Source organism: Faecalispora sporosphaeroides DSM 1294 (assembly GCA_000383295.1).
GTDB classification, from domain to species: Bacteria; Bacillota; Clostridia; order Oscillospirales; family Acutalibacteraceae; genus Faecalispora; species Faecalispora sporosphaeroides.
This window is the reverse complement of the sequence record KB911075.1, coordinates 1-56,643: the sequence shown is the minus strand read 5'-3', so window position 1 is coordinate 56,643 and position 56,643 is coordinate 1. Positions and strand designations below refer to the sequence as shown.

Here is a 56,643-nt window from a genome sequence, read left to right as displayed (position 1 = left end):
GCCGGGTCGTACATGACCCCGACGTTTTTCTCAATTTCCTTTCGGCACGTCTGGTCGGGCAGAGAATCCCGGTAAGTGCGCTTGCTCTTCATCGCGTCGAAGGAATCGCACACCGCAATAATCCGCGCCTCCAGCGGAATCTGATCGCCGCAGAGCCCGTTGGGGTAGCCTGTCCCATCATAGCGCTCATGGTGGCACCACACAATGTAGGCAATCTCCTCCGCGGAGGCAGACTGCATCAGCATCCCCGCGCCAAGCGCAGGATGCTGCTTCATGATGGCCCACTCCCTCGTCGTCAGGCTCCCGGTCTTTTGAAGAATCGCATCGGGAACGCCGATTTTACCAATATCGTGCGCGTTGGCGGCCAAATACACGCGTCTGCACGCTTCGGAGGAAAGCCCCAGATGATGTGCGACAAAATAACTGATGCGGGCTACCCGATGAGAATGGCAGACGGTGTAAAGATCGTGATCTCCCAGCAATTGTGTCTGACGTTTTACAATCTCGTAGTAATCCTGAGCAGGTGTTGAGAAATTCGCTTTCATGCTGAATACCTCATGATTAAAGAGTGTTTCAAAGTCTGTCGGATCGTAAAAACATTCTTGTCTATGGTACAAAAGCCCTGAAAAAGCATTTTCTGTTTGTTAATCACCGATTTTATTGTAAATACCCGCATACTGCGGCAACCGTACTCTAACTATAGATCACTTTGCATGAAAAAAAGGTCTGTTTTTGGGGAAAAAGCGGATTCTTAAAAACGGCCTGCTCCGCCGCCGCTGCTTCCGCCGCCTCCGCCGCTGAAACCGCCGCCTCCGCCAAAGCCTCCGCCGCCTCCGAAACCGCCGAAGCCTCCGCCTCCGCCGCCGAACCACCCGCCGTGGTTATCGTGATCGTCATGATCGTCGTGATGATGATGGTCGCGGTTATCGTCCCAGGGCGGCACGCCGCGCCGGCTGGAGCCCCACAGGTTGCCCAGGAAAAACGGCCAGAACCACGAGCCGCCGCGGGAATACCCGCCGCCGGAATAACCCCGCCCGCCATACGGGGGATACCCGCCGTACCGGCGCCTGCGGGAAAAAACGGAGCTGAAAATGACAAACAGGACGATCAGCATAAAGACGGAGCCGAATATCCTCGAACCGCCGCCGGAGCGATGGCCCTCGTATTCATTGACTCCGCCGCCGCCCTGATATTCCGCTTTTGGGGCCGGCAGCGCTCCGGAGGTGCTGGAGATGGAAACGCCGTAACGGCTTTCATACCAGTTTACCAGCGCGGTAAATATTTTCTGCACGCCCGCGTCGTAATCCTTGGCGGCAAAATCCGGCTCCAAATATTCATTCAGCATCTGCTTGAGCTCGCCTGCGGAGAGTTCATCCTCAATCCCGTAGCCTGGAATCACACGGTAATTGTCGTCGCCAATGGCCAGCAGCAGCAAAATACCGTTGTTTTTCTCCTTGGAGCCGATCTTCCACTGATTGAACATGGCATAGCCGTAATCGGAAATATCCGCGTTGTCCAGAAAGTCCACCGTGGTCACCACGATCTGCCCGCCGGTCTTTTCGTACAGACTGACATTGGCGGACATGATGCCGTTCTTGGTTTCATCACTGAGCACGCCGGCAAAATCATTGACATAAAACTGTTCGGTCGGCTTCGGAATGTTCACTTCCGCCGAAGCGGGCAGAGCGAACAGAACAGACAGAAGCACGGTCAAAACCAAAAGCACACTGACGCGCTTTTTCATTAGTCTCCTCCTGTTATGGCATACAGCTCAAGAGGCTTTACTCCCAACGCGGACGCCAGCGCGCCGCCGGGAGTAGAGCTGAGCACCTTATCGTTAAAATTCTGCGCCAGACCGTTATAGCCGTTGTAGCTGATGGACGCGTTGCGGGACTTAAAATCCGCCAGCAGGCGAGTACGGTACTCCGCGTCTTTCTGCGACAGATACTGCCCCTCCAGCGCGTCGTGCACAGACTGGAACGCAGAATCCAGGCTCAGGTTGGCCTTGTATTTGGCGGGCGGCGTGCGGGCCCCCGCCAATGCATCCGCCGCCTCCCGCAGCGCGGTAACACGCGCGTCGTTCGCGTCCAGATACCGCCCTGCCACCGTAATCAGGTTTCCCGAAAGAGAGACCTTTGATTCCAGGTAATGTGAAATTCCCAGTCCGTCGCCGCGCGTTCCCTGCGAGAAGGTCTGCTCCGCCTGCTGGCGCAGGCCCGACACCGACCGCACCGAGCCGAACAGAACCGACAGCACAACAACAGCAATCAAAACAACCCACGCGGTTCGCCGGTTTTTAAGCCACTCCATGGTTTCCTCCTGTTTTGAGTTCGTTAATTCCTTCCTAAACATGCCAAATAATCTGACAAAACAGGCCCAGACAAGACAGTGCCGCGGAACGCTCCAAAGAGCACATGCACCGGATGGATCCCGTGAAGTTTCACGCAGCCACAGCCTGTTAGTATCAAAATAGAAAACTGCCTTGAATTTACGAGCGACCCGTCAGTCCCTCAGCTCCAGCAGCTTCTGTTTGAGCTCCCCTTCAATGCGGCCCAGCTCGGCCTCGGCCGCACGGCGCTTCTGCGCGCCCTCAGACTGAATGCGGCGCACCTCCTCCAGTGTGGAGATGAGCGCCTGGTTCGTCTGCTGAAGCGTTTCAATATCCACAATGCCGCGCTCGGATTCCTTCGCGGTCTCAATCGTACCCATTTTGAGCATTTCGGCGTTCTTCCGGAGCATCTGGTTCGTCATGTCGGTCACACTGCGCTGTGCCTCCAGCGCCTGCTGGGAATGCGCAAGGCCGAGCGCCAGCACCATCTGGCTCTTCCACAACGGAATCGTATTCACGAGCGACGACTGAATTTTTTCGGCCATCAGGCTGTCGTTGTTCTGGATCAGGCGCACCTGCGGGCCCATCTGAATCGAAATCATGCGGGTCAGCTCCAGATCGTGCAGCTTCTTCTCAAAGCGATTGCACTGGTTCGCCAGATCATTTGCGGCCTGGGCATCCTCAGGCAGCCCGGTAAGCTGTGCTTTTTCGCGCGCCAGGCGCAGCTCGTTCTGCTTTACGCTCTCGAGTTTTTCTTTACCGGCCAAAATATACATCGAAACCTCTTTAAAATAGTTGAGGTTCTGCTCATACATTTTATCCAGCATGGCAATGTCCTTCATGAGCTGAATCTGGTGGTTTTCCAGCGTGGTCGTGATCTTATCCACGTTGAGCTCCACCTTGTCATATTTTGTTTTCAGCGCGGAGATCTGATTATTCGTCTTTTTCAAAAAGCCAAAGAATCCCTTTTTCTCTTCGGGCTTAATTTCCAGCCCTTTCAGCTCCGTAACCAGATCGGTGAGCATGCCGCCGACCTCCCCCATGTCTTTGGTGCGGACATTGGCAAGGGCGGAGCCCGAAAAATCGGCGATTTTCTTTTGCGCGCCGGCGCCGTACTGAAGAACCTGATTCGTATCCGTCAGATCGATCTTCTGCGCAAAAGCGCTTACCAGCTTCTGCTCCTCGGGCGTCAGCTGGCTTTTATCCAGCGCTGTGGAAGCGGTCGTCTGCTCCTCCTGCAGATCCTCCTGTACGGTAACTGCGGTCGGCTCCAGTGTCAAGTCGGGGACAAACTCCTGATGCTCCATGTTTTAAACACCCTTTCCTTCGATTCATTTGCTGTCCTTGTCAAATTGGTCCTTCGTCAATCCCTCGCGGGCCATCATATTCTCCAAAACGGTAATATCTGTGGAAATATCGAGCGCTTCATCGGCAAACAGGTGGTCGAGCTGCTTTTCAAACGCCTCTTCGATGCTCGAGAGGATCCCTTCCACCCCGCGCATGGCGGATTCGATATTTTCGCCGGAAATGTCCTGCGACGCCATCCGCTCATAGCTTTCGAGCAGCTTAACGGTGGTGGGTAGATAATAGTTGAAAAACAGGCGAAGCTTTGTCGCTTTGCTTGTATTCTTCTCCAGATACGCAAAAATCTTTCCGCAGATGTCACAGATGCGCACGATATGCGCGCTGACACCGGGATCGGCAATCTCTTCGTCGAGCGCGCGCAGGCGTTTGAGCTGCGTCCGGCCGTCGTTGATCAATGCATCCGCATCGGCGTCGCCCGTATTTGCGGGGCGTTCCTCCTCCGGCACCAAAATCGTTTTCGCCGGGAAGACGCGGCTCATCACGACATAAGCCGCTGCGGAAATGACCGCGGCCAGCACAAAATGCCACGCCTGATAAAACGGAAGAACCAGCGCTCCCAAAAGCCACGGCACTGCCGCCGCATATACCGGAATTGCTGATTTTCGAGTCACTTCACGCATTAATTTCTCCCTTTCTCCCCACCGGGTCAATGTGTTTTCATTGTAATGCTTTTGCATATCCCTGTCAAGAAAATCAAAGGCCGGGGCTCGATTCCCTTCTCCGGGCGCCCGGCATAAAATCCATCTTTTGCCAAGCAGAAATACTTTTGTCCTGATGCATCTATTTTGGTTGAGCGCTGTTTCCTTATACGCAAAATTTTTCGGCATGGAATTTAAGCCTTGGGGCGGCACTCGCTTTTTATTTTTCGTATGAAAGTGCAGGTTTTCAGCGGGTGCCCCCGCGTGGGATTCCGCTTGTGCGGGCTTGCCCCTCATGCCGGGGCGGGCACTCCCTTTTGGGTGTTAAAGCTTCCCTTACGCACTCGCTTCACACGCAGGCCGTGCCTGTGTGAAACAGAACCAGAGCGGGAGCCTCTCCCGGTTTCCAAAGGCAGAGCCTTTGGTCGTTGGGAGGGAGTTCCAAGGGGGAGAGAATCGAAACTCTCCCCCTTGGCGAATCTTTGCTTCCTTTCTTTTCGCCAAGAAAGGAAGGGCCCGCCCCGGCCTGAGGGGCGAACTGACGAAAAAAAGAATTTCCTCCGCGGCAAAGCCGCACCAGAAAGCTTTCCGTTCAACAAATAAAGAAAACAAAGCCCGCACCACCCTGAAGGGCGAACTGACGAAAAAAAGAATTTCCCCCGTGGCAAAGCTGCACAGAAAAGTTTTCCTCCCAGTAAACAAAAAAATGGGGGCGGGCTCTGCGCCAACAGAACCCCGCAGTATGACCTCAAAGAAAAAAATAAAATTCTTTCTTCAAAATACAAAAAACAAAATGAAAGCATAAAGGCAGCAAAAAGCGTCGGATTTCCAAGAAATCCGACGCTTTGATTCCTTACGGGATCATATGTGATCATTTTTCGCATTTATATAATTTTTCTTGCAATTCTCCCCATAAAATGGTATTCTCTTTCTGTAAGGTACAATTAAGTGCAAAGCAGGAACGGGGTGCCGAAACCACCCCGCCCCCTGCTACGGAGAACCACCCTCCATAACAACAGCTTTCGCTGCGATTTGCAAGCACAATTATAACCCATTTTTCCCCTTTTGTACAGAGGGGGCCCGAAAATCTGGGTTTCCCGTTCGGGTTTTGTATTGCACTTATATAGTGGCGCTGTGTTATGGGAGTACCCCCCTTGCCAGGGGAATCATCCGTAACCGGTGCTTTTTTGTTGCCTTACAGGCAAGGCAACGCGGGCCGGGTTCTGTAAAAACCAGAACTTCAGTCTGAATTCCCAATGATTGATCTGTTTTTTCAAAACCGCAGGCCTCTCCCCAGAGTATGTGGTCCCGGTCCGCCGCGCCGCTGTCTGTAAGAACGCGATTGCCGCGCACACCGCCCGTGCGCGGATTCACCCACAACAAAAATCCTCTCCCGAAACAGGAGAGGATTTTTTCTGCCCCAAAGGGCTCTCTGATCAAATCTTGCTGTTATTCGTAGCGCAGCGCCTCGATTGGGTCGAGCTTTGCGGCCTTGTTGGCGGGGTAATACCCGAAGAACAGGCCGATCGCCATGGAGAAGCCGACCGCCACCGCAACGGAGGTGGGCGTCGGCACCACCGGCTGGCTGATCAGCAAGCCTCCCAGGTACCCCAGCGCGCCGCCGGTTACAATTCCCAGCGCGCCGCCGATCACACAAATGATCATCGATTCCACAATAAACTGAATCCGGATCGCACTGTCTTTCGCACCCAGCGCCTTGCGGATTCCGATTTCCCGGGTGCGCTCGGTAACGGACACCAGCATGATGTTCATAACGCCGATGCCGCCTACCAGAAGTGAAATTCCCGCAATGACCGCAATTGCCACCGACAAGGTGTTCATGATATTATTCATTTCCGTCAGTTCGGAATCCAGACTGACGGCCCGCACCAACACCTTCTCATTCTTCGCAAAGAAGGTGTTGAAAAAGTTGATCGTGTCTGCGGTAACCTTGGCATAGTTAGAGCCCATGAGGGCGCTGACCATAAATGAGGAATACCCGTCGTCGGCATCCATAATCCGTGTGGCCGCCGCAAGCGGCAGGTATAGGCTGGTGGAGTCGCCTCCGCCCACCATCATCTGCATCATTCCGCTGTCAACGCTCGCATCCTCGTAAATGCCGACAATGGTAAGGGCTTCGCGGCCGGTATCCAGCGTCACCTTAATCTGCTCACCCAGCGGGTTCGGGTTGCCGGGGAACAAAATGGCGGCCAGCTTTTCTGAAATAACCGCTAAATTGCTGCCCCGCTGCGCGTCGCGGTCTGTAATAAATCTTCCGCTCTTGATTTTGACGTTTCCCGTAACGGCATAGCCCGCGTTGACGCCTGTGACATCTACCTTATAGGTCTCCCCGCGGAATTTGATCTTCCCGGAGCCGACGCTGCGCGAAAGGCCGATCCCGTTGATCCGGTCCTTGAACCGCTCCTGATATTTCTCGATCATATCGTCGGTCATCAGGTCGTCCGAATCGATTGAGATGCTTCTGTCGTTGTCCCGGGGAGAAACATATACCTGAATATTGGTAATACCAAAGGTCTCCAGCGCGCTGCTGACCGAATTCGTCATCGCCGCACCTACGGAGGAGATCGCGATTACAGAGCCGATGCCGATGATGATGCCCAGCATGGTGAGCAGGGCGCGCATTTTGTTCGCGAGCAGCCCGGCTACCGCAAGGCGAACGTTTTCCATCAAATTCATACGGCCGCCTCCTGTTCCGGGCGGCGCACGTTTCCGCGGTTATCCACATCGCTGACAATGTAGCCGTCGCGGATGGTGATGATGCGGTCGGTTTCCTCGGCCAGCTCCTGGTTATGGGTGATCAGCACAATCGTTTTATGCTCCTTCTCGTGAAGCGTGTGGAACAAATCCATCACCAGGCGGCCGGTGGAGCTGTCGAGCGCACCAGTGGGTTCATCCGCCAGAATGATGGAGGGGTCGTTCGCCATGGCGCGGGCAATTGCCACGCGCTGCTTCTGGCCGCCCGAGAGCTCATTCGGCATATGGCGCGCCCGCTCCGACATCTCCACCAGCTCCAGAAGCTTCTTCGCCCGCTCCACCCGCTTTGCGTGGGGAACACCGGCATACAGCATCGGCAGCTCCACGTTGCCGAGCGAGGTGGAACGCGGAATCAAATTAAAGGTCTGGAACACGAAGCCGATCTTGCGGTTGCGGATTTCAGAAAGCTGGTTGCTCGGCATATTGAGGGTCGAAACGCCGTCCAGCAGGTACTCGCCGGAGGTAGGGCGGTCGAGCGCGCCGATCAGGTTCATCAGGGTTGATTTGCCCGAGCCGGACGCCCCCACGATGGAAACAAATTCGCCGTCGTACACATTCAGACTGATGCCGTGCAGAATCTCAAGCTCATTGGGCGTGCCGAGATAATACGTTTTGATGATGTCGCGCATTTCGATGATGGCTTTCCCGCTCATGACGACGCCTCCCCCGAAGCGCCGCTCACCGCATCCGCCAGAGCCGACGCGCCGTTTGTCACCGCAATGAGCATCCCGGGCGACATTGCTTTTGCGTCGGCGATCACCGGCGTTCCCGCCGAGAGACCCTCGCCGGATACCTCTATGGACAAGTCGGTCTCAAGCCCGGTCTTAACCGGGATCGCCACCGCCTGGTACGTGTTATCGGGCTGTTTTTTCGGGGTGTAAACAATGGTTTCGCCTTTTTCGTTCGTGGTCAGCGCGTCATATGGCACCGCCAGAGCGCCCGCCTTCTCCTGCGTGATAATCTTTGCCTTGGCGCTCATGCCGATGCGCAGAGGAGTGTTCGGCGTCTGAATCAGAACATCGGCTTCAAACTCCACATTGCTGTTGTTCGTGGCTGCGGCGGCTGCGCCCGCGGCACCCGCGGCGGCGCTGCCAGAGCCAGTGGCGGCCGGTGCGATTTTCTGCACGATGCCCTCGTACTCCACATCGCCGGTGGCATCTGCCGTAATCACAGCCTTCATGCCCTCTTTCACGGAAGGCAGGTCGTATTCCTTCACCTTTACCTTCACCTGCAGCCCCTCGGTGTTCTCAATGGTGAACATCAGGCCGGTGGCGGTCGCGTTTTCCTCCGCATATACGGCGGTAACTGTTCCGGCGGCGGGCGCTGCAATGGTGCATTTTTTCAGGTTATCGTTCAGGGTTTTAATCTCTGCCTGCAAGGCCTCGGTGTTCGCCGCTATCTTTTCCGAGGCAACGGCGTCCCTGGCGCTGTCGAGCGACTGGCTGGCCGCGGTCTGCGCAGCCTTGAGCGACTGCACGGCGCTGTCGTAGGCCAGCTGGGCATCCTCAACCGCTTTTACATAATTCTTCATCTTGTCTGTCGCGGCGTTCTGCGCGTCGATTCTAGCTGTGTTTAGAGTCTTCTGTGCATTGTTATAGGCAAGCTCTGCCCTCTCGTATGTTTGTCGAAGCGATTTTATAGAGATAAATCCATTGGCCGTCTCATAGCCCTCTTCTTCCTCAAAATCATCCAGATTCTGTTTTGCCCTTTCCAGAGCATTTTCATCCCCTGATTTCTCGGCCTCTTTGACCGCATCCTTCAAATCATTGAGACGGTCCTTATATTCCTTTTTTGCCTTATTGTATTCTTTTGCCGCATTTTCATAATCCAGCTTTGCCGAATCAAACGCCGACTGTGCGGAAATCAGCTGGCTTTTCATTTCCTGGTCCACCCGGGCCTGGTTGACGTCGCGGTCGTCAATCGCCTTAGCGAGCGCGCGCTGGGTATTTGTCACCTGATCCTTCGCGGTGTTGATCTGGGTGTTCAGCCCTTGATCCAGATTGTTCTTGGCGTCCTGATAGGCCTTCTCCGCCGACTGAATGCGCTGCTGCGAGCTTTGCGAACCGGTGCGCAGGGCAATCTGCTTTTGCTGCAGGGTATTATGTATGTCGGTGTCGTCCAGCTGCGCCAGCAGCTGCCCGGCGGCGACTTTGTCGCCCACCTTCACCGGCACACGCTCAATCGGAGCGGACACCTCGGCGTACACATAAACCGTATCGGTGCTTTCCACATTGCCGCTGGCTTCCACGGTGCCGCGCAGCGTCTGTTCGGCCAGCGTCTCTGTCTGAACCGGTGTAGGCGTCGGCCCTTTCTGGGAAAAAACCGCAAACGCTGCTGCGATTCCAATCACCGCAGCACCGGCAATCATGATTACTTTCTTTTTTTTCACGGCGTTATCCTCCAATAGAAAAATGCGAACCTTACGCTTATTTGTATTACTCAATTAGTACAATAATACACGATTCATTCGATAAAATCAATTGATTTCCCTAATATGAGCTTGACTCCGCATAATTTTACAGAATAGTCATAATTTTGCAACAGGCACCCTGCGCTCCGCAAAATTGTTAATAACATTAACTATATAATAAAAGTATTTATTTTGAATGTCAAGGCAAACGTATTTGAAAGAAATACCATATGGGGAAAATAGTGGTTTTCTCCGCGGCCCTTTTGTGGTAGAATAGCTGCAAAGCGGGTGTACCCGGCGGGTTTGCGGCCGCTGACACAGCGCAGGGAAATTTGCAGAAAGCACAGCTTCTTTCCCTTGCACGAAGAATTATTTTGAAGCAAAAAAGCATTGCTGATCCGGCACAGAGAACACAGGCCGAGCCCGCACGCACATTGCTGGAATGGCCGCCAAAAAACAAAAGCCTTCCCCCAAAAGGAACCGCACCGCGAAGCCGGTGAGCGAAAGCACAAAAGCAGGACGGCGCTCTGCGCCCCAAAACACAAAGGAGGAACCGCCATGAAGCTGCAAGGATGGTATTTGTATAACAGCGCGTTCGTATTAAAGACGGAAACCCATTGCTTTATTTTCGATTACTACCCGTACGCGGGAGAGCCGGGCGCCGGCTCACTGGATTCCGGCCGGCTCGATCTTCAGCAGATCCGCGAATTCGGCCTACCTGTAACGGTATTCGTCTCTCACGCGCACTATGACCATTTCGACAGAAGTATTTTCACCTGGCAGAAAGCGCTCCCGGAAATCCGCTATGTTCTTTCCGACGACGTTCCCGCGCCGCATGGTCTTTCACCCGACTGCGTGTTAACGGTACAGGCCGGGCGGCAGTACGAGTGGAACGGCCTGGTGATCCGCACGCTGCTGTCTACCGACCAGGGCGTAGCGTTTTTGATCCGCACACCGGGCGCCGTGATCTACCATGCCGGCGACCTGAATTTCTGGGACTGGGAGGGCGAAAGCGACGCGTACCGCCGCCAGATGGAACAGGATTACAAGGGGCAGATCGACCTCATTGCGGGGGAACGGATCGACCTGGCGTTCGTCCCGCTGGACGGGCGGCTGGAGGGAACCTCCTGGAAAGGGCTGGATTACCTGATGCGCGCGACAGATACCCGCCGCGCGGTTCCGATGCACTTCCGCGACCAGTATGAGGTGTTCGACTGGCTGCGCCGCCAGCCCGAAGCGCAGGACTATTTGAGCCGGGTGCAGGTGCTCACCCGTCAGGGCCAGTCGTTTCTCTACGACGTGGAATAACGCCGCCCCAAAAGAAGGAATGCGCGGAGAGAGAAAGCTCCCTTCCGCGCTTTTTTTACGCAGGGTATCCCGCGCAGGCGGAATCAGCCCTTGATGAACTTTTCCATCAACAGGTGGCCCGTGTTCACACGCAGGCCCGTCGCGGCCGCGGATTCCTCCGAGAAGCAGTCTACGCCGGGGCATTCCCTGCTTTTTCGGTAAATCAGGAAAGGCACGGGGTCGTTCGTGTGGGTGCGCAGCGCCAGCGGCGTCGGGTGATCCGGCACCACCAGAATGCTGTAATCGTCGTATTGTTCCATGCCCTCGAGCAGCAGCTTCAAAATCCGCCCGTCAATGTATTCTATGGATTTCACCTTATTTTCAATCTCGTGGCGGTGCCCGCACTCGTCGGGAGCCTCCACATGAATGTATACGAAGTCCCGGCCGTCTGCCAGCTCTTTCAGCGCCGCCTGCGCCTTGCCCTCGAAGTTGGTATCGATGTAGCCGGTGGCGCCTTCCACGCGCACCACGTGCATCCCCGAAAACTTGCCGATCCCCTTGAGCAGATCGACCGCAGAGATCATCGAGCCCTTCAGGCCGTATTTCTCCTCAAACGGAGAAAGCTGCGCGCGAACGCCCTCGCCCCAAAGCCACATGCTGTTGGCCGGGCGCTGGCCGCGCGCCACGCGCGCCCGGTTTACCGGGTGATCTTTCAGCAGGTCATACGATTTCACCATCATATCATACAGTTTGGCCGCGTTGGGGTGCGTGGGAATATACTCGCGGATCGGCTTGCCGGTAATATCGTGCGGGGGGGTCAGGGTGCCAACCTCCAGAGTGCCGTTATTCCAGATCAGGCAGTGGCGGTAGCTGACGCCGCTGTACAGCCGGAACTCCTCGCCGTCGAAGTGCTCCGCCAGATATTTGATCAGGATTTCCGCCTCCTCGGTGGAAATATCGTCGGCGCAGTAATCCAGAATCGTCTTGTCGGCGTATTCGGGCTCGTCCGAAAGCGTGACGAGATTGCAGCGGAACGAAACATCCGTGGGCTTCATATCAATGCCGATGCTGCCTGCCTCCAGCGGGGAGCGGCCGGTGTAGTATACCGCGGGGTCGTACCCCAGAACCGACAGGTTTGCCACGTCGCTGCCGGGCTTGAGGTGATCCGCCACCGTCTTGACCAGGCCAACCTGCGACTTCTTCGCCAAAGAATCCATATAGGGCTTGCGGGCGGCCTGCATGGGGGTCTTACCGCCCAGTTCCTCAACCGGATAGTCCGCCATTCCATCGCACAACAAAACTACATATTTCATAGAGAGTTGTCCCTTCTGTATGATTTAGAATTGAGCCTATTCTAACACAATCCGCCCCGAATTTCAAACCGTTCGGCGGTCACAGCCAGCCGTTGCCGTAAATCCCACCGACCAATTGGATCACAAGCGTAACGGCGTAGATGGCGCCGCACAGGGGCAGCCTGCTTTTGCCCGCAGCCGGGAGCGACCAGCGCAGCGCAAGCACCCCGGCCAAAAGGCCCAGCGCAAAGCCCAAAACGCCAAACAGCAAAAGGCCCGTCGCCATCAGCACCGGAACCATTACCGTGGCCCAAACGGGAATCAGCGACATGGGCACATACGGCCTGCCGGAGCTCAGGTAAACGCCGTCCACCGCCACGTCCACAGAGTTGCCAAGCGCCGTGATCCGGATCTCCTTGCCGTCCACAGACAAATCCTCGTCGATCACCCGCACAAACTGATTTTTGCTCTTCGCTACGCGCTTCTCGCCATCCACATGCACCGTCGCACGAAGCAATCCGAATTTAATACCGACCTCGTGCGGCTGACCGTCTACGGTAACCGTCCAGTTCCGAAAGCCGTCCATTCCATTTCCTCCATTCCACCGCAGGGCCAGGGCTGCGCCCTCCCCGCGAATGCTTCTGTCTGCCGTGTGTTCTCACAAGCTTTCAAACGAGACCGATTGAACGCGCCCGGGGAATCGCCGCCGGCACAGCCCGCGGTTTGTCGCCGTTCCCCGTCGGTGAACAGCGGAAAGGCGTTGCGGGAATTTCCCCCACAGCTTGAAACCCAGACGGCTTTCAAGCGCATCAGCTTATCTCACGATTTTTATTTATTATACTACCAGCGGCACTCCCGCGGCAATAGGCAGACTTCATTCCGCCACCCGCAGAACAGCAAAAAGCCCGCAGGCAAAACTCTGTTTGCCGCGGGACAATAAAAAAAGCAGCCAAGATTTCTCTTTGCCGCCGAATTCTCATTTCATTATACAGACCTTACCGTTCCGGCCTGTTGCCGGCCCGGTATGCTCTCGCATGGCGTTAATTCCAATATATCGCGCAGACTCCGTTTGTCCGTTCTGTATAACTTGTTTATAGTATAACCCCACTTATCTGATTTGTCAATCCTTTTCTTTTGAATTTACTTATAGTTAACAAACAATTAATAATCATCCTTGTTTTGTAAGCTCTGCGACCCTTTTTCCTGGACATCAGCGAGAAATTCTTTCTTTTCTCTCTTGATTATTATAGAAAAGCTGGTTTTCAGCGGGTTCCCCGCATGGGTTTCCTCTGGTATTGGGTCACCCTCAGGCTGGGGCGGGCACGAGGGGCAAGCCCACTCACACACGACAAATGAAGTGTGAAGCGAAAACTTCCCCCCCTGCTGCCCCATGGCATACGTGCAGGCTCAGCCTGCAAAAAAAGCAGCTAAGATCTCTCTTAGCTGCTGAATGTTCTTTTCATTATACAGACCTGGCCGTTCCGGCTGCCGCCGGCCCGGTATGCTTTCGCATGGCGCTGATTCCAATATATCACGCGGACTCCGTTTGTCCGTCCTGTATAACGTGTTTCTAGTATAACCCCGACTATCCGATTTGTCAACAGATTAATCAAAACTTTACACAAACTGCACAAAACCTTAAATTCCGAGCAGCTTTGGCGACGCTTCTTTCAGCTTGTCAATGATCGCAAGGGCTTCTTCCCGATTCGCGCCGCGCGCGGAAAGGTAAATCTTGATCTTCGGCTCCGTGCCGGAGGGGCGCACCATCAGCTTGCAGCCATTCTCCAAGCGGTACTCCAGAACGTTCGATTTCGGCAGATCAATGGGGCTCTGCTCCTCGCCGTCGAAGCGAATTCTGGTCTCGTAATCGCTGTGGCCGATCACGCGGTAACCCGCGATCTGCTCCGGCGCGGCTCTGCGCAGCGCATCCATCATGCCGCTCATCTTATTCATACCGTCCTGCCCTTCAAACGCGAAGTTCAGCAGATCGTTGATATAATGGCCATGCTTTTGGTACAGATCGCCCATCGCGTCCACCAGCGTTTTCCCCTGGCGTTTGTAGTAGAGCGCCATTTCGCAGATCAGCATGCTGGCGTTTACGGCGTCTTTATCGCGCACATAGCTGCCCGCCAAATACCCGTAGCTTTCCTCATAGCCGAAAATAAAGCGATCCCGCTCCCCTTTGGCCTCCAGTTCACCGATTTTTTCACCGATGTACTTGAAGCCGGTCAGCACCTTGAACAGCTCGATCCCGTATTCCGCCGCAACCGGCTCGTTCATATCGGTGCTGACAATCGTGCTGATCACCGCCGGACGGTCCGGCATAGTGCCGTTCCGGCGGCGCATGCGCGCCACAAAATCGAGCAGAAGAACGCCGACCTCGTTGCCATTGAGCAGTACGAAATCCCCATTGTGCCGCACGGCGATCCCCGCGCGGTCGCTGTCGGGGTCGGTTGCCAGCAGCAGGTCGGGCTGCAGGCGTGCGCTGAGCTCAAGACCCTTTTGCAACGCCTCGCGGAATTCCGGATTCGGATAGGGGCAGGTGGGGAAGTTTCCGTCCGGCTCGGCCTGCTCGGGAACCACCGTAACGTCGTCAATACCGATTTCTTTGAGCACGCGGGTCACACACATGCGTCCCGCGCCGTTGAGCGGCGTATACACCACCTTCAGGCCGCCGTCGATGTCGTGGAGCAGACTCTGGCTCTTCACGGCCTCTATATACGCATCCGTTACCTCCTGCGGAATCGTGCGAATCAGGCCCTTCCTCACGCCTTCCTCATAAGAGATATGTTTTATGTCGCTGAAGATGTCAAGGCTGTTAATCTCCTCCAGCACGCGGTCGGCCATTTCCAGTGCAATCTGGCAGCCGTCGCTGCCGTAGGCCTTATAGCCGTTATATTTGGCGGGATTATGGCTGGCCGTTATGTTGATGCCCGCGTCACAGTGCAGGTAACGCACCGCGAAGGACAAAGCCGGCGTGGGCATCAGCTCGGGGTACAGGTGAGCCGTGATGCCGCTGGCCGCCAAAACGCCCGCGGCTTCCTTTGCAAAAAGCTCGGAATTGATGCGGCTGTCGTGGGCAATTGCTACCGCGCCGCCGGGTTTCTTTTTATTCAGGTAATTCGCGAGGCCTTGGGTCGCTTTGCGCACGGTGTAAATATTCATCCGGTTCGTTCCCGCGCCCAGCACGCCGCGCAGGCCGCCCGTTCCGAATTCCAGGTCGCGGTAAAACCGGTCGTTGATCTCCTCCGGCTGATCGGCAATGTCTTCCAGCTCCTGAGTCAGCTTCGGGTCTTCCAAAGGGGTATTGCGCCATCTTTCATATTCTGTCATATCCGGTACGTTCCTTTCCTTTCGCCCGATCAAAAGACGTTATTTATTCATTCCTCTCCTTGAAAACAAGGCATCCATTTCCTTCTCCACTTACGGCAGAAAAGAAATTTTCGCCTTCCGGCAGGCCCTTTTTCAAGTTGGATTCTCTCTCCTTAGAGTAGCATCGGCACATCGTTTTGTCAATGCGAAACAAGGCGGCGTTCCGGCACCTGAAGCACACATGCAAAACACCCTAGGCTCGCCGGATTTCGCATTCTCTTCCGCCCTCAATTCGCACGGATCAAATTTGTCACCACGCCCTGCGGCGTTAAATCCACAATGCCGTAGCTGGCACCCGCTCCGCGCAGGGAACCCGGGTTCATCACATACAGTCCGTTCTCGTATTCCGTGTAAGGAACATGCGTATGCCCAAACAGCAGAATCGTTGCCTTTTGCAGGCGTGCCGCCAGCTTGATTTCGTCCAGAGTGTATTTTACATTGTACATATTACCGTGAGTAAAGAAGATTTTGCGGTTTTCCAGCTGGATTTCCCCCAGAGGCGGCAATGCGCAGCCCCAATCGCAGTTGCCGCGCACCTGCAAAAACATTTTTTCCGGGTGGAGAAAGCGTTCCTCCTCTATGTCCTCACATCCGTCCCCGAGGTGGATCACCACCTCGGCCCTCGGCTGCGACAAAATCACGCGGTGCAGGGTCTGCCGGTCTCCGTGCGTATCCGACACAACTAAAATTCTCATGGAACCTCCTTTTCTTATGATGCCGCTTTTCGGCTATCCGCAGATGCTTTTTAAAATCCGCTCCAAATACACCTCCCTACGCCGGCAAGGGAGATTATCAATCCACATTCCAGCCCTTTTCCAACCAACGCCGAAAAAACAGACGAAAACGCTACGCGCCGTTTTTTCGTACGGAAGCCAAAATGAACATTCCGGGGCTTTCCTTTGCCGAATACAAGGGCGAAACCGCTGATTTTAACGTGTTTTGTGCTTTACCTTTCATATCCCGAACCTCTCATTCATATCATAGAAAAAGGGGTGATAACGATGCAATCGAACCAATCCAATCAATCCAACGAAAAACAGGTTTTGCTGAATCTGCTTGCGCAGCGCCTCGGCAAACGTCCGGAAGAAATCATGCAGTACGCGGAAAACGGAAATTTGCCAGCTCTGATGCAGAACATGAATCCGAATGACGCAGCCACGTTGCAAAAAATACTGAACGACCAGCAGGCAATTCAAAAGCTGATCAGCTCACCGCAGGCGCAGGATTTGATGCGCCGCCTGAACGGACAGAAATAGGAAAAGGGTGTGAGGGTATGGATGATCTCTCCAGCAAAATCAACGAGCTGCTCAGCGATCCACAGGCCATGCAACAACTGAACAGCCTGGCAGCCTCGCTGGGGCTGGGGAATTCCACACCTAATCCCCCCACGTCCCCGGGGCAGAACGCACCTGCCGGCAATAATCCTCTTCAGGGGCTGGACCTGAGCAGTCTGGCCGGTCTTTTGGGGAACGCCGGCTCTGCCGCCCCGGGCGGCGGGAACATACCCCAGTCCCCCGGTGCAGCCGGCGGGCTGGATACCGCAAAGCTCGGCTCGCTTTTGTCAAGCCTTGGCGGCGCGGGCGGCCTGAATGCCTTGTCGGGCCTGCTGGGCGGCGGTGGCGGTGGCGGCGGACTCGGTGCGCTCACCGGCCTTTTGGGCGGGGGCGGCGGTGGCGGACTGGACAGCGACACCCTGCAAGTCGTCTCAAAAATTCTGCCTTTGCTTTCCACCTTCCGGCAGGAAGACAACAACACCCGGCTCCTGCACGCGCTGCGCCCTCTTCTGGGGCCGGAGCGCCAGAAGAAGGTGGATGAAGCCATAAAAATGCTTTCGATGCTGCGCCTGCTGCCGGTACTCCGCGGGCAGGGCATTTTGTAACGAAGGGGGGATTTCGCAGTGGCGACCAACGACACCAACGATATGCAGCGCATGCAGCAGGACGCCATCCGCCGGGTCCGCGAAATGCAGAACCGCGCCCAGCAAAGCCTGAGCCGTTCACAGCAGGGCGCGCCGCCGGAGCCCCAAAAGCCCGAGCCTGAGCCACAGCCACAGCGTCATCATGATTCTTCCCCTGCAAAGGGCGCGCCGCCCGCCCTGCCGCTCCCGCAGCCCAGCACGCTTTCCAATTTGTTTGACGGGCTACTGCAGGACGGCGAACGAACGCTGATTCTGATTCTGCTTTTGATCCTTGTTTCGGAGAAGGCAGACACCGGCCTGATCTTTGCGCTGATGTACCTGATTATTTAAACCCTGATCACTCAATGATGTCATGAGCCCGGGCCGTTGGCCCGGGCTCATTTTCGTTAAGAGGCATTGTCGGCACGGACAGCCGTCACATATTCGCTTTTGCCGTCCGCGGTTTTCTTCAGAACATACTGCATATACTTCACCGGCTCGGGAGCAGCGTTTTCGCTCTCGGTGCCGTCCTGCCAGTCGCCGACCACATAGCCGACGCGCAGAACAACGGTATCGCCGAATTTTTTACTGCTGACCGTATACGGGGAGAAGCTGCTCTGCGAGCTGTACGGAATAACGCGGAACACATTCTGCTCCGAATCGTATTCAAAGAAGGTTTCCTCCTGCGGATTCGACGGCTGCAGGTCGCAGTCCGGGCCAAACAGCGCGTGGCAGGCGTCCACCACATCGCCGAGGGGAACCAGCGTGCGGCCCTGATCATCGTAGCTGTTGTATTGGGCTCCATTCTGCGTCACAGCGCGCCACAGCGAGGCCTTCATAACCATTTCCGCGTCCGCTTCCTTGGGGCTTTCAAACGGTTCGGGGTCCTGCATCACAATCGGGGACAGGAACGTATCGTACGCGCGCAGCGGGCTGTCGTCGGTTACGGCGCGGTAAATTCGCTGGCCCACACCCCACACGATCACCGAAAGGCCCACAAAGGCGAGCACCATGATCAAAGCCCCCACGCCGATTCCGTAGCGGTATTTGCCGCTCCTGCGAAGCGACGGAGCCCGATCCGCGGCGGCAGGGGCGGACGCCGCCTCCGAATTCTCCGCAATTTCCTGCTGCTCCTGTTCCCCCGGGGAACCCGGATCCTTCTTGATCAGCAGAATATCCTCGCGCTCGGCAGTCTCGCCCTCCGGCAGAAAATCATCCAGCTCCGGCTCCGGCTCGGGGGCCTGCGCCAGATCAGCCGCCACTTTCTGCGCCCGGATTCTCGCCTGCTCCGCCGCCTCCAGCGCCGCGCGCACCTTTTTTTCTTCCGGGCTGCGTTTGGAGGATCTCTTCCGCTTCTCCGGCTTTTTCTGATATGCCGACCGGTAGTCCGAAGAAACCCGCGTCTCATCGCTCTTTTTGCTTTCGGCAAAGCGGTCAAAATCAATTTCCTCTACCAGTTCTTCCGGGAGCTCGCCGTGTTCTTCGGTCTGCTCCCGCTTCGTTTCATTTTGCTCTGAGTTCATGGCTTCTCCTTTTTATTCTGACAATCTTAAAAAAGCCGATGAATTCCTTCCCCGCAAAAAGCGGGGAAGGAATCGCTGTTTTGGCATTTAATCACACCGTATCCCGTTATTCTCTGATCTGCCCGTCGCCGGTGATGATGAATTTCTGGGATGTCAGCTCGTTGACGCCCATGGGCCCTCTGGCATGCAGCTTCTGGGTGGAAATGCCGATTTCGGCCCCAAGCCCGAACTGGCCGCCATCGGTAAAGCGTGTGGAAACATTCACATATACCGCAGCCGCGTCCACGCGGGCGGTGAACTGCCGGGCGTGCTCGTAGTTGTTCGTCACAATCGCCTCACTGTGGCCGGAGGAATATTTTGAGATATGCTCGATCGCCTCGTCGAGGGAATCCACCACACGAACGGCCAGAATATAATCCGAAAACTCGGTGGCCCAGTCGTCCTCCGCGGCGGGGATGACCGTATCGCATGCGCCCAGCTTTTGCAGGGCGCGCTCATCGGCGCGCAGCTGCACTTTTTTCTCATCGAGCATTTTCTTTGCGACAGGCAGGAATTTTTCCGCCACCGCACTGTGAACCAGCAGCGTTTCCGCCGCATTGCACACGGAGGGGCGGGACGTCTTGGAGTTGAAGATAATCCTGGCCGCCATTTCCAGATCGGCGTTGTCGTCCACATACACGTGGCAGTTGCCAACGCCCGTTTCGATGACGGGTACGTGCGAATTCTCCTTCACCGAGCGGATCAGGCCCGCGCCGCCGCGGGGGATCAACACGTCGAGGTACTCGGTCAGTCCCATGAGCTCCACCGAGCTCTGGCGGCTGGTATCCTCGACTAGCTGGATGCTGTCGCGGGGCAGCCCGGCGCTCTCCACAGCGTCGCGCATCACTTGTGCAATCGCGGTGTTGGAGTGAATCGCCTCCTTGCCGCCGCGCAGAATCACCGCGTTGCCGGCCTTCAGGCACAGCACTGCCGCGTCCGCCGTCACATTGGGGCGCGCCTCGTAAATCATGCCGATCACGCCAAGGGGAACGGCGACCTTCTCAATTTTCATTCCGTTGGGACGAACCTCGCCCGAGAGAATGCGGCCGATGGGGTCTGTCTGCGCGGCCACCTGCCGGGCGCCCTCCGCCATATCCCTGATGCGGGCCTCGTTCAGCGTCAGGCGGTCGAGCATCGATTCGCTCATGCCGCCGGCGCGCGCCTGCTCCAGATCGATTTTATTTGCACCGATGATTTTTTCCGCATTTGCAACCAAACCATCCGCAATACTCCTCAGCGCGGCGTCTTTTCCGGCCCCGGCATTGGCCAGCACGCGGGAGGCGGCCTTGGCCTTCCGGCCCATTTCCTGTAACTTTGTCATAGTGCTTCCCCTTTCTATGAGAAACCATTCCGTTTTTAAAAAACGTTAAGACATTATTTGTGTGTTTGTAAAATATTCTGCCCGGAAAAACCGGGGGAGCAAAAAACGCGCGGCCGCCGGCAGCGCCCCTGCGGGGGCTGCCTTTGCCCAGGCTCCCGCAAGGAGCCGGGGCAAACCGATGCCGCACAGGCATGGGGCGTACGCGCGCGATGTGTTTTTATTCCGCTTCGAATATCGTCCCCAGGTCTTCTCCCGCCAGCAGACGGTACAGATCCTTCGGGGCGGCGCCGTTGATGATGCCGCACGGAATCCCTGCCGCGGTAGAAACCATTGCCGCAGAAATTTTGGTGCGCATTCCCCCGGTTCCTCTCGCAGAGCCTTCCCCGCCGCCGAGTGTTTTGATCTCATCGGTAATTTTGGGGACTCGCGGGATTCTCTTTGCGTTGGGGTACTTCCTCGGGTCGGCGCTGTACAGTCCGTCGATGTCGGTCAGAAGCACCAGAAGGTCGGCCTCCGCCAGTACCGCCACCGTAGCGGAAAGCGTATCGTTATCGCCGATATGCGCGCCCATCAGTTCATCGATAGACACCGTATCGTTTTCGTTGACGACCGGAATAATGCCCATATCGAGCAGAGTTCGGAAGGTGTTCTGCACATTCCGCTTGCTGATCTGCTCGATCATCACGTCGCTCGACAGCAAAACCTGAGCCACCGTGTGGTTGAACTCCCCAAAAAATTTATCGTAAAGAAACATCAGCTCACACTGGCCCACCGCCGCGACCGCCTGTTTTTTCTCAATCTCACGCGGTCGTTCCTTCAACCCCAGTTTGCTCATGCCGATCGCCAGCGCTCCGGAGGTAACCAAGACCATTTCCTTGCCGGAATTCTGCAAATCGCTGAGTACCTTGCAGAGTTCTTCCATGGTGCGGAAATTCGCCTTGCCGTTATCGTACGTCAGGGTTGAGGTGCCAACTTTGACGACGATTCGCTTGGCCTGTGTGATTTCAGACATTCCTCTCACTCCTTTTCCTGGTTCTATCTATATGCAAAGCAGGCCGGGCCTGCTCTTACAGCACGGGACAAAGCCTATCCGTTGCCGGATTCCCCCACCCCCGCGGTGGTTTCTTCCTCCCCCCTGCGGTAGCGGGTTTTGCCGCAGTACACACACGCGCACAGCGCGGCGAACACCAGCACCAGCGGCTCGCTGGCGGCGGAGAGCCCCAGCACAACTCCCGTGAGTACATCCGACGGGTAGTGAACGAATAAATAAAGGCGGGAAAACGCCATTAGAAACGCAAATACAAAGGCGACGATCCCCAGCGCATGGTTGGCGTGAAAAATAATCAATGCCGCGCCAAAGGAGGACATCGTGTGCCCGGACGGAAACGAATAATCCGTGGGCCGGTTCACCAGCAGCTTTTGGTCCTGGTATGTATGGCAGGGCCTTGGCCGCGCCACCAGAGGCTTGAGCACAAAGTTCGTCAGCACGCCGCAGGCGGCCAGAACAAAGAACATCACGACCCCGGCCTCCCGGTAATGCGGCATCAGGAAAAACACCACCATCACGGTTGCCCACACCGCGCCCACATTCCCCACCAGAGAAATGTACGGCATCACCGCGTCAAACAGGCTGCAGCGAAAATTCCTCTGAATCATGCGCAGCATTTTGATATCGATTGTCTGTATCCGATCAAACATCCACTGTTTCCTTTCCGATCCCCTCGAACAATACCGCTGAAAACGCGGCCCGGGGATTTCTGCTCCATTTCAAGCACCATTCATTCTCTATTTCAGGTCATTCGATGATTCGCCGCGCGGCGGCAGTCTTCTGCGGGTATGCACCGCCCCTTTGCGGGCGGGTCTTACAGATCCGATTGGAAAATTCACGGCGGATGGTTCGGCGCCCTTTCATCCAACCAAATCTTTGCCCCCACTCGAGGAGGGGAGAGAAGCTCTTCTGCCACAAACGCACCGTTATAATCTGTTTCCAGATCAGCGGTATCATAGGCTACTTATCGTTATTATACCCTATCTGAAAATATCCCACAAGGGATAAAGCCGCGAAAAAGTGAAAAGTTTTGCTGTAAAACCCGTAAAAAAAGCACAGTAAGCGGCAGGGAGAGACTTTGGTTCCATTCGGCCATTCTTTGTGTTTTCACTTTATTTTTCTGCACCGGTCATGGAAAATGCTCGAGGAGATACAGTGTTTCATGCTTCAGAGTGCCTGACTGTTCCTTATTTTTCCAAAAAAGCTGCACTTTTTTGGAACGGCACTTTTGTGTCTTCCGTCCCATATGCAAAAAGGCTCCGCTTTCGCGGAACCTTTCTGTAGGGCAATCCCCCGTTATTCTTTTCTAGATCCCTGCGTACTCCAAAAAGGGAGAGCGACTTGATTTTTTAATTACTGCAGCCGTTGCCTGGCGCGCAATTACTGACGCGGCTTATTGGTGTTGGGGCGGAAGCCGTTGCTGCCGCGGCGGTCGTCACGGCGATCGTCTCTGCGGGGAGCAGGGCGGCGGGGCGCGTCGGAAATCTCGTTCTCCGGCACAAGGCCCTCCACCTCGATCAGCGCGTCGCGGCGGGAGAGGTTCAGGCGGCCTTTATCGTCGATCTCGAGCACCTTAACCATTACTTCGTCGCCAACATTGACCACATCGGTCACCTTCTCGGTGCGCTTGACATCCAGGCGGGAAATGTGAACCAAACCCTCTTTGCCGGGGGCGATTTCGACGAACGCGCCGAAGTCCATCAGGCGGGTCACACGGCCGTTGTAGATGGCGCCGGGCTCCGGATCGTTCACGATCGTATCGATGATCGTCATGGCGCGGCGGCAATTGTCGATATCGATACCGGAAACAAACACATGTCCGTCGTCCTCAATATCGATCTTCACGCCGCATTCGGCGGAGATCTTCTGGATCACCTTTCCGCCGGAACCGATGACCTCGCGGATCTTCTCCGTGGGGATCACGGTGGAGAGCATTTTGGGCGCGTATTTTGAAAGCTCCGTACGCGGCGCGGGAATCTGCGGGAGCATGATTTCGTCGAGAATATAATCGCGGGCCTTGTGTGTCTTTTCCAAAGCCTCTTTGACCATCTCGGGGGTCAGGCCGTCGATCTTCAGGTCCATCTGAATGGCGGTAATGCCCGCATGGGTACCAGCCACCTTAAAGTCCATATCGCCGAAGAAATCTTCCAGACCCTGAATGTCCACCATGGTCATCCAGCGGTCTCCCTCGGTGATCAGACCGCAGGAGATACCGGCAACCGGCGCCTTAATCGGCACGCCGGCGTCCATCAGCGCCAGAGTGCTGCCGCACACGGAGCCCTGAGAGGTGGAGCCGTTGGAGGACAGAACCTCAGAAACAAGGCGCAGCGCATAAGGGAATTCCTCCACGGGGGGGATCACCGGCAGCAGGGCGCGCTCCGCCAGAGCGCCGTGGCCGATTTCGCGGCGGCCGGGGCCGCGGCTGGGCTTTGTTTCGCCAACGGAGTAGGACGGGAAGTTGTAGTGGTGCATATAGCGCTTGTACTCCTCGTCGTCAATGCCGTCGAGCAGCTGGCGGTCTGTGACCGGGCCGAGGGTGACGACGGTGAGCACCTGAGTCTGGCCGCGGGTGAACATGCCGGAGCCGTGTACGCGGGGCAGCAGGCCAACCTCCGCCGCGAGCGGGCGAATTTCATCCATGCCGCGCCCGTCCACGCGCTTCTTCTCGTCGAGCAGCCAGCGGCGTACCACGTATTTCTGGGTTTTATACAGGCATTCGTCGATCTTTGCCGCGCTGTCGGGGTAAATCTCGTCGAACTTCTCATGCACTTTTTCGTAAATCGGCTTCAAACGGGCGTCGCGCACCGTCTTGTCGTCGGTGTCGAGCGCCAGGCGAATCTCTTCAATCGCGAATTCCTTGATCGCGGCGAGCATCCCCTCGTCGGGCTCGTTGCTCGGGTAGCTGAACTTCTCCTTGCCGATCTCTTCCTTCATCTTCTTGATCAGCTCGATGATCGGCTGGTTGGCGGCATGGCCCGCCAAAATGCCGTTGTACATCACATCGTCGCTCACCTCATTCGCACCGGCCTCAATCATCGCGATGCGGGAATCAGTGGAGGCCACTGTCACGGCCATCTGAGACTTCTCTTTCTGCTCGGCGGTGGGGTTGATGACGATCTCACCATCCACATAGCCGACGGAAACAGCAGAGATCGGCCCTCTCCACGGGATGTCCGAAATGCTGATCGCGATGGAGGTGCCCACCATGGCGGCGATTTCGGGGGAGCAGTCGGGGTCTACGGACATGACGGTGCAGACGACGGAAACGTCGTTGCGCATATCCTTCGGGAACAGCGGGCGAATGGGGCGGTCGATCACCCGGGAGGCCAAAACCGCCTTTTCGGAGGGGCGGCCTTCTCTCTTTAAGAACGAGCCGGGGATTTTGCCGACTGCGTACAGCTTCTCTTCAAAATCGACGGAAAGCGGGAAAAAGTCAATGCCGTCGCGGGGCTTGGCCGAGGCCGTTACCGCCACGTGAACAACGGTTTCGCCGTAGCGCACAAGGCATTCGCCGTTGGCCAGCTGAGCCATTTTACCGGTTTCGATCACCAGCGGGCGGCCGGCGAAATCGGTTTCATACACCTTGAAATTTTCGAACATCAAAAAATCCTCCTTGTTACTTCTTTTTTCAAATCTTGCCCGGGAGGGAAGCAGGCTTAGCAATTAAACCAATTTCTACACGTAACGCCTAGAAACTCGTTTCACTGCTAAAACCCGGATCCTCCCGTAAACGGAACAATCTCGCGCAGATGCCTAAAAGGCAGACGGCTAAAAAGCCGTCTGCCTGAAACAGCGTGCTATTACTTACGGATGCCCAGTTTTTCGATAATGGCGCGATAACGCACAATATCCGTTTTGGTCAGGTATTTCAGCATACTTCTTCTCTGTCCGACCATTTTCAACAGGCCGCGGCGAGAATGATGATCCTTCTTGTGGATTTTGAGGTGATCGGTCAAATCGTTGATTCTCTTGGTCAGAATCGCGATCTGAACTTCGGCGGAGCCGGTGTCTCCCTCGTGCAGAGCATACTGCTCAATAATCTGCTGTTTTTCTTCTTTTAACATGGTTTTTCCACCCTTTCCGTGCGGGTTACGCACCTATTGTACCCACAATCCCAGCAAAAGGCCGGTGAACTCCCCAAAGGGGCTTATTCCTTATTCCGGGAAAGGGGCTTACACTAACTGATTGATTATACCATAGCTTCCCGGGTTTGTAAATAGGGGCTCACAAGACCGCGGGCCGTGTCTGCGTCGCGCAGAATCGCCTGCCGCAGCTGATCGAGATCGCCGAATTTCTGCTCGGGCCGCAGAAAGCAAACCAGCTCCACCGGCACACGACGGCCGTACAGGTCGCCCGAAAAGCCGTCGATCATCGTTTCGGCCAGCACCCCGTCGGAGCCGACGGTGGGCCGCATTCCAATATTTGTCACCCCGGCGTACCGTTTGCCGCCCACAGTTACAACCGAGGCGTACACGCCGAACCGGGGACACAAAAAGCCCTTTGGGAACGGCTGATTAATGGTGGGCGCACCCAGCTTGCGCCCCAGCTGGCGCCCGTGCGCCACCGGGAAGTCCACCGCGTAAAACCGGCCCAGAAGACGGGCGGCCTCCGCGGTGTCGCCTGCCTGCAGCGCCTCGCGGATGCGCGTGGAACTCACCGGTCTGCCATCGAGCGTGAGCGCCGGTACGACCGCCACCTCAATGCCGAACTGCGCGCACAGCTCCTTGAGCTCCGCGCTGCCGGCCCTGCCGCCACGGCCGAAATGAAAATTAAAGCCGCAGCTCACCTCTTTGGCGCGCATGACGCCATGCAGAACGTTTTCCACAAACTCCCGCGGCGACAGTGCGCGCACCTCTTCAAAGCGGGGCATGTACACCCGGCGCACTCCCAGACGCTCGAACAGCCGCAGCTTGCTCTCGCCGGCGGTCAGGCGCAAATCGCCGTCCCCCTTGAACATCTCCTGCGGGCTGGCGTCGAAGGTAAACACCGTAGGAACCAGCTTGCGGGCCGTAAAGGTCACGCAAGAAATCACTCTCTGATGCCCCAGGTGGACTCCGTCAAAAACACCCATGGCCACCGCACTCTCCGACGGCGCAATCTGTTTTAAATCATGGAACACCTGTAATCTCAAACCAAAACCTCCCGATCCGCGCTGTTGCCCTCGCCCATACCTCTGAAAACCGGCGGCATGTCAGGCCTTTCGCTCTGCGCCGCTGTCGCAAAACAGGCGCAGCACGGCCAGCTCCTGCGTTTCGGCGTCCACCCGGCCAAGGCCCAAAAACGCCCCTTCGGGCGAACAAACCCGCATCCGCGCTCCCGGCGCGGGGCAATCACCCAGCCGCAGGCGCTCCAGCGCCAGCGCGCCGCCATTTTGAAACCGCACGCTCTGCGCTTCTGTCACCGAAACCCGCGGCAGGTGGAGAAACAGGCTCTCCACCGGCAGAACCCGGCTTTCGAGCTGATTTTGCTCCGCAAGCGTGCGGGCTTCGCCGATCGAAAGCGCCTGCTCCAGCGAAAAGCCGCAGGCGCGGGTGCGGCGCAGCGCCGTCATCAAGCCGAGGCTGCCCACGGCCTGTCCCAAATCGGCGCACAGCGCGCGGATATACGTTCCCTTCGAGCATTCGACCAGCAGGCTTCCCCGCCGCTCGGGCTCGCTGTATTCCAACAGCTCCAGCCGGTAAATCGTCACCGGACGGGGCTCGCGTTCTATCTCAATTCCCTGACGCGCCAGCTCGTACAAACGCCGGCCGTCTTTTCGCACCGCCGAATACATCGGCGGCGTTTGCAGAATGTCGCCCTGAAAGGAGGGCAGCGCCGCTGCCAGCTGCTCGCGGCTCACCGGCGCATCGCTCCGCCGCAGCACCGTGCCGGTGTTATCCTGCGTGTCGGTATCCACCCCGAGCTGGAACTCCGCGCGGTACACCTTGTCGGAATCCTCCAGCAGAGAGGCGGCGCGGGTCGCCTTGCCCAGCAGCAGCGGGAGAACTCCCGTCGCCATCGGGTCCAACGTACCGGTATGCCCAATTTTTCTCTCCCGGCTCAGGCGGCGAACGACCGCCACCACGTCGAACGAGGTAAAATCGCAGGGCTTATCTATTACCAGGACTCCGTTCATCGGGGTCACCTCACATTGCTTCCAGAACCTTGCCGATCGCGGCCAAAAGCCTTTCTCGGGCGGGCTCAAAGTCTTCCTCAAGGGTACAGCCGGCCGCCGCCGCATGGCCGCCGCCGCCGAACTCCGCGCAGATTTTCGCCGCGTTTACCTGCGGCTGTGTGCGCAAAGAGACCTTGTAGCCGCCGATTTTACGCTCGCGCATCGTAACACCCACGAGAACGCCCTCAATCTGGCGGGGGATGGCCGAAAGGCCGTCGAGGTCGCCCTCGTCCGCACCGGAAGCCTCGATCATCGCGCGACTGATGCACATGACGGCGCAGCGCGCGTCAAAGTAAAACGCGATCGAATCCAGAACGCTGCGCTCCATTTCCAACCGGGCGCGCGTTTTGGTCTCGAACATCCGGCGGTTGATGTCCCCGGCGTCGATGCCCGTGCGGATCACTTTGGCGGCAATCTCGTGGGTGCGCGCCGTGGTGTTGGAATAGCGGAAGCACCCGGTATCCGTCGTGATGCCCGTGTAGACCGCCTGCGCGATCACTTGATCCGGTTCAATGCCCAGGCGGCAGATCACCTCATAGATGATCTCGCAGGCCGCGGCGGCGGTGCTGTCCACATACGAGTTTTCCGCAAAATCCTGGTGGGAGCCGTGGTGGTCGATGCACAGGTCGATCTTGCCCGCGTGCTTCGCCGCGAGCACCGGCCCGAGCAGCTTGCTGTCCGCCACATCGACGCTGACAACGAATTGGGCAGGGAACTCCTGGCGCTCGATCCCGTCGAACAAAAAGCTGTATTTCTCCGAAACGGGGTCGGCGCAGGTGCAGCGGGCCCGCTTGCCCATGCGCTGCAGCGCGCGGCAGAGCGCCGCAGCGCAGCCCAGCGTGTCGCCGTCGGGAAAATGGTGGCTTAAAATCTCAATATCCTGCGCACCGCGTAGCAGAGAAACCACCCGCTCCAGATCAATCATCGCGTTCCTCCCCGTTCTGCTCCTCCCCGTCCTTCCAGTCCGACAGCAGCCTTGAAATGTTGGCGCCGTACTCAATGGAATCCGTGGCGTGGAACAAAAGCACCGGCACGTGGCGCAGCTTGAGGCGAAGGCCCAGCTCGCGGCGGATGTACCCGCCCGCCGATTTCAGGCCATCCACCGCCGTTTTAGCCTTGTCCAGCCCTTCCATGGCGCTGACATACACCGTGCAGTAAGACAGATCGTTCGTCACATCCACACGCACAATGCTGATCAGGCCCTGTACACGGGGGTCTTTCAGCTCACGGAACACCGCGGTCAGCTCGCGGTGAATGTCCTCCGTGATCCGTTCCATTTTATGGCTTGGCATTCCTTAATCCTCCCGGTATTCCTCCATGGCAAAAGCCTCCAGAATGTCGCCTTCCTTTACATCGTTGAAGCGATCCAGCCCGATACCGCAGTCATAGCCGTCGGCCACCTCTTTCACGTCGTCTTTGAAGCGGCGCAGAGAGGCAATTTTGTCTTCGGTAATCACGATTCCGTCTCGCACAACGCGAACCTGGGCATTTCTGACAAGCTTGCCGCCGATGACGTGGGCGCCGATAATGGTACCCACATTGGATATTTTGTAAATCTCGCGCGCCTCCGCCTTGCCGAGCGCAACCTCGCGGAATTTCGGGGCAAGCATGCCCTTCATGGCGGATTCGATCTCGTCGATGCAGTCATAAATCACGCGGTACAGGCGCATATCCACACCGTCGCGCTTGGCGTTCTCTTCAGCGATGGGATCGGGCCGCACGTTAAAGCCGACAATGATCGCGTTTGAGGCATTCGCGAGCATCACGTCGGATTCGCTGATCGCGCCGACGCCGCCGTGGATCACGGCCACGCGCACCTCTTCGTTCGAGAGCTTCTCGAGCGACTGGCGCACAGCCTCCACAGAGCCCTGCACGTCCGCCTTGACAATGATCTGCAGGGTCTTCATGTCGCCCTGCTGCATCTGGTCGAACAGGTTGTCGAGCGTGACCTTCGTCTGCGCACGGAACTGCTCTTCCTTCTGCTCGTTGTAGCGCTGCTCTACCAGCTCGCGCGCCAGGCGCTCATCGGAAACGGCGTTGAGCGTGTCACCGCCGGCAGGCACCTCGCCAAGGCCGGTAATCTCCACCGGCATCGAGGGCCCGGCATCCTGTACGCGGTTGCCGCGGTCGTCCATCATGGCGCGAACACGGCCAACGCTGGCGCCGGCCACCACAATATCGCCCACATGCAGGGTGCCGTTCTGCACCAGCACAGTGGCGATGGGGCCGCGGCCCTTATCCAGGCGGGCCTCGATTACGGTACCCTTCGCCGCGCGTTCCGGATTCGCGCGCAGCTCCTTCATATCCGCTACCAGCAGGATCATCTCGAGCAGATCGTCGATACCCTGCTGCGTTTTGGCCGAAACGGGGATGCACGGCGTGTCACCGCCCCACTCCTCGGCCACCAGGCCGTATTCGGTGAGCTGCTGCTTCACGTGGTCCGGATTGGCGCCGGGCTTATCTATTTTGTTGACGGCCACGATGATCGAAACGCCGGCGGCCTTGGCGTGGTTGATCGCCTCCACCGTCTGCGGCATCACGCCGTCGTCGGCGGCCACTACCAGCACGGCGATATCCGTCACCTGCGCGCCGCGGGCGCGCATGGTGGTAAACGCCGCATGGCCGGGGGTATCGAGGAACGTGATCGGCCGATCTTGTATGCTGACGCGGTACGCGCCGATGTGCTGGGTAATGCCGCCCGCCTCGGAGGCTGTTACCTTCGCGTTGCGGATCGCGTCGAGCAGAGAGGTCTTGCCGTGGTCTACGTGGCCCATAACGACCACAACCGGGGCGCGGGGCACGAGGTTGTCGTCCTCATCCTCGCTGTCGTCTATGATCTGCTCCTCAATCGTGACGACGACCTCCTTCTCTACCTTCGCGTGGAATTCCAGCGCGACAAGAGCGGCGGTGTCGAAATCGATCGTGTCGTTCACGGTGGCAAACACGCCCAGAGCCATCAGCTTTTTGATGACCTCAGCGGCGGTGGCCTTCAGGCGCAGCGCAAATTCGCCCACGGTGAGCTCTTCGGGGATGGTGACGGTCATCTGCTTCTGCTTGCGCTCCTGCGCGATGCGGCGCAGGCGTTCGCTCTCGGTTTCGCGGCGGGCGTTCCTCGGCTTGCCGCGGTACTGCGAGCTGCGCTGGGTCAGCTTCTGCTTTTTCACCACGTTGTCCGTCTTAACCTTTTCGGAAGCCATGCGGTCATATTTTTCATTGTAGCGGTCGAGCTCCACATTCGAGGTGCGGGTGTCTACAATGCGGCCCTGGGGCTTTCTCACCACATTGGAATCCGCAGAGGCGGCGGGCGCGTGGGCGCTCTGCTGCGGCTGGGCGTTCTGGCCGTGGTGGTTCTGCTGCTGGGGCCGGTTCTGCTGGCCCTGCGGGTGGGCGGAGCGCTGTTGATTCTGGTGTTGCTGGCCCTGCTGCGGCCGCCCCTGGCCCTGCTGCTGGGGGGCGTTCGGCTTCGGGCCAACCGGGGTGATCTTGCCCGGCTTCACCGCTTTTCTCACCGGCTGCCCGCCGGCTGCCGCCGGGGCCTGCTGCTGCGGGCGCTGTGCGGTCGCTGCGGGCTGCGGCGGCGCCTCGGGGGCCGCGGCGGCAGTCTGTACCGCCGCCTGCGGCTCGCTCCGTGCGTTGTCGGCAAAGTATGCCTCCAAGGAGCCCATGCTGTTTTTCTGCGTAATCGCTTCAAACACCATGTCGAGCTCCTGCTCCGTCAGCGCGGTCATATGTTTCTTTGTCTCGTTACAATATTTTTGCAGGATCTCGATCACGACCTTGTTCGGCACGTTCAGATCCTTCGCCACTTCATGCACCCTGTATTTCATCATCATTGACTCATCCCTCCCGTTTGTCTGCAGCCTCATTGGCCAGCTCCGTCAGCCTCTTAGCGAATCCCTGATCATTCACCGCAATCACTCCGGCTTTTTTTCCCAAAGCCATGCCGATCTCCTCCATGCCGTCCGCAAGGGTCAGCCAGGGGGTTCCGGCCTGCTCTGCCGCCTTCTGTGCGTGGGCGGCGGTGCGCGCGGAAACATCCCGCGCCAACAGGATCAGCTTTGCTTCTCTCTTCTTCAGGGCTTCGTCCACGGCATCATGACCCAGACTGAGCCGGCCCGCGCGCCGGGCGATGCCCAAAAGAGAGAGAACCCGGTTTTTCATTTTCCGATCTCCTCCTCCAGGCGGTCGTACACCTCCGCGGGTATGGGGCAGGAAAACACCCGCTCAAACCGTTTGGACTTGCGCGCCGCTCTCAGACAGTTAATATCCTTGCATACATAAGCGCCGCGCCCGGGTTTACGGCCGGTTAAATCCAGCGAAATCTCCCCCGGCCCGATGACCTGCCCGGATTCATCCTTCACCTCCGGCGCCTTGACCACCCGAACCAGCTCTTTTTTCGGTTTCATTTCTCCGCAGCCTGCGCACATACGCAGGGGCACGCGCTTTTGTATCATACGATCTTACTCCTTCCCGCGCACTCGCGCGGCATTTCTCCCGTTTGAACCTGGGAAGGGAGCTTCCCCCGGCCGGTTGCCGGCTTATTCGCCCTCGGGCTCCTCCGCTTTGCCGGCGGCGGGCTCTTCCCCATAAAAGCCGCTTTCGGGCTTGATGTCGATCTTCCAGCCGGTGAGCTTCGCGGCAAGGCGGGCGTTCTGGCCCTTGTTGCCGATCGCGAGCGAAAGCTGGCTGTCCGGCACGGTCACGCGACACACGCGCGAGCCGTCCTCCGCCACATGTACGGAAAGAACATCCGCCGGAGAAAGCGCCGACGCGATGAACTGGGCCGGGTCGTCGCTGTACTCCACAATGTCGATCTTCTCGCCGCCGAGCTCGGCGACGATATTGGAAACGCGGGCGCCTCTCGCGCCGATGCACGCGCCGACCGCGTCTACATCCGGGTTATGGCTTACCACCGCAAGCTTGGTGCGGGAGCCCGCTTCGCGGGAAACGGCCTTGATTTCGACAACGCCGTCGTAAATTTCGGGAACCTCGGTTTCAAACAGGCGCTTCACCAAGTCGGGATGGGTGCGGCTGATCATGGCGCGGGGGCCCTTTTCCGTCTCTTTCACGTCCACCACGTACACCTTGATGTGGTCGCCCTCGCGCAGCTGCTCGTCGCCGACCTGCTCGCTTTTGGGCAGCACGGCCTCGGCCTTGCCGATTTTCAGCGTAGCCGCTCCCGAACGGGGGTCTACGCGCTCCACGAGCGCGGTGACCAGCTCCTGATTTTTGCTCTGGAACTCCTGCATCATTTGGCCGCGCTCGCCGTCGCGAATGCCCTGGCGGATGATGTTTCTGGCCGTTTGCGCGGCGATTCTGCCAAACTCCTTGGTATTCAGCGCCACGTTGACCTTATCCTCCACGCCGGCGGAGGGGTCAATTTCTCTGGCCTGCGCCAGCGAAATTTCCTTGCCCGGGTCCTCGACCTGCTCGACGACCGTCTTGCGCAGGAACACTTCAAAGTTGCCGCGGGCGGCATCCATGTTGATGAGCGCATCCTCGTTGCCGTAGCTGTTCTTACACGCGGTCAAAATTGCCTTCTTGATTTTATCCAGCATAAAATCGACCGGGATGCCCCGTTCCTTTTCCAACAAATTCAAAGCCTCAAAAACTTCGCTGTTCATCTAAACTTACTCCTCTTCAAAATCGTCATCGAACAGACGCACCGATGCGCTGTCTTTCTGGGCAATGGTAATGACTTCCTCCTCCTCGTCGCGCAGGCGGATCTCTCCATCCGCCAAAGAGAGCAGCTCCCCGTAAAGCTCCCGGCGGCCGTCCGGCAGCGGGCGAATCAATTTAACCCGCACCGGTGAGCCGGCAAAACGCTCAAAATGCTCCGGGCGGGTCAATTCTCGGTTGATCCCCGGAGAACATACCTCCAGGCAATAGCTTTGCTCAATCGGGTCCTCTTCATCCAGCAAGGCGCTCAGCGCACGGCTGACAGCTTCGCAGTCGTCCAGGCCAATCCCCTCGGGCTTGTCGAGAAAGACCCGCAAAAACCAGTCCGCGCCCTCTTTGACAAAGCGGACATCCCAAATTGTTACGCCTGCACCGCTTGCGGCACGCTCCGCAAGCGCCCAGACGGCACCCACTGTATTCCCTGATTTTTTCTTTGCAGCCAACGCTTTCACCTCATAGACAAACAAAAGAGCGGGTCACCCCACTCTTTCATCCTCACCGTTATTTACTCGGTTTAGTATAGCATATTCTTTTGGAAAATGCAACTTTATTTTCAGTTTTCGATCTGCCGCGCCAGAAAAGAAGCAGCGGCCTGTGTGAGCTTGATGTCGCTGGCGTCGGGCTGTTCGGTGGAATCCCCCGCGAGCAGCACCACGGCGCCCATTACGTCGCTCGATGCGATGATGGGGTACACCACCGAAGCGGCGCGGTTGATTCCTTCCACCGGCTGCAGCGGCGGGCTGTTCTGGTCGCGCACATACGTGTTGCGGGCGTGCATCGTCTCTTCCAGATCCTGCGACACGCGGCGCTCCATATACTCCTTGCGAGAAGCCCCCGCCACCGCGATCACGTGGTCGCAGTCGCACACCAGAGCGGGCCGGTTTGCGATTTTGCTGAGCACGTCTGCATACTGGGCCGCGAAAGCGGACATTTCCCCAACTGCCGAATATTTTTTAAAGATAACGCCGCCCTCGGCATCCGTAAAAATTTCCAGCGGGTCGCCCTCTCGAATTCTGAGGGTGCGGCGGATTTCTTTCGGGATAACGACGCGGCCTAAATCATCAATTCGTCTGACAATTCCTGTAGCCTTCAAGTTAATACTCCCTCCTGCGATTTGATTTACGGTTATTATCCACACTCTCTTTTCTCTTATTCATGGCCCTTCCAATTCCGCCAAGGAATCCCTATGGTGGATTTTAGCAAATCTTTCGGCGGGACCTGCTGTTCTTTTCCAATGCTTTGGTGTATAATATACGCCATACAGCGATAAAACCGGGAACGCACCCTGTTTTTTCGGCAGGATGCTGCCCGTGCTATGCGGCAGCCTTCAAAAAAATTGATGGAAAACGCATTCCAAAACACAGGAGGTACCCCCGTTGAAACAAAGAACATTTTTTTCATCGGCCCTGCTGGCGGTTCTGCTGGTGCTGGCCCTGACCGGCTGCTCCGCGCGCACCGCCGTGGACGCAAACGACTTTAAAACCCTTGCGGAAGGCGCCGGTTACACCGTAACAGACAACACAGACCAGCTCAGCGGCGCGAAAAGCTACCTGAGCGCGCAGGACAAAAGCGGCAACGAGCTGTATTACGCCGCCCTTTCCGATGAAGCCACCGCGCTGCGCCTGTACAATTCCATCAAGGACGGCATTCAGACCGGCGGCAACAAGCCCACCAATCTGGACTCCACCCCTTACGCCAAATACACCGTGACCAACGGCGAGCTGTACTACCGCGTCAGCCGCGTAAACAATACGGTGATCTACGGCAAATGCCTTGTTACCGGCCAGTCCGCGCTGGATCAGCTGCTGGACTCCATCCATTATTGAATTTCAACGAATTATCGGGAGCGTGCACATGAAAAACATTCTGGTTCTGTTCCGTTTATCCGATTCCCAAAAAGCGTTTCTGCAACAAAGCATTCCCGGCGCCGCTTTTACTTATGCCACACGCAGCACCGTCACCGACGCGCAGCTGAAAGAGGCCGACGTGATTTTCGGCAACCCCAAGCCCGAAAAGCTTTTCGGGCTGACCCGCCTCAGGCTGTTACAGCTTTCTACCGCGGGCAGTGATTTTTACGACGGCGAGAACGTTCTGCCGCCGAACTGTACCGTGCGCAGCGCGAGCGGCGCCTACGGCGTCGCTGTTTCGGAGCATATGCTGGCGCTGACACTCGCGTTCTGCAAAAAGCTTCACCTTTATCGCGACAACCAGCGGCAGTCGCTGTGGAAGGACGAGGGCGAGGTTCTCTCACTCGCCTCTATGAAGGTGCTGGTCATCGGCGCGGGAGACATCGGCCGCCACTACGCGCGGCTGTGCCGTGCGCTCGGCTCCTACACCATCGGTGTGCGGCGAACGGCAGGCTCGCCCACGCAGGAATTCGACGAGCTGCACACGCCGGAGGAACTGGATCAGCTTCTCCCCCAGGCGGACGCTGTGGCGATGGCTCTGCCTTACACGCCCGAAACGCGCAATTTTATGAATGAGCAACGACTCGGGCTCATGAAATCGAGCGCACTGCTGATCAACGGCGGACGCGGCAGGACGGTGGATCAGCAGGCCGTGCTGGCCGCTCTGCAGGGCGGGCGTCTCGGCGGCTTCGTCACCGACGTCTGCAACCCTGAGCCGCTGCCGAAAGGCGACCCGTTGTGGCAGGAAAAGAATGTAATTTTAACGCCGCACATCGCCGGGCTGTTCCATCTGCCCCAAACGCTCGAGTTTGTTCTGGAGCTGGGCATTCGCAACATCACGCGCTTTCTGAAGGAAAATCCCTAAATTTCGGTTTATGGATGATCGAAAGGAATCCCCGTTCCTAACAGAACGGGGATTTTTTTTGCTTCTTGAGAAGATTTTCAACAGATTGTTCACTTTCAGTTGAAAACTCAATCCGTTCAACCGAAAGTTGTCTTTTCGCGGACCTTCCCTAAATCAGATTCCGATGACGCGGGCTTTCTCTTCCGGCAGAACATTTCCGCTTTTTTAAAGAGAGGTACGCTGCTCGGTGCGGCTACGCCGCGAGGAAATTCTTTTTCCGTCAGTTTGCCCCTCATGCCGGGGCCCCCGCTCAAAACTTGCGCTTTGATGCTAAAGTTAAAGATAGAAAAAAGTGCCTGTGCGGGTTCAGCCGTAACATCAGTCGGCTCACTTTAAAAGAGCCTTCCGCCGGCAAGCCCGAACAGCGCCATCGACAGAATGCCCACATACAGAAACACCGACGGCAGCCCCTGGAACGCCTTCGGCATATCGGGATTCTTCAGCCGCTCCATCGCGTGGGACAAAATAAGCGCCGCCAAAAAGAATGCCGCGCCCGTACCAACCGCATAGCCGGTGATCTGCCAGCCGGTCATGCGGAACACCCGCTGAATAAACGGCATGGCCAGCACGATGCAGTTGATCGCCGACGAAGAGAACACCGGCTCCAGCCTTCTGTAGCGCGCTGAGAAAAGCCTGTGGAACAAAAGCGCCGCCAGCAGATACACCACCCCAACACATACCGCAAAAATTGCGGGCCGGTAAAACGCCGCGGGGCTCATGCCCGGCACCAGCTGATTGAGGGCGATTCCCATCCAGGCGGAAAGCAGAGTGAAGGCGCTCAAAAGCCCGGCATACCAAAGCAGTATTTTCGGCCTGCGCGCCGCGCGCAGCACCCGGCTGAAGCCGACGCCGCCGCAGAAAATCAAATTCTGCGCCGTCAGCGCCAGAATCGCATAGAAAAACAACTGCGCTGCCATTTCCATTCCTACTTCGCCCTCCTTTCCGCCGCGGCCCGCTTGGCGTTCGCGTGCTGAATCAGCGCCGCGATCATTCCCAGCAGCAAAAACCCGACAAGCGGGTACGCTCCCGCGTGATATATTCCGCCCGTCTCCGCAACAACATTGCTCCAAATCTGCCGCAGGGCCGCCACCAGAAAGATCACGGCAGAAAAGCCCGCCGTGCAGCCCAGCGAATCCATCAGCACCGCCAGCGTGATGTGCGACGGCGCGTAGTCGTTGGCGCGCGACAGAATGATCGAATTGCCGATCATCAGAACCGTGTAGATGCCCAGAGCCGAAAACGCCTGCGGCATCAGCCACTTGGCCAGCGCCGCCGCGGGCAGATACATCCCTCCGGAGAGCGCCAGCGCTGCCGCGGGGCGAATCCACACCGGTATTTTCACCCAGCCGCTGAGAAGGCATACCGGCAGCATCATGACGAGCATCATCAGCGAAAGCACCGCGGCGTTCTGCATCGTATAGCCCGCCCCCACCACGGGGAACAGGCCCAGCGCGCCGATTGCCACCGGATTGCGGAAGACCAGGCCGTTCAGGAAAATCCCGGCGCTTTCCTTCATCAGGCGCTTTTGCAGTGTTTTTTTCGAGCCTCTTGCGGACGACCGCCGGCCGCCCTTTTCCATCAGCTGCGATTGTGCCTTCGCCTTCTTCTTACTGCCGCTCATTGCGCCTCGCCTCCCTCCTCGCCGTCACGGCAATCACAAAGCTGTCGATCACGGGGGAAACCGCGTTCATCAGCAGCACCGCAAAGCAGGCCGCCTGCTCAAACGCGCCGTACCGGCGCATCAGCATAATCAGCACGCCGGCCAACGCGCCATACAGGGCTTTGCCCACATGTGTGCGGGGTGACGTCACCGGGTCGGTGATCAAAAATACGGAGCAGAACAGCAGAGAGCCCGACAGCAGCTCATATTTTAACGACGTGAGCGGCGTTACCATAATGCGCGGGAACAGCAGGGCCGTCAGCCCGGCTGCCGCCACAAAGCATACGGTAATCCGCCAGCTCACCGTTTTCTTCACGATCAGGTACACGGCGCAGGCCGCGATCACCAGTACGGCGGTGGTTCCGATTGCCCCGCCCTCCGTGCCCCACAGCATTTCGGAGGGAATCTGGTTGGGCTTGAGCCCCTCCTTGAGTACCGAAGCCGCAGATGTCTCCGAAAACGCAAACACCCGCTGGGGCCAGAACACGGTGACGAACGCAACTCCCGCCGCAGCAGGGTGAAACGGGTTGTTTCCGGTAAAGCCGAACGGCACACGCACGGCAAAAACCGCGAACGCGCCAGCCACAATCGGCAGCCATAAGGGCGCCGACGGCGGCATCAGCATCGCGATCGTCAGGCCCGTCACCACGGAAGAAAGCTCCGAAATATCCACCTGCCGCTTTGCGATCATACAGGCGGCGGTTTCAGAAACAAAGCACGCCGCGACCGCCGCCGCCGCAACCCAGAGCACGTGCGTACCGTAATGCACCGCGGGCAAGGGCAAAAGAAGAACCAGCGTGAGCAGCATGTCCTTCATCATGGTAGACACCGTTTGTCCGCTGCGGAGAAACGGCGGTTTTTGAATCATAAGCTGCTGCATTCGGCGCTTATCCCCTTTCTTTGATTTCCATTGCGCGGGCCACCGACCCCGAAAGATCGAGCCCCGACGGGCACACCACCGAGCAGGCGTTGCAGGCACAGCACAAATCGGCGCGCAGAAGCTGCCCGGCGTCCGGGTATTCCTGCCCTGCAAGGCGGCGGTAGATATCCCATGGCATGATCCCTACGGGACAGGCGGCCTCACATTTTCCGCACCCGATGCACGGGAACACCTTGACCGTCTGCATCGCCTCCGGCAGAACAATCAGGCAACGCAGATCCGCGGTGACAGGGGCACAGAGCTCCTCCACCCGGTTCCCGGTGATCGGCGAGCCCGCAATTACCGCCGTGCGTTTTTTCCGCCCGCACGCCGAAAGCAGGTCTTCGATCGGCATGCCCAGCGGAACCCGCAGATTCTGCCAGCGGGAAACGCCCTCCCCAGCCACGGTGACCACCGTGGTGGTCTGGGGGATTCCGCGCTCCGCCGCCTGCGCAAACGCTTCGAGCGCCTGCACGCCGATCAGCCCGGGGCGATGCCCCTCGCGGCGCAGCCTTTTCAAAAGGCCGGGCCGTGCGGGATACCGCCCGCCGCTGCCGACCAGCAGATCGGCGATCCGGCCCGAAACACGCGAGTAGCTGCGCGCCCGAAAGCCGCTGACGACCGCAACGCCGGTCTTTTGCGCGCCGACTGCCAAAGCCGCCAGCTCCAGACCCTTTTGCACCCCCTGCGGATTTTCGCGCAGAACAGCCAAACCGCTGCAAACATACGGCTCGTCATCCAGCACATTCGCGCCAAGCCAATCAATTTTCATTCTGCGAAGCCGTTTCAGCTTCTTAAACAAGGGTATCCCATCATATTCATCAATAATCCCGGCGGCCGCGGCCAGACGAACCAGGCCGTCCGGTGTGTGCTCCATACCGGGAGCGCGCAGGGCCAGCTCCTGCTCTGCGCCGTCCTGCCGGATCACCGCGCACTCCACCGCGCCCCGCACCGGGTGGGGCAGCGCCTGAAAGCCGGTGACCGTGCCGCTCACGGGCGAGGTGACCGCCACATGGCTGCCCGGCATAGAGAGCTGGGAAAAGCGCAGCACCGTCTCCCCTGCGCGCACGCAGCGGTCGGCCAGCGCCTGAGCGCCCGGCAAAGGCACATACAGCACCTCCGGCGCGGGCAGCGCCAGAATTTTCGCTTTCATCGTTCGGCTCTTCTGCTGCTCCAGCCGGATGCCGGAGGAAAAAAACGAAATCATTGAAAATCACCTCTTACAAAATACCGGTGCCGTTAATATTATAGTAGTGAAGCTCTTATTGTGATTGGGGGTGTCAACTTGAAGACGAAAGCCCTGGATGCCTCTCACCTGCTGATCATCCTGACCGCGCGGGAAACCCGGGCCTTGGGGCTGATGCAGGGCCTTAGCTGGAGCAGCTTGCACTGCCGGCTGACGATCGCCCGCATTTTTGCCGCGGCCTGCGCCAGCACCAACTTTACGCTGAAGAGGGATCAGGTTGCGATTCGTGCAATGGCAACCGCAGACGGTGAAACCGTACTGATGTTTACCGCGGTATCCCCGGCAAAAGCCAAAAAAGGAGAACCGCGTAAAATTTACCGGATCAAGTGCTCCGGGCCTTATGTGTACGAACTGGAAAACGCCGACGATCTTCTGGATGTACTGGAGCATCTATACCGACTCAACACGCTCGGCGGATGCCAGCTGCTGCGGTACGGCAGCGGCTACCGGCTGATTCTCTCCCCGTATTTTACGATGAAAGAAAAAACAGAAGCCTTTTTGAAAGAATACGCCCGGCTTCGCGGCATTGGCAAAACGGCTGCGGCCCTTTCTCTGGAGCACGGCGAGCTGCTCTCGCGCGACGCGGTGAACCAGGTGGGCGGGTGCCTTTAGCGCCCGGCCGCCTGCAGCTGCCGAATCACCGCGGCGGGGTCCTCCGCTTTGAAGATCCCGGTGCCGGCCACACAAACATCCACGCCCGCCCGTGCGCATTCCAGAACCGTTTGGGCGTTGATCCCTCCGTCCACCTCAATCAGGACGGAGGGATTTTTCTCTTTGATCTGCCGAACCTTCAAAAGCGGCCCGGGCATAAAGCTCTGCCCGCCGAAGCCGGGCTCCACCGTCATAACCAGCACCAGATACAGCTTGTCCAGATACGGAAAGACCGACTCGGCAGGGGTGTTGGGTTTGATTACCATCGCGGGTTTGACCCCGTGAGAGAGAATTTCCGCGATCACCTCATCGGGATCATCGTCGCATTCCACGTGGAACGAGACGATGTCCGCCCCGGCCTTCGCAAAATCGACAATGTATTTCTTTGGGTGCCGGATCATCAGGTGAACGTCAAACGGGAGCGCCGTGTGGGGCCGCATGGCCGCGATCACCGGAGCGCCAAAAGAAATATTCGGGACAAACGCGCCATCCATTACGTCCAGGTGGACGAAATCGGCGCCGCCGTCGGTAATTTTTTTCAGCTCGTCCGCCAGATGTGAAAAATCCGACGCCAGCATCGAGGGGGCTACTAACATAGTGAGATCTCCTTCCTGCGCAAAGCGCAGCGGCTGTTTTGGGGCAGCGCGCTTTTGAGGGACGCACCGGCGCTCCGCTCCGCAGCCGGGAGCGCCGTCCCCTCGTTTGATCTGTTCTATTTTACCCCAATCTGCGCCCTTTTTCAAGCGCGGCACAAAACACGTCCAAATAGAAAATGCCCGCCACAGCCGGAACGGCTGAGGCAGGCAATCTATTTGAAGCGGTACTCAATCTCGCCCGCATTCCATACTATGCGATTCGGAGTATACACGCCACTCTTTTTCAGGGAAGGGAGGCCAATTTCTGCGCCATCACCGCAATTGCCGGCATGGTGAAAATCGAGAGCAGCGTGCTCAGCGCGATCATTTTACAGGCCAGCTGCGTGTCGTTGCCGAGCTTGATCGCAAACAGCACCGAGTTCATCCCGACCGGCGCGGCCATCAGCAGCGCCGTGGTGACCATCACAACGGGATCGGGCCGAAGCAGACACAGCAGCAGCAAAAAGGCCACCGGCACCGCAACAAGACGCAGCGCCGTCACCAAGCAGACCCCGCGGTCTGAAACAACATCCCGCAGTCTCAGCTTTGCCAGATAGGTACCCACCACAATCATCGCCAGCGGCGTGTTCATCGCCCCGATGGAGTCCAGCGTTTGAATCAGCGGCCCCGGCAGAGGAATCGAAAGCGCGTACAGCGGCAGGCCCACCGCAAAACCGATGGTTCCGGGGTTCAGCAGCGCTTTTTTCAGCATCTGCTTGCTGTCTTCCCCCGCTCCGCCCAGGACGATATACCCATGCGTCCATGTCAAAAGATTAAACGCCACCACACACGCGGAGGCGTACACCACGCCCGCGTCGCCCAAAATAGACTGGGCCAGCGGCAGACCCATGAACCCGCAGTTGGAATATACCGCACCGTAACGCAGCATCCCCGCGCGGGCGCGCGGCTGCCCGCGGAAGAGCAGCTGCATCGCCGCGGCGACGACGATCATCCCCGCCAGAAACAAAAGGATCGTCAGCAGAATCTTGCCCGTGCTGACTCCTTCCGAATCCGCCTGCAAAGCCGCAATAATCAGACACGGCCCGACAATGTAAAGCAGCAGATCCGTCAGCTGCGCGGCGCCGCGCGAGGTAATGATGCGCTTTTTATAGCAAATATACCCCACACTCATGATCAAAAACATGACCAGAACTTTTTCCGCCACGGCAAGGGTCGAAGCGATCAAGACTACTCCTCCCTGTGGCCGTCGTCACCGGCGGGCGCGGATTCCTCTTCCGAAGCTTCCTGCGGCAAAGCCTGTTCTTCCTGCTCTCTGTATTCCCCATCCGGCGAGCTGCCCTGCTCGGGCGGATCCTGCTCCAGCGCGGCCCCAGACCGCTTCGTCTCGCGGTAAAAGGCTACGCCCACCACGGCCAGCGCGACCGCGGTCACTCCGCGCAGCACCCAGCCCATGGTTCCGCTGAACATGTGGTAATCCGGGTGCAGCAGATTCATCAGCCACCATCCGCCGAGGAACAAAAAGTAAATCCCTGCGAAAATAAATATCTTGTTTTCCTGGCGCAGTCTGAAAATCATAATCAGACCGGCGGCAAACCAGACCACGGGGTAAAGATATGCCATATGCCATTTTCTCCTGTTCTGTAAAAAGAGAATTTTTCAGGCTTCGTTCAATCAGTCATACTCCCCGATGCTTCAAACGCGGCCCAAATACTCAGCTTTTAGTATAAAACCGGAGAAGGGGATTGTCAAGGACTCACGCGCACCGGCCCACCCGAGGGTGCTCCGCCGGCACGCGGGAAGAGGGGCAATATTTTGCGGCGCGGCGCTGAGAATGCAGAAAGCGCGCCCGCCGTTCTTTCGAGAACCGCTCTTTGCGAACGGCCAGCAGGCAGCAGCCTGAGAGCAGCCCCTGCATCAAGCTCTGCGCTACCTGCAGCGCAAATGCGCCGCCCGGAACGAAAAGCCCCAAGACGCCCGAAAGCGCGCACAGCGCCCAGATTTGGCGCGTTTCTTTCCGGCGGGGCCGCTCCTGCAGAAAAACCAGCACCGCAATTGCCAGGGTCAACACCGTTACCGTTGTACTCATCGTTTCGCCCTCCAAAACCGCTCATACGTTCGATTTCCTTCATCATAGCAAATGTTTGTTCGATTTGCAAGAGGGCAAGCGAAAGAAATTTTATTTTCCATATGCGTGTGCTTTTCTTCATAAGCTCGCGCAAGCGGAATCCACATGGGTGGAGCCGCAAAGAAAAAATTCAGTTCTTTCCGTTCTTTCCCTGAAAATGTGAAAAATGAATCTAAAGCATAAGACAAGCGCTGTGCCAGCAGACAGGCGAATCCTATACGCACATAGCGAAAAAGGATAGTGAATCCCGCGGTATCATTTCTCCGGTGAAAGGATTCGGAGCTTCCCTCCCGATTGAACCGCCTGTTCGAGAATCGGAACAGCAGAAAAGAGGAACGACCAAATCGGCCGTTCCTCTTTTGTTTTTCGCGCTACCCGCGGTCAGTCCAGAACGTAAATCAGCATATTGCGCACACCAAAGCTGTTGCACTGGCTTTCCGTATCGTAGTACAGGTCGACCAGAATCCGGCCGCTGAGCATCGCTCCGCCGGTATCCGCCGCCTCGGCATAACCGTACACGACCTTGCCGTTGGGCGAAGTAATATACAGCTTTGTTCCATAAGGAATAATTTCGGGATTAACCGCCACATAACCAACCTTGGCAGGCTTGCCGGTTGCGGTACGCCCGCCGTTTGAGGTGTAGGCCGTAGCCTTGCCCTTAAGCACCTTTTTGTAGGTCATCTGCCTGCCGTTTTTATCCGTAAAGGTTGGCGCGGCAGATACCTCCGCCACTACGGCCTTCTCGGAAGGAGCCACCAGCTTTACTTCCGCAACAGGCTGCTTCACAACTGCGCTGCTGACGGCTTCGGTTTCCTTCACGATGCCGTCTACGAGCTTTTCGCGAACGACAACCTCGCGCTCACCGGGTTCCCCGACCGTTGTAATGCGGTAAGACCCCTGCGAAACGGTGTCGCTCTCTTTTGTGACAGTGGTATACGGAATCTCTTCCGTCTTTGTCACGTCACGGTAGGTGACTCTTTTTACGGTAACCACAAGGCCGTCTCCCACCGGCGTGCTGAGAGACGGAGTCACGATGTCGTCCTCGTTTAACGAGATGCCGCTCTCTTCGAGCGCCTGCCCTACGGTTCCCTCAGAAACCACGGGGCTCAGAAAGCCGCCGTCGAGCAGAACGTGAATCCCATACTGTTTTGTCACCTGTACATGGTCGCCATCAGAAAGCTCCTGATCCAGAGGAATATTGAGCTGATCTTTGTCGCTCACCTGTACCCCGGCCTTTTTGAGCGCCTGAGCAACGATCTCATTCGTGTACATGATTACCGGGGTGGTTTTTCCCCCGGCGGTTACATTTACCTCGTACCCTCTGCGAACATGAATGACAATCCCATGCTCATCATTTCTTGTTACCACATCGTGGGGGCCAACTTTGACCTGGGCCTGTGCCAGAATGTCTTCTGTTTTAGAAGACAGCACCTGAATTGTATAAGTGTTATTATCATCCACAATGGTGGCGGCAATGGTGGTTGCAACCGCTGTTACGACGGAACTTAAAAAAACAATCATCGTCAGCGCGAACGCGACGAATTTTTTCGCCGGAAAATGAAGTTCCAACTTGCATTGTCTCCTTTCTTCTTCCTCAACACTCTGAATATGAAAAAGCCGCAAAGAAACTTTGCGTCGTTGAGGTAAGGAATTCGGATGTGCGTCAATGGCGCTATTATATCTGCACAATATGAATGTTGTCAAATTAGTTTCCTAGGTATTTTTGTGCAGTTTATATAATTCAAAAAAAATATTATTCTTACACAGAATAATAATTACCGGTTTTCTCCGATTTTCTGATTTTTCGCCGTGGCAAGCAGGCCCCTTTTCTGTGCAAACTGCAAGAAAATGAACGGTTACAAACTTGTTACAATCGTTACAGACGTGTTTTTGTTTGTAAAATGAGCGAGAAAAAAGCATTATTGTTTTGAGAAAAAAGAGTTTCAAAGCTCAAAAATCCAGCAATTGCTGGATTTTTTCATTTTCCTTCGCATTTCCGCCGATTTTTGAAATTCTGTTAGAATTTGTATTTTTATCGCGAAAATTTTTTTTGAAAAAAGGCTTGACGAATCTGATTTTTTTATCTTGCGAACCTGGCCACATGCAGATTCTTCCGTATGCCGTTTTGCGTTTTTAAATAAAAAGCCTGGTGAACCATCTTCTTATTTGTAAAAAATTTCCTTCCAAAAAATGGGCAAAGGCAAGCCTTCTGCTTCCAAATTTTTCTTTCCTTTTCCAGAATTTTTCGTTTTTGTCGGCTGGTTTTCCGCCGTTCCCTGAGGAAGAATTTTTACATTTTGCAGGCCCGAAAACAGCATTGCAGGCACCCCGATTTTTGCTGTGAAACAATGCAAAAAAACGCCTGATTTCCTTTTTCATTATATATAGGGAAATCGGGCGTTTCTGCGCTCCTGCCGAAGCTCCCTCAAAAGTGGCTTTACGGCTGGGTTTTCCCCTCTTTTTTGAGAGCCCTTTGGAAAAAACATCCCGCACGAAGGAATGATTCGTTCCTCTCCATTGAATTTTGTATAAACACTCGTTGAAAATACGCTTTGGATATTCTTTTCACGCATTGTTTCACAGGCTGCTCCGCTTTGTTGCGCGAAAGGGGACTCCCAATCGCTTTTCGTTTCGTATTTCTCCTGCGGGAATCCTCCGCTGCAAAACAGCATGTTTTTTCTATATATAATGAAAAGGGGGAATTATCAAAAATCCCCACGTCTTCCCAATGGGGAAAACGCGGGAAAAAACCGACCGGGCAAACCAGAATTCTTCTGCCCGGCAGTCAATCGTTCAGTCTCTTATAATAATCGTATTTTGCCTGCACAACCGCCTCCATATCGAAGTTCGGCAGAATGGCGTCCTCTGTGAGAATTCCCTTATGAATCAGTACATCCTTTTTATCAGCCGGCAGCATCGCGACATAAGGCCTGCCATTATACAGATAGTGATAAAACAGCACCTTCCCCTGCCGGTACAAATCGAGAAGGACGTTGGCCATTTCGTAAATCATGATTTTGGAAAACGCAACCTCGTTTTTCAGGTTATACTCCAGCGCATATTCGCGGAACACACCCGTCTTATCATATTCCACCACTTTTTCATCGATATATTTATTGAACTTCTTCCAGTACAGATCGATTATATCGTCTAAAACGCGGTGAGAAATTGCCGTTTTGACAATCTCCTCCAAACGGATATGCTCGTCCGCGAAAGCGATCAGGGCTTCGTTGTACTGGTCGCCGGTGGTGATCACCGACACGTTTCGTTTATTGGCGCGAATGACATTGAGCAGCGGGGTCATGTCCTTGTCGTTGGACATGATATAGAACTCATCGATATTGTGATTGGAGTAGATCGAGGTCAACACATCGATCGTAATTTTCAAATCCGCATAATTCTTGCCCTGGTTAGCGGTGTGAATCGTTTCCACCCCGTAAGACTGCAGCAGCGACTGATGATAGGACTCGTAAAGATCGGTATTGTCAAAATTACAGTACACCGCAATCTTAATCACCCGCTTGCCATGAATCCGGCACCATTCACGCAGTTTTTCAAAAAAGGCCAGGCGCAGCATATTCTCATTTCGTTCCAACAGGCACTTATACACATTTTCATAGTCCACAAATACGGCTACGTTAACCGGCTCCTGATTTCTGATTTCATCCATAGTGTCACCTCGTTCTTAGCGTAACACAATCGCCCCGCATTTACAATCGCGACATTTCTTTGCCCGGAGCCGTGAGAACATCGCGAATTCTACCCACGGTATAACAAATCCCCTCCTAACTGAATAGGAAGGGATTTGTTCACAAAACACAAACCGATTGCTTTCAATATCGATCCGGTAAGGAATTGGCTAAAACACAAGCTCACAGCGGGCCAGACGGCGCTCGATCTCCTCGACGATCCGCGCTTCCTCCTGCTCCCCGTCGGCAACAAACGTGACGGATGCCCGAATAGAATGCCCTACGTCGTCCCACGGAACCGTGGAGATCAGCGCATTTTGCAGCAGGTAATCGGAAAACTCTTCGGCAGTATGGAAAACCCGGCCGTCCCGGGTTCCCTTGGGGATCTCCATATACTCGTAAAAGGACGCCTTGGGCCGCACGGCCAAAAAACCGATCCGGCGCAGTGCGGCGGACAGCAGCTCGTGCCTTCTGCGGTATTTTTCGCAGGCCGCCTGTGTGATTTCCGGGTGGGCGAGCGCGTAGGCGCCCGCGTGCTGTATGGCGATAAACTGCCCGGAATCGTTGTTGTCCTTCACGGCGGCGACCGCCTTCACAATTTTTTCATTTCCCGCGATAAAGCCCAGCCGCCAGCCGGTCATATGATAGGATTTGCTCAGGGAGTGAACCTCGATTCCAACCTCTATGGCTCCCTCCACCGACAAAAAGCTGAGCGGCCGCTCGTCAAAGGTCAGCGCGCCATAGGCGGCATCCTGAATCACAATAATCTCGTTCTGCTGTGCAAATTCAATCACCGCTTGGTAGAAGTCTTTTGTTGCAACCGCTCCGGTCGGATTATTGGGGTAATTCAAATAAAGCAGCTTTGTCTTTTGCAGCACCGCTCGCGGAATGGAGCTCAAATCCGGAAGAAAATGATTCTCCCGCAGCAGCGGCAGAGAGTACACACCGCCGCCCAGCCACTTTGTTTTCGTCCCGAGAATCGGGTAGCCCGGCACGGTCATCAGCGTAATATCGCCCGGATTGATGAAGGCCTGTGGGATCATCGCCAGCGCGGATTTAGAACCCATGGAATGCAGAATCTGCGTTTCCGGGCACAGCCCGCCCACGCCGAACACTTCTTCCAAATAGGCCGCCGCGGCCTGCTGGAACAAGAGAATTCCGTTATCCGCGTACCCCCGGTTCTTCCATTCCTTCGCCTGCTCATACAGAACGTCGATCACCGCGGCGTCCGCCATGGCGTCCGGCTCGCCCACACCTAAATCGATCAATAGAGTTTCGGGGTGTTCCCGTTCCATCCGGCGCCGGGTCTTTTTGATTTTTTCAAACTTATACAGCTCCGCCTGCTTGCCAAACGACGGCCCACCGATACGGTCTGCAAACAGCTCTTGAAGATACTCCAACTCACTCCATCCCTTCCCGCAGGCTTTTCTTATTGAACAGTATAACAGGATGTAGTATGATATGTAAAACTGATATTTTAGATCATTGTCATTCGTTTTTTCGATGATAGGAGTTTTCTCTCTGCCCCGGCAGGCGGCAAACACCTTCTATGCCCCATTTCAAGACTTTGAAGCACCGCCCCAAAGCCTTGAGCGGGTCGGATTTTATCACAGGAGGCAGGCTGATGAACACCGATACACTCCAAACCTTTCTTTTGCTGGCGGAACTGAAAAATTACACGCACACCGCAAACCAGCTGTTTGTGGCGCAGTCGACCGTGAGCAACCGAATTCAGGAGCTGGAGGCCGAGCTGGGAAAACCGCTTTTCGTGCGCAGCCGAAAGCAGCTGCGGCTCACGGAGCAGGGCGAGCGCTTTCTGGCCTATGCCCGGCGCATTCTGGAGCTGACACAGAGCGCCGCCGAGGAGTTGAACAGCATGTCGCACTACCGCTTCTCTCTGCGGATCGGCTCGACCAACACCATTTACGACTGCCACCTCTCGCGAAGGCTGGTGGATTACTCTCTGAGCCACCCGGAAACCAGGCTGAACATCGTTATCGGCCATTCTCACGCGCTGATTCAGATGCTGCAGGATCACACGCTGGACATGGCGTTTTCTTATGTCCCGTATGCGAAAAAGGGCATCGAGTGCTCTCTGTTCGCCACCGACGAGCTGCTGCTGGTAACCGCACCGCAAAACCGGGAGTACGGTCAGGGGATTTTGCGGCGGGAACTGACCGGCATCCCCTATTTATACTGTGATTTCCCGTTTCAGGAGGTCGGCAGCTATATTCGGGATCTGTTCCCGGCAGGGCACGCCTTTCCGCTGGAAATCGACCGCAGCGCAAATTTGCTGCCGTTCCTATGTGGCGGCAAGGGCTATTCTTTCCTCCCTGCCAGCATCGTGCGCGATTCGATTGACCGGGGGATGCTGCTGCCCATTCCTTTACTCGATTTTTCGATTCCTCCCGTCAGCTGCTATCTGCTCACCTGCGGCGTGGCAGGCAGCGATTCTCTTCTGGCGGCTCTGCGGGAAGGATAACGTCCATTTGCTGAAAGCCGTCCGGTTTTGAGCTGTGACCCCAGCGACACACCCTTGTGGTGTCGCTTGGCGGTCAACGGCAGCAGACCGCCGGCGCCGGTTCACCGTGCGCCTCCAATCGATTCCATTTGGTGTTTGTCAAGCAGAAAGAGCTAACCCTCTTGCGGGCAGCACGAAACCCCCAGGGCCTATGGCCCCGGGGGTTTCGCATAATCCCAGTCGGGATAAAATTATCGTTTCGAGAACTGCGGTGCGCGGCGAGCCGCTTTCAAACCGTACTTCTTGCGTTCCTTCATTCTCGGGTCGCGGGTCAGGAAGCCTGCCTTCTTCAAAGTGGAGCGCAGGTTCTCGCTGTCGTACTGCAGCAGCGCTCTGGCAATTCCGTGACGGATCGCACCGGCCTGGCCGGTAACGCCGCCGCCCGCAACGCGGCAGACAACGTCGAACTTGTCGGCCACATTGGTCAGCTCCAGAGGCTGACGCACGATCAGCTTCAGGGTCTCCAGACCGAAATAATCGTCAATATTTCTGTCATTAATGGTCACCTTACCGGTTCCCTGATAGATTCTGACGCGGGCCACAGAGCTTTTTCTTCTTCCAGTTCCGTAAAAATATGGAGCCTTATCGTACATACTTATCCCCCTCCCTTAAAGCGCCCATTCGGCGGGCTTCTGTGCGCTGTGCTGATGCTCGGCGCCGGCATACAGGCGCAGTCTGGTGAGCGCCGCACGGCCAATGGTGGTATCCGGAATCATGCCTTTTACGGCAAGCTCCATTGCTCTTTCAGGCTTCTCACGCATCAGAGTGTCGTAACGAACCTCTTTCAGGTTACCGATGTAACCCGTGTGGTGGTAATAGTACTTCTTCTGAAGCTTTGAACCGGTCAGAACAGCCTTTGCGCAGTTGACAATGACAACATGATCGCCGCAATCCACATGGGGGGCGAAGGTGGGCTTGTGCTTACCGCGCAGTAAAACAGCAGCCTGTACCGCAACACGGCCAAGCGGCTTACCGGCAGCATCAATCACATACCACTTGCGGTCAACCTGACCCGCTTTGGGCATATAAGTAGACATGAGCGTTTTCCTCCTAAAAAATCTTCTGTTTATTCCTCGCAAACCCAACTGGGTTTTTTCCTAAAAGAACAGCTTCTCCGCGGAAGCGATGGAACTGCATTTCTGATACTACCACAACCGGCGGGGGCTTGTCAAGTGTGAAGCGCCGTTTTTTTAATTTATTTTGTATTCCCTCTTATTTTCGCCGGTTTTTAATGCTTTACTCTTTGTTTCTGCCCCTTCATTTCACATTTTACCATGTGCGCACCGCAAAGAAAAAGCCCTCCTTTTCGGGAGGGTTTGCCTTCAGCTTCCGTCCTGCTGAATCCGCTGCGGGAAAACGACGCTGTCCAGCCGCCAGTCTTCCCTCTGCTTTTTCAGGCACAGATTCTTTTTCATCGGTGCGGAGCCCTGGGTCTGGATGGTCAGCTCTACCGTGATCTCATCGACCGTCTGCCGCATGATCACCGACGTGTCTACCAAATACTCCATCGCTGCCGGGGACAGAACCGGATGATCCTGCGAGACGTAGAGCACCCCGTCAATTTCCTGTAAAATCGGGTCTGTTCCCTCAAACAGCTCAGAGCAGTACTCCTCTGCCGCTTCCGGCGTATAAATCGACCGCATTTCTTCCCGTATTTTCTCGGAGGAATCAAATTCCCCGCCCGTTACCGGCACAAGCCCTTCCAGCGTGCTCTCCGCCGCGCTCTCAGAGCCCGCGGCCGTGTCGTTCGCAGAATCCTGCACACCTTGAATGGAGAACGCCGCCGCGCGCTTTTCGTCCGATCCGGACAAATCCTCTATCATAATCTGCGACTGTACTGCCTTCGCTTGGTCAATAAGGCCCCGCACAATCCCTTTCACCTCTTCTGAAGACAGCGGCTGCTTTTGGACAAAGCTTTGCGCCTCTATCATGCCCGCCTTTGGGGCCAGCGCTACGGATTCTTCCCTTTCCAGCGACTGAATACATCCCCACAGCAGGAAGAAGGCCGCAAAACAGAGCGCAATTCCAGATAATCTGTGCATGTGCTCATCCTTTCCTAAAATATCCTATATTGGATATAATTTGCAGTATTAGTATTTTACACTAAAAATGCAAGAAGTACAAGAAACGGTTTTGTAACCAGTATTGTCAACCTGCAAATTATATATATGTTGACAATCTAAGGCGTGTTCTGTATAATACAGTTTATGAGGAGGTCTTGAGGATGAAGACAAAAAATTTGGCGCTGACCGCTATGTTTACAGCGCTTACTATGGTTTTAGGGCCGCTGGTCATCGTGCTGCCTTTTACGCCGATTCCGATTTCGCTGGCGATGATTCCAATTTATCTGTGCGGGGCGCTGCTGCCGAAAAAGAACGCGTTCAGTGCACTGGTGGTATATTTAATGTTGGGAGCCGCCGGCCTGCCGATTTTCAGTCAGTTCCGCGGGGGGCTTGGCATTTTGGTAGGGCCGACCGGCGGCTTTTTGCTGGCCTACCCGATCATGGCGTTTGTAATCGCGCTTCTGCTGGAAAAGCTGCCGCAGAACCGCTTTTATTCTTTGGCGATTGCCTTTTCGGTCGCTCTTGTGATCTGCTATGCCGCCGGTTGCCTGATGTTCATAGCGGTGGCCCATGCGGATTTGGCAAAAGCGCTCTCCCTCACGGTGATCCCGTTCGTTCCGCTGGATCTGGCAAAAATCGTGTTTGCGGCCGCGGCAACCCTCGCTTTGAAAAAAGCGTTGTACCATGCAAAACTGTTGCCTCTTACCTGAATAAAACCTATCACAGCATACGCAACCTACAAAAATCGCTCCGGTGTTCCGGGGCGATTTTTGTATTCTTATTATTGATCTCCAATTTCTTCCAAAATTGCTTTTCCGATAAAAAAACAACCACCCTATTGGGTGGCTGCTTTTATGATGTTGGCGTCATCCTATTGTCCCGGGCCGTTACCAGCCAAGTATCTTCGGCACTGATGAGCTTAACTTCTGTGTTCGGAATGGGAACAGGTGGACCCTCACCGTCATCGACACCAACTATTCATTTTCGCTGTCGCTCTTGGCGACTTGATTATAATATCACAGTGTCGGACAAAATGCAAGCATTTTTTAAAAAAAATTTAAAAAACTTTCATACAGCGTCTTTTCCCCTCTTTTCTGCGGTGGAAACTGTCGCAAATCGTCATTTTCAGCGGGTGCCCTCGAGGGGGAAATTCCGCTTGCGCAGGTCTGCCCCTCAGGCCGGGGCGAACTAAAGAAAAATAAATCTTTCCGCAGCGAAGCCAGACAAGAAACCCTGCGCACCATTTGAAAGACAGAAAAAAGGCCTGCCCCAGCTTGAGGGCAAGCCTTGCACCGGCAAACTTCCCCTGCGGGGGGGAAGCCACTCATAGCAAAATGTGAAATTTAGAAAAAATTGGCCTCCGCGACGAATGAAATCGTCTTTTCCTTTCTCTGCCACGCAGCCGATACGCAGGCTTCCCGGACAGGCCTAAAATCAAACTCCAGACTGCGCTCACCGCATTTCCGGCGCCTCCAGAATATTGTGGCAGGCGGCGTAAATTCCCAGTGTGACAAGTATGCACCCTGCGGAGAACGCGATTCCCGCCAAATACCAGGGCAGCTGCAGGGCGATCATGGCAATCAGCGCGAGAGCGCCGCCGGGAATCGCCAGAACGAGCAGAATCAGCAGCTGCAGGAACGCGAGCAACCCCTTCGGTGCCGGCTGACCGAACAGGCGGAAAAACAGAATGCTTGTTGCGGTGAACAGGCACCCGAAGCTCGCGTACATCAGAATGGAGCAGATCCAGATAACCGGGCTGACCCGCAGGTACAGCCACAGCACCGTGAATGCTATGGCGCCGTCGACAAGCGGTTTGGCCAGAGTGGTGACACTGGCCCAGATCAACCGGGACAGCGAAGAAGACGGCACCAGATAGATATACGGCTTTTTCAGCTCCGCCACCCAATCGGCGGTCGCCTGAAAGAAAAAGAGCAGATAAATTTCCATCGTCAGCACAGACAAGTACATCGCCTCCGCGTTCATTGGGGCGCTGTCGCCGCGCGAGGTGCGTTCCAGAAAGACGACCATTCCGACCGCGATCAGCACAATCAGAATCGTAGAGGTTGACAGGAAGCCAAAGCGATTTTTACGGCGCATTTCGCACAGCTGCTTATAGAAGAACGTACTCGCCCCCCATCCGCCGTGAAAGCCGCCTTTTTTTACGACATGGCGGTTGCGCATCCGCGTCAAGTCCGTGCCGTCTTCATTCGCCTTTTTCTCCTGCATCGCCACATAGGTGACCTCCGTGCTTTGCAGAACATCCTCGTAATAATCGGGATTTCCCTTAACGAGCAGAATTACGCTGACGATGGTCAGAGCAAGAATCAGTGCGGTATACAGCGATGCCTGGCCGCCATTGCCGGAAATTGCCCCGAAAATCGCGCCGCGAAGCCAGCCGGCCACCGGGAATGCATCGAGCAGCGGCGACGACGCGCTTTGCAGCGCACCCTGATATACATTTTCGGAGCGAAGCGCACCCGCGGCCACAAATAAAGCCGGCACGGCCGCCGCGCCGTAAACCGCAAAGCTGACAATCCTGCGACGCGCGGCGCTGCCATTGCTCAGGTTATACAGCAGCATCGAAAGAATCTGCGCCAGAATCAGCAGAAAGGCCAGGCCGACGAGCATCATAAGAACTTGCCCCGGCGTAAGGTCAAACATTTCCATCAGCATCGGGGAATACAGCATCAGGAACACGACCACCAGGATCATCGACGTCATCTGCTTCACCAGGCCGTAGGCCAAAATCAGATTCGGCCGAAGCGGCGATACAAACAGAAGATTCACGTCAGGCATACTGAAAAACGTTGAGCCGGACTTGACCCCCGACATCAGTATCATCACCAGCAGCCCCAGGAGCACGAAGAAATAAATGCCCCCGATCAGACGGGTGTCGGGGACACCCGTCACAACGGCACTGCTCTGCCTGGTAAAGACAGAAAACACGATCATCGCAATGACAAACAAATAAGCAATCAGCTTACCCGGATGGCGGAACAATTCCAGCAGGGAGTTCTTCGCCTGCCGGCAGGTCAGGTAGAAAATGGATTTCATTCCGCAGTACCTCCATCCCCATTTTCTGTAATGGAGAAGAAGAGCTGTTCCAGATTTTCTCCGCTTTGCTCAATCTCCGCGCGGGTACGGATCGCCATGATTTTGCCGGATTTCATGATCAGTGCCTTGTCCCAGAACTCTGCGACACTGTCGAGCATGTGGGTACTGACAAGCACGGCGCAGCCCTGATCACGCAGCTCTGTCAGCATCGTTTTCAGTTCCTTGATCGCGTGCGGGTCCAGACCGACCAGCGGCTCATCCAGCATAATCACCTTGGGCTGCGGCAAAAGCGCACAGCAAAGACTCAGCTTCTGCTGCATTCCTTTTGACAGCTCGTGCCCCAGCTTCTCCTTCTTATCCGTCAGCTCCATTCTGTCCAGCAGGGCCTCGGCGCGCTCACGCCAATCCTGCAGCTGATACGCCCGGGAAATAAACTCCATGTGTTCCCACACGCTCAAAAGCGGGAACAGCGCAGGCAGCTCCGGCACATACCCAAACACGCGACGCGCTTGCGCTTTTTTATTCGGTACACCGCAGACGAGGATGGTGCCATGGAATCGCAGGAGCCCCGCAACACATTTAATGGTCGTTGACTTGCCCGCACCGTTCGGGCCCATCAGCACGGCAATCTCACCGGGCTGCACTTCAAAGCTCACGTTGTCGTTTGCCAGAAGGCTGTCGTATCGTTTTGTCAGATTTGAGACTGTCAGCATATTGTTTCCTTTCACCCTGTTTCAGGTAGCTCTCATTTTTCATCCTTTTTAAAGATACAGGAAGCGTCCCGCAATGTCAAGGAACAGCAAGAATTGCCAGTCGGCTGCCAACTGCTTGTAAATTATTCTATGTTCATTACAATCAGTAAAATTATGATTTTATCGTTTATAGGGGATGCATTCTCCTTTGCGTTCATTTCTTCGGCAGGGATTGCTCCAAATCGAAGTAAAAAACCTCTTCAAAGCTTTTCTCCAGAGCGACACAAATCAGCAGCGCCAGGCGCGCGCTGGGGCAGAATTGCAGATTCTCAATTGAGCCGATCGTCTGGCGCGAAACACCCACCAGCTCCGCAAGCTCACTCTGTGAAATTCTCTTTTCCGCCCGCCACATGCGGATACGGTTTTTAAAAATCAACTCCTGCTCCATATGCCTCACCAAGTTTGCGAAAAATAATTCATGAAAGAACACAGTGCCGCAATAGCGGTAAATATGGTAGTAACCAAATCTGATTTCCGACGATACGCTAAATATTTGTACAAATTGGTGACTGCCCCATAAGCCCAGAATACCGTCATCAAGTCATAGCTCGGTATTCCCTTAAAATAATTATATATCATCAACAGAAGCATAAAGGACATTAACAAGGCCTCCCCCTTTTGCCTTGCACGGTTATCTACAAATTCCGTACCTTCGTCACGAACCTTTGCCTGTTTGTTTTTGTCCAGAATTACATTGCGATCCATCTTCTACTCCTTTGTTTTGTCAGCAGTCATCAAGTGGGACAGGCACCTCTAACCCAGCGGCCAGGTACTTTTCATATACATATATGCCGAGTAAGCGGCCACAGCAAAGTTAGACTCTCCTTACAGTTCATTCGTAAAGTTCCTTATCTCAATCTTCTGATTATACCGTAGCACAAAGAAACACGTTTTGTCAAGTATGCATGACATATTATCTTTCATACTTGTCAGATTTACAAAATCGAATGATCTATTTGGGGCTGATGAGAGCTTTATAGAGGAAAGGCTACCTCCAAATAAAAATACCGGCCCCTCAAAAAAGGCCGGTACTTTTTTAATATAAAAAAAGAGAGCAGTCATGCTCTCTTTTCGTCCGTTTTATAACGGGCACTGAAAACTGAATAAAGAAGAAACAGAGTAAAAGCAAGTTGAGCAAGGCCCAACCAAGAATTTATGGTCAAGCCCTCGACCGATTAGTACTGCCAAGCTCAATGCATTACTACACTTACACACGCAGCCTATCAACCTTGTAGTCTTCAAGGGGTCTTACTAGCTTACGCTATGGGATATCTTATCTTGGAGTCGGCTTCACGCTTAGATGCTTTCAGCGTTTATCCGATCCGCACTTAGCTGCCCAGCTGTGCTCCTGGCGGAACAACTGGTGCGCCAGAGGTGCGTCCATCCCGGTCCTCTCGTACTAAGGACAGCTCTCCTCAAATATCCTG

57 protein-coding genes and 2 rRNA genes (1 of these 59 only partly in view) are annotated in these 56,643 nt (G+C 56.0%); 10 read left to right on the top strand and 49 right to left on the bottom strand.

The genetic code is table 11. From position 1 onward, the window contains the following. The 5 genes from G340_RS0114435 to G340_RS0114415 form a co-directional block, all read right to left on the bottom strand. Nucleotides 1-545, bottom strand: partial view of an HD-GYP domain-containing protein gene (locus G340_RS0114435; RefSeq protein ID WP_020074356.1) — the 5' portion only. 64 nt of this gene lie to the left of the window's left edge; only the first 545 of its 609 coding nucleotides appear in the window; its start codon is at nt 543-545; its stop codon lies off the left edge, out of view. Between the two features lie 206 nt (nt 546-751). Further along, nucleotides 752-1,744 (bottom strand): TPM domain-containing protein, encoded by a 993-nt coding sequence (locus tag G340_RS0114430; RefSeq protein WP_020074355.1) that lies wholly within the window; start codon nt 1,742-1,744, stop codon nt 752-754. Continuing rightward, nucleotides 1,744-2,310 (bottom strand): hypothetical protein, encoded by a 567-nt coding sequence (locus G340_RS0114425; RefSeq protein WP_020074354.1) that lies wholly within the window; start codon nt 2,308-2,310, stop codon nt 1,744-1,746. The genes G340_RS0114430 and G340_RS0114425 overlap by 1 nt, the downstream gene beginning before the upstream one ends. Before the next feature lie 192 nt (nt 2,311-2,502). Continuing rightward, nucleotides 2,503-3,636 carry a toxic anion resistance protein gene (locus G340_RS0114420; RefSeq protein WP_020074353.1) on the bottom strand — a complete coding sequence of 378 codons (1,134 nt, stop codon included), beginning with the start codon at nt 3,634-3,636 and terminating at the stop codon, nt 2,503-2,505. A gap of 24 nt (nt 3,637-3,660) precedes the next feature. Next, the gene (locus G340_RS0114415) at nt 3,661-4,305 is read right to left on the bottom strand and encodes a 5-bromo-4-chloroindolyl phosphate hydrolysis family protein (RefSeq protein ID WP_177309675.1); all 645 of its coding nucleotides are present in this window, start codon (nt 4,303-4,305) and stop codon (nt 3,661-3,663) included. Between the two features lie 397 nt (nt 4,306-4,702). Here G340_RS0114415 and G340_RS0114410 point away from each other — a divergent pair, with 397 nt between their 5' ends. Beyond that, entirely contained in the window at nt 4,703-5,137 is a 435-nt protein-coding gene (locus tag G340_RS0114410; RefSeq protein ID WP_154653233.1) for a hypothetical protein, read from the top strand. 644 nt (nt 5,138-5,781) lie between these two features. Here the strand turns inward: G340_RS0114410 and G340_RS0114405 are convergent. The 3 genes from G340_RS0114405 to G340_RS0114395 are packed head-to-tail and all read right to left on the bottom strand — an operon-like array spanning nt 5,782 to nt 9,496. Then, a complete protein-coding gene (locus tag G340_RS0114405; RefSeq protein WP_020074350.1) occupies nt 5,782-7,029 on the bottom strand; it encodes an ABC transporter permease in 1,248 nt (415 codons plus the stop codon). Next, entirely contained in the window at nt 7,026-7,760 is a 735-nt protein-coding gene (locus G340_RS0114400) for an ABC transporter ATP-binding protein (protein WP_020074349.1), read from the bottom strand. The genes G340_RS0114405 and G340_RS0114400 overlap by 4 nt, the downstream gene beginning before the upstream one ends. Then, a complete protein-coding gene (locus tag G340_RS0114395; protein WP_020074348.1) occupies nt 7,757-9,496 on the bottom strand; it encodes an efflux RND transporter periplasmic adaptor subunit in 1,740 nt (579 codons plus the stop codon). The genes G340_RS0114400 and G340_RS0114395 overlap by 4 nt, the downstream gene beginning before the upstream one ends. 579 nt (nt 9,497-10,075) lie before the next feature. Here G340_RS0114395 and G340_RS0114385 point away from each other — a divergent pair. Continuing rightward, a complete protein-coding gene (locus tag G340_RS0114385) occupies nt 10,076-10,825 on the top strand; it encodes an MBL fold metallo-hydrolase (protein WP_020074346.1) in 750 nt (249 codons plus the stop codon). 83 nt (nt 10,826-10,908) lie between these two features. On the opposite strand, the gene G340_RS0114380 is transcribed toward G340_RS0114385, so the two are convergent. The 4 genes from G340_RS0114380 to G340_RS0114360 all read right to left on the bottom strand — a co-directional run bounded on the left by G340_RS0114380 (nt 10,909) and on the right by G340_RS0114360 (nt 16,163). Next, nucleotides 10,909-12,117 carry a cofactor-independent phosphoglycerate mutase gene (locus G340_RS0114380; RefSeq protein ID WP_020074345.1) on the bottom strand — a complete coding sequence of 403 codons (1,209 nt, stop codon included), beginning with the start codon at nt 12,115-12,117 and terminating at the stop codon, nt 10,909-10,911. 79 nt (nt 12,118-12,196) lie between these two features. Next, nucleotides 12,197-12,682, bottom strand: a complete 486-nt coding sequence (locus tag G340_RS0114375; RefSeq protein ID WP_020074344.1) for a hypothetical protein — start codon at nt 12,680-12,682, stop codon at nt 12,197-12,199. A gap of 1,052 nt (nt 12,683-13,734) precedes the next feature. Then, entirely contained in the window at nt 13,735-15,429 is a 1,695-nt protein-coding gene (locus G340_RS0114370) for a phospho-sugar mutase (RefSeq protein WP_020074342.1), read from the bottom strand. 266 nt (nt 15,430-15,695) lie between these two features. After that, nucleotides 15,696-16,163 (bottom strand): metallophosphoesterase family protein, encoded by a 468-nt coding sequence (locus G340_RS0114360; RefSeq protein WP_020074340.1) that lies wholly within the window; start codon nt 16,161-16,163, stop codon nt 15,696-15,698. Nucleotides 16,164-16,469: 306 nt separating this feature from the next. Between G340_RS0114360 and G340_RS0114350 the strand changes: the two genes are divergently transcribed. From G340_RS0114350 to G340_RS0114340, 3 genes are read left to right on the top strand one after another with little or no spacing between them, the layout of a single operon-like run. Next, nucleotides 16,470-16,724, top strand: a complete 255-nt coding sequence (locus tag G340_RS0114350; protein WP_020074338.1) for a hypothetical protein — start codon at nt 16,470-16,472, stop codon at nt 16,722-16,724. 17 nt (nt 16,725-16,741) lie between these two features. Then, complete coding sequence (locus G340_RS0114345; RefSeq protein ID WP_027104019.1) at nt 16,742-17,347, top strand: hypothetical protein; 606 nt, start codon at nt 16,742-16,744, stop codon at nt 17,345-17,347. A gap of 18 nt (nt 17,348-17,365) precedes the next feature. Then, the gene (locus G340_RS0114340; protein ID WP_020074337.1) at nt 17,366-17,716 is read left to right on the top strand and encodes a hypothetical protein; all 351 of its coding nucleotides are present in this window, start codon (nt 17,366-17,368) and stop codon (nt 17,714-17,716) included. Between the two features lie 56 nt (nt 17,717-17,772). Here the strand turns inward: G340_RS0114340 and G340_RS0114335 are convergent, their stop codons facing one another. From G340_RS0114335 to G340_RS0114260, 16 genes are all read right to left on the bottom strand, one after another. Further along, nucleotides 17,773-18,888: a hypothetical protein gene (locus tag G340_RS0114335; protein ID WP_020074336.1), complete on the bottom strand. Its 1,116-nt coding sequence runs from the start codon at nt 18,886-18,888 to the stop codon at nt 17,773-17,775. A gap of 106 nt (nt 18,889-18,994) precedes the next feature. Continuing rightward, nucleotides 18,995-20,248 (bottom strand): glutamate-5-semialdehyde dehydrogenase, encoded by a 1,254-nt coding sequence (locus G340_RS0114330; protein WP_020074335.1) that lies wholly within the window; start codon nt 20,246-20,248, stop codon nt 18,995-18,997. Between the two features lie 217 nt (nt 20,249-20,465). Further along, nucleotides 20,466-21,260: a glutamate 5-kinase gene (gene proB / locus G340_RS0114325; RefSeq protein WP_020074334.1), complete on the bottom strand. Its 795-nt coding sequence runs from the start codon at nt 21,258-21,260 to the stop codon at nt 20,466-20,468. Between the two features lie 74 nt (nt 21,261-21,334). Then, nucleotides 21,335-21,946 (bottom strand): phosphatase PAP2 family protein, encoded by a 612-nt coding sequence (locus tag G340_RS0114320; protein ID WP_020074333.1) that lies wholly within the window; start codon nt 21,944-21,946, stop codon nt 21,335-21,337. 730 nt (nt 21,947-22,676) lie between these two features. Next, the gene (locus G340_RS16920; protein WP_020074332.1) at nt 22,677-24,896 is read right to left on the bottom strand and encodes a polyribonucleotide nucleotidyltransferase; all 2,220 of its coding nucleotides are present in this window, start codon (nt 24,894-24,896) and stop codon (nt 22,677-22,679) included. 200 nt (nt 24,897-25,096) lie between these two features. Then, nucleotides 25,097-25,360 carry a 30S ribosomal protein S15 gene (gene rpsO / locus G340_RS0114310; protein ID WP_009061953.1) on the bottom strand — a complete coding sequence of 88 codons (264 nt, stop codon included), beginning with the start codon at nt 25,358-25,360 and terminating at the stop codon, nt 25,097-25,099. A 125-nt stretch (nt 25,361-25,485) separates the two neighbouring features. Continuing rightward, on the bottom strand, nt 25,486-26,427 hold the full coding sequence (gene ribF, locus G340_RS0114305) for a riboflavin biosynthesis protein RibF (RefSeq protein WP_020074331.1): 942 nt from the start codon (nt 26,425-26,427) through the stop codon (nt 25,486-25,488). Nucleotides 26,428-26,487: 60 nt separating this feature from the next. Continuing rightward, nucleotides 26,488-27,411: a tRNA pseudouridine(55) synthase TruB gene (gene truB, locus G340_RS0114300; protein WP_020074330.1), complete on the bottom strand. Its 924-nt coding sequence runs from the start codon at nt 27,409-27,411 to the stop codon at nt 26,488-26,490. A gap of 10 nt (nt 27,412-27,421) precedes the next feature. Then, complete coding sequence (locus tag G340_RS0114295; RefSeq protein ID WP_020074329.1) at nt 27,422-28,375, bottom strand: DHH family phosphoesterase; 954 nt, start codon at nt 28,373-28,375, stop codon at nt 27,422-27,424. Further along, nucleotides 28,368-28,742: a 30S ribosome-binding factor RbfA gene (gene rbfA / locus G340_RS0114290; RefSeq protein ID WP_020074328.1), complete on the bottom strand. Its 375-nt coding sequence runs from the start codon at nt 28,740-28,742 to the stop codon at nt 28,368-28,370. Before rbfA ends, G340_RS0114295 begins: the two co-directional genes overlap by 8 nt. A gap of 3 nt (nt 28,743-28,745) precedes the next feature. After that, nucleotides 28,746-31,283 carry a translation initiation factor IF-2 gene (infB, locus tag G340_RS0114285; protein ID WP_020074327.1) on the bottom strand — a complete coding sequence of 846 codons (2,538 nt, stop codon included), beginning with the start codon at nt 31,281-31,283 and terminating at the stop codon, nt 28,746-28,748. Between the two features lie 4 nt (nt 31,284-31,287). Continuing rightward, complete coding sequence (locus G340_RS0114280; RefSeq protein WP_020074326.1) at nt 31,288-31,611, bottom strand: L7Ae/L30e/S12e/Gadd45 family ribosomal protein; 324 nt, start codon at nt 31,609-31,611, stop codon at nt 31,288-31,290. Further along, on the bottom strand, nt 31,608-31,904 hold the full coding sequence (gene rnpM, locus G340_RS0114275) for an RNase P modulator RnpM (RefSeq protein WP_020074325.1): 297 nt from the start codon (nt 31,902-31,904) through the stop codon (nt 31,608-31,610). The genes G340_RS0114280 and rnpM overlap by 4 nt, the downstream gene beginning before the upstream one ends. Before the next feature lie 84 nt (nt 31,905-31,988). Beyond that, the gene (gene nusA / locus G340_RS0114270) at nt 31,989-33,074 is read right to left on the bottom strand and encodes a transcription termination factor NusA (protein ID WP_020074324.1); all 1,086 of its coding nucleotides are present in this window, start codon (nt 33,072-33,074) and stop codon (nt 31,989-31,991) included. Nucleotides 33,075-33,080: 6 nt separating this feature from the next. Continuing rightward, nucleotides 33,081-33,542: a ribosome maturation factor RimP gene (locus tag G340_RS0114265; RefSeq protein WP_326522417.1), complete on the bottom strand. Its 462-nt coding sequence runs from the start codon at nt 33,540-33,542 to the stop codon at nt 33,081-33,083. 140 nt (nt 33,543-33,682) lie between these two features. Further along, complete coding sequence (locus tag G340_RS0114260; RefSeq protein ID WP_020074322.1) at nt 33,683-34,222, bottom strand: stage V sporulation T C-terminal domain-containing protein; 540 nt, start codon at nt 34,220-34,222, stop codon at nt 33,683-33,685. Nucleotides 34,223-34,505: 283 nt separating this feature from the next. Here G340_RS0114260 and G340_RS0114255 point away from each other — a divergent pair, with 283 nt between their 5' ends. Both G340_RS0114255 and G340_RS0114250 read left to right on the top strand, forming a co-directional pair. Then, nucleotides 34,506-34,955: a hypothetical protein gene (locus G340_RS0114255; RefSeq protein WP_020074321.1), complete on the top strand. Its 450-nt coding sequence runs from the start codon at nt 34,506-34,508 to the stop codon at nt 34,953-34,955. A gap of 28 nt (nt 34,956-34,983) precedes the next feature. Further along, nucleotides 34,984-35,901, top strand: coding sequence for a D-2-hydroxyacid dehydrogenase (locus G340_RS0114250; RefSeq protein ID WP_020074320.1), 918 nt, complete (start codon nt 34,984-34,986; stop codon nt 35,899-35,901). Between the two features lie 371 nt (nt 35,902-36,272). Here G340_RS0114250 and G340_RS0114240 read toward each other — a convergent pair whose 3' ends face one another. Genes G340_RS0114240 through G340_RS0114225 form a run of 4 tightly spaced genes read right to left on the bottom strand, consistent with a single transcriptional unit; the run spans nt 36,273 to nt 39,726 of the window. Further along, the gene (locus tag G340_RS0114240; protein WP_020074319.1) at nt 36,273-36,863 is read right to left on the bottom strand and encodes an Rnf-Nqr domain containing protein; all 591 of its coding nucleotides are present in this window, start codon (nt 36,861-36,863) and stop codon (nt 36,273-36,275) included. Between the two features lie 2 nt (nt 36,864-36,865). Next, nucleotides 36,866-37,561: an Rnf-Nqr domain containing protein gene (locus G340_RS0114235; RefSeq protein ID WP_020074318.1), complete on the bottom strand. Its 696-nt coding sequence runs from the start codon at nt 37,559-37,561 to the stop codon at nt 36,866-36,868. Further along, complete coding sequence (locus tag G340_RS0114230; protein ID WP_326522416.1) at nt 37,548-38,468, bottom strand: RnfABCDGE type electron transport complex subunit D; 921 nt, start codon at nt 38,466-38,468, stop codon at nt 37,548-37,550. The genes G340_RS0114235 and G340_RS0114230 overlap by 14 nt, the downstream gene beginning before the upstream one ends. A gap of 19 nt (nt 38,469-38,487) precedes the next feature. Beyond that, nucleotides 38,488-39,726 (bottom strand): 4Fe-4S dicluster domain-containing protein, encoded by a 1,239-nt coding sequence (locus G340_RS0114225; RefSeq protein WP_020074316.1) that lies wholly within the window; start codon nt 39,724-39,726, stop codon nt 38,488-38,490. A gap of 78 nt (nt 39,727-39,804) precedes the next feature. Here G340_RS0114225 and G340_RS0114220 point away from each other — a divergent pair, with 78 nt between their 5' ends. Then, entirely contained in the window at nt 39,805-40,377 is a 573-nt protein-coding gene (locus G340_RS0114220; RefSeq protein WP_020074315.1) for a hypothetical protein, read from the top strand. On the opposite strand, the gene rpe is transcribed toward G340_RS0114220, so the two are convergent. From rpe to G340_RS0114175, 8 genes are all read right to left on the bottom strand, one after another. Then, nucleotides 40,374-41,012 (bottom strand): ribulose-phosphate 3-epimerase, encoded by a 639-nt coding sequence (gene rpe, locus G340_RS0114215; protein ID WP_020074314.1) that lies wholly within the window; start codon nt 41,010-41,012, stop codon nt 40,374-40,376. The genes G340_RS0114220 and rpe overlap by 4 nt on opposite strands. 283 nt (nt 41,013-41,295) lie before the next feature. After that, on the bottom strand, nt 41,296-42,237 hold the full coding sequence (locus G340_RS0114210; protein WP_020074313.1) for an AEC family transporter: 942 nt from the start codon (nt 42,235-42,237) through the stop codon (nt 41,296-41,298). Between the two features lie 2 nt (nt 42,238-42,239). Beyond that, nucleotides 42,240-42,632: a hypothetical protein gene (locus G340_RS0114205; protein ID WP_020074312.1), complete on the bottom strand. Its 393-nt coding sequence runs from the start codon at nt 42,630-42,632 to the stop codon at nt 42,240-42,242. A 133-nt stretch (nt 42,633-42,765) separates the two neighbouring features. Continuing rightward, nucleotides 42,766-43,098: a hypothetical protein gene (locus G340_RS0114200; RefSeq protein WP_020074311.1), complete on the bottom strand. Its 333-nt coding sequence runs from the start codon at nt 43,096-43,098 to the stop codon at nt 42,766-42,768. A gap of 420 nt (nt 43,099-43,518) precedes the next feature. Next, nucleotides 43,519-44,706 (bottom strand): ubiquitin-like domain-containing protein, encoded by a 1,188-nt coding sequence (locus tag G340_RS0114195; protein WP_020074310.1) that lies wholly within the window; start codon nt 44,704-44,706, stop codon nt 43,519-43,521. A 593-nt stretch (nt 44,707-45,299) separates the two neighbouring features. Continuing rightward, complete coding sequence (locus tag G340_RS18100) at nt 45,300-45,464, bottom strand: hypothetical protein (protein ID WP_154653232.1); 165 nt, start codon at nt 45,462-45,464, stop codon at nt 45,300-45,302. A gap of 458 nt (nt 45,465-45,922) precedes the next feature. Further along, nucleotides 45,923-46,807, bottom strand: coding sequence for an NYN domain-containing protein (locus G340_RS0114180; RefSeq protein ID WP_020074307.1), 885 nt, complete (start codon nt 46,805-46,807; stop codon nt 45,923-45,925). Nucleotides 46,808-46,996: 189 nt separating this feature from the next. Further along, nucleotides 46,997-48,226: an LL-diaminopimelate aminotransferase gene (locus G340_RS0114175; protein WP_020074306.1), complete on the bottom strand. Its 1,230-nt coding sequence runs from the start codon at nt 48,224-48,226 to the stop codon at nt 46,997-46,999. 224 nt (nt 48,227-48,450) lie between these two features. Between G340_RS0114175 and G340_RS0114170 the strand changes: the two genes are divergently transcribed. Continuing rightward, nucleotides 48,451-49,308 (top strand): LysR family transcriptional regulator, encoded by an 858-nt coding sequence (locus tag G340_RS0114170; protein ID WP_020074305.1) that lies wholly within the window; start codon nt 48,451-48,453, stop codon nt 49,306-49,308. Nucleotides 49,309-49,538: 230 nt separating this feature from the next. Here the strand turns inward: G340_RS0114170 and rpsI are convergent, their stop codons facing one another. From rpsI to G340_RS0114155, 3 genes are all read right to left on the bottom strand, one after another. Beyond that, nucleotides 49,539-49,940, bottom strand: coding sequence for a 30S ribosomal protein S9 (rpsI, locus tag G340_RS0114165; RefSeq protein ID WP_020074304.1), 402 nt, complete (start codon nt 49,938-49,940; stop codon nt 49,539-49,541). 15 nt (nt 49,941-49,955) lie between these two features. Beyond that, nucleotides 49,956-50,384 (bottom strand): 50S ribosomal protein L13, encoded by a 429-nt coding sequence (rplM, locus tag G340_RS0114160; RefSeq protein ID WP_020074303.1) that lies wholly within the window; start codon nt 50,382-50,384, stop codon nt 49,956-49,958. A gap of 285 nt (nt 50,385-50,669) precedes the next feature. Next, a complete protein-coding gene (locus G340_RS0114155) occupies nt 50,670-51,389 on the bottom strand; it encodes a hypothetical protein (protein WP_020074302.1) in 720 nt (239 codons plus the stop codon). Nucleotides 51,390-51,571: 182 nt separating this feature from the next. Between G340_RS0114155 and G340_RS0114150 the strand changes: the two genes are divergently transcribed. Further along, nucleotides 51,572-52,120 (top strand): biotin transporter BioY, encoded by a 549-nt coding sequence (locus G340_RS0114150; RefSeq protein WP_020074301.1) that lies wholly within the window; start codon nt 51,572-51,574, stop codon nt 52,118-52,120. A 148-nt stretch (nt 52,121-52,268) separates the two neighbouring features. Here the strand turns inward: G340_RS0114150 and rrf are convergent. The 6 genes from rrf to G340_RS0114115 all read right to left on the bottom strand — a co-directional run. Next, nucleotides 52,269-52,385, bottom strand: a 5S ribosomal RNA gene (gene rrf / locus G340_RS0114145). A 477-nt stretch (nt 52,386-52,862) separates the two neighbouring features. Next, complete coding sequence (locus G340_RS0114135) at nt 52,863-54,464, bottom strand: putative ABC exporter domain-containing protein (RefSeq protein ID WP_020074299.1); 1,602 nt, start codon at nt 54,462-54,464, stop codon at nt 52,863-52,865. Then, nucleotides 54,461-55,177 (bottom strand): ABC transporter ATP-binding protein, encoded by a 717-nt coding sequence (locus G340_RS0114130; RefSeq protein ID WP_020074298.1) that lies wholly within the window; start codon nt 55,175-55,177, stop codon nt 54,461-54,463. Before G340_RS0114130 ends, G340_RS0114135 begins: the two co-directional genes overlap by 4 nt. Before the next feature lie 193 nt (nt 55,178-55,370). After that, on the bottom strand, nt 55,371-55,604 hold the full coding sequence (locus tag G340_RS0114125) for a helix-turn-helix transcriptional regulator (protein ID WP_020074297.1): 234 nt from the start codon (nt 55,602-55,604) through the stop codon (nt 55,371-55,373). 5 nt (nt 55,605-55,609) lie between these two features. Further along, complete coding sequence (locus tag G340_RS0114120; RefSeq protein WP_020074296.1) at nt 55,610-55,921, bottom strand: DUF6442 family protein; 312 nt, start codon at nt 55,919-55,921, stop codon at nt 55,610-55,612. 450 nt (nt 55,922-56,371) lie between these two features. Continuing rightward, nucleotides 56,372-56,643: ribosomal RNA gene (locus G340_RS0114115) — 23S ribosomal RNA — on the bottom strand; the annotation flags it as partial.

Bases quoted from the DNA above. Each gene is read 5' to 3' on its own strand.
- G340_RS0114430 (WP_020074355.1), bottom strand. From the start codon at position 1,744: ATGAAAAAGCGCGTCAGTGTGCTTTTGGTTTTGACCGTGCTTCTGTCT.
- G340_RS0114425 (WP_020074354.1), bottom strand. From the start codon at position 2,310: ATGGAGTGGCTTAAAAACCGGCGAACCGCGTGGGTTGTTTTGATTGCT.
- G340_RS0114420 (WP_020074353.1), bottom strand. From the start codon at position 3,636: ATGGAGCATCAGGAGTTTGTCCCCGACTTGACACTGGAGCCGACCGCA.
- G340_RS0114405 (WP_020074350.1), bottom strand. From the start codon at position 7,029: ATGAATTTGATGGAAAACGTTCGCCTTGCGGTAGCCGGGCTGCTCGCG.
- G340_RS0114400 (WP_020074349.1), bottom strand. From the start codon at position 7,760: ATGAGCGGGAAAGCCATCATCGAAATGCGCGACATCATCAAAACGTAT.
- G340_RS0114385 (WP_020074346.1), top strand. From the start codon at position 10,076: ATGAAGCTGCAAGGATGGTATTTGTATAACAGCGCGTTCGTATTAAAG.
- G340_RS0114380 (WP_020074345.1), bottom strand. From the start codon at position 12,117: ATGAAATATGTAGTTTTGTTGTGCGATGGAATGGCGGACTATCCGGTT.
- G340_RS0114375 (WP_020074344.1), bottom strand. From the start codon at position 12,682: ATGGACGGCTTTCGGAACTGGACGGTTACCGTAGACGGTCAGCCGCAC.
- G340_RS0114370 (WP_020074342.1), bottom strand. From the start codon at position 15,429: ATGACAGAATATGAAAGATGGCGCAATACCCCTTTGGAAGACCCGAAG.
- G340_RS0114360 (WP_020074340.1), bottom strand. From the start codon at position 16,163: ATGAGAATTTTAGTTGTGTCGGATACGCACGGAGACCGGCAGACCCTG.
- G340_RS0114350 (WP_020074338.1), top strand. From the start codon at position 16,470: ATGCAATCGAACCAATCCAATCAATCCAACGAAAAACAGGTTTTGCTG.
- G340_RS0114345 (WP_027104019.1), top strand. From the start codon at position 16,742: ATGGATGATCTCTCCAGCAAAATCAACGAGCTGCTCAGCGATCCACAG.
- G340_RS0114335 (WP_020074336.1), bottom strand. From the start codon at position 18,888: ATGAACTCAGAGCAAAATGAAACGAAGCGGGAGCAGACCGAAGAACAC.
- G340_RS0114330 (WP_020074335.1), bottom strand. From the start codon at position 20,248: ATGACAAAGTTACAGGAAATGGGCCGGAAGGCCAAGGCCGCCTCCCGC.
- proB (WP_020074334.1), bottom strand. From the start codon at position 21,260: ATGTCTGAAATCACACAGGCCAAGCGAATCGTCGTCAAAGTTGGCACC.
- G340_RS0114320 (WP_020074333.1), bottom strand. From the start codon at position 21,946: ATGTTTGATCGGATACAGACAATCGATATCAAAATGCTGCGCATGATT.
- G340_RS16920 (WP_020074332.1), bottom strand. From the start codon at position 24,896: ATGTTCGAAAATTTCAAGGTGTATGAAACCGATTTCGCCGGCCGCCCG.
- rpsO (WP_009061953.1), bottom strand. From the start codon at position 25,360: ATGTTAAAAGAAGAAAAACAGCAGATTATTGAGCAGTATGCTCTGCAC.
- truB (WP_020074330.1), bottom strand. From the start codon at position 27,411: ATGAACGGAGTCCTGGTAATAGATAAGCCCTGCGATTTTACCTCGTTC.
- G340_RS0114295 (WP_020074329.1), bottom strand. From the start codon at position 28,375: ATGATTGATCTGGAGCGGGTGGTTTCTCTGCTACGCGGTGCGCAGGAT.
- rbfA (WP_020074328.1), bottom strand. From the start codon at position 28,742: ATGCCAAGCCATAAAATGGAACGGATCACGGAGGACATTCACCGCGAG.
- infB (WP_020074327.1), bottom strand. From the start codon at position 31,283: ATGATGATGAAATACAGGGTGCATGAAGTGGCGAAGGATCTGAACGTG.
- G340_RS0114280 (WP_020074326.1), bottom strand. From the start codon at position 31,611: ATGAAAAACCGGGTTCTCTCTCTTTTGGGCATCGCCCGGCGCGCGGGC.
- rnpM (WP_020074325.1), bottom strand. From the start codon at position 31,904: ATGATACAAAAGCGCGTGCCCCTGCGTATGTGCGCAGGCTGCGGAGAA.
- nusA (WP_020074324.1), bottom strand. From the start codon at position 33,074: ATGAACAGCGAAGTTTTTGAGGCTTTGAATTTGTTGGAAAAGGAACGG.
- G340_RS0114250 (WP_020074320.1), top strand. From the start codon at position 34,984: ATGAAAAACATTCTGGTTCTGTTCCGTTTATCCGATTCCCAAAAAGCG.
- G340_RS0114240 (WP_020074319.1), bottom strand. From the start codon at position 36,863: ATGGAAATGGCAGCGCAGTTGTTTTTCTATGCGATTCTGGCGCTGACG.
- G340_RS0114235 (WP_020074318.1), bottom strand. From the start codon at position 37,561: ATGAGCGGCAGTAAGAAGAAGGCGAAGGCACAATCGCAGCTGATGGAA.
- G340_RS0114230 (WP_326522416.1), bottom strand. From the start codon at position 38,468: ATGATTCAAAAACCGCCGTTTCTCCGCAGCGGACAAACGGTGTCTACC.
- G340_RS0114225 (WP_020074316.1), bottom strand. From the start codon at position 39,726: ATGATTTCGTTTTTTTCCTCCGGCATCCGGCTGGAGCAGCAGAAGAGC.
- rpe (WP_020074314.1), bottom strand. From the start codon at position 41,012: ATGTTAGTAGCCCCCTCGATGCTGGCGTCGGATTTTTCACATCTGGCG.
- G340_RS0114205 (WP_020074312.1), bottom strand. From the start codon at position 42,632: ATGGCATATCTTTACCCCGTGGTCTGGTTTGCCGCCGGTCTGATTATG.
- G340_RS0114200 (WP_020074311.1), bottom strand. From the start codon at position 43,098: ATGAGTACAACGGTAACGGTGTTGACCCTGGCAATTGCGGTGCTGGTT.
- G340_RS0114180 (WP_020074307.1), bottom strand. From the start codon at position 46,807: ATGGATGAAATCAGAAATCAGGAGCCGGTTAACGTAGCCGTATTTGTG.
- G340_RS0114170 (WP_020074305.1), top strand. From the start codon at position 48,451: ATGAACACCGATACACTCCAAACCTTTCTTTTGCTGGCGGAACTGAAA.
- rpsI (WP_020074304.1), bottom strand. From the start codon at position 49,940: ATGTACGATAAGGCTCCATATTTTTACGGAACTGGAAGAAGAAAAAGC.
- rplM (WP_020074303.1), bottom strand. From the start codon at position 50,384: ATGTCTACTTATATGCCCAAAGCGGGTCAGGTTGACCGCAAGTGGTAT.
- G340_RS0114155 (WP_020074302.1), bottom strand. From the start codon at position 51,389: ATGCACAGATTATCTGGAATTGCGCTCTGTTTTGCGGCCTTCTTCCTG.
- G340_RS0114150 (WP_020074301.1), top strand. From the start codon at position 51,572: ATGAAGACAAAAAATTTGGCGCTGACCGCTATGTTTACAGCGCTTACT.
- G340_RS0114135 (WP_020074299.1), bottom strand. From the start codon at position 54,464: ATGAAATCCATTTTCTACCTGACCTGCCGGCAGGCGAAGAACTCCCTG.
- G340_RS0114130 (WP_020074298.1), bottom strand. From the start codon at position 55,177: ATGCTGACAGTCTCAAATCTGACAAAACGATACGACAGCCTTCTGGCA.
- G340_RS0114125 (WP_020074297.1), bottom strand. From the start codon at position 55,604: ATGGAGCAGGAGTTGATTTTTAAAAACCGTATCCGCATGTGGCGGGCG.
- G340_RS0114120 (WP_020074296.1), bottom strand. From the start codon at position 55,921: ATGGATCGCAATGTAATTCTGGACAAAAACAAACAGGCAAAGGTTCGT.